54 protein-coding genes (1 of these 54 running past the window's edge) are annotated in these 55101 nt (G+C 41.0%); 35 read left to right on the forward strand and 19 right to left on the reverse strand.

Translation table 11 applies throughout. The features are described from left to right. The 4 genes from HZA77_10575 to HZA77_10590 all read right to left on the reverse strand — a co-directional run. Positions 1-966 carry the 5' portion of a metallophosphoesterase gene (locus HZA77_10575; GenBank protein ID MBI5375870.1) on the reverse strand. Its footprint begins 102 nt before the window's first position, so the window shows 966 of its 1068 coding nt (coding positions 1-966); its start codon is at positions 964-966; the stop codon falls past the left edge of the window. A gap of 17 nt (positions 967-983) precedes the next feature. Next, complete coding sequence (locus HZA77_10580; GenBank protein MBI5375871.1) at positions 984-2060, reverse strand: cytochrome-c peroxidase; 1077 nt, start codon at positions 2058-2060, stop codon at positions 984-986. Between the two features lie 85 nt (positions 2061-2145). Continuing rightward, the gene (locus HZA77_10585) at positions 2146-3069 is read right to left on the reverse strand and encodes a coproporphyrinogen III oxidase (protein MBI5375872.1); all 924 of its coding nucleotides are present in this window, start codon (positions 3067-3069) and stop codon (positions 2146-2148) included. Positions 3070-3348: 279 nt separating this feature from the next. Further along, positions 3349-6249 carry a S8 family serine peptidase gene (locus tag HZA77_10590; GenBank protein MBI5375873.1) on the reverse strand — a complete coding sequence of 967 codons (2901 nt, stop codon included), beginning with the start codon at positions 6247-6249 and terminating at the stop codon, positions 3349-3351. A gap of 185 nt (positions 6250-6434) precedes the next feature. Here HZA77_10590 and HZA77_10595 point away from each other — a divergent pair, with 185 nt between their 5' ends. Next, positions 6435-7586, forward strand: a complete 1152-nt coding sequence (locus tag HZA77_10595) for a PQQ-dependent sugar dehydrogenase (GenBank protein ID MBI5375874.1) — start codon at positions 6435-6437, stop codon at positions 7584-7586. A gap of 8 nt (positions 7587-7594) precedes the next feature. Here the strand turns inward: HZA77_10595 and HZA77_10600 are convergent, their stop codons facing one another. Further along, a complete protein-coding gene (locus HZA77_10600; GenBank protein MBI5375875.1) occupies positions 7595-9595 on the reverse strand; it encodes a tetratricopeptide repeat protein in 2001 nt (666 codons plus the stop codon). Between the two features lie 77 nt (positions 9596-9672). Between HZA77_10600 and HZA77_10605 the strand changes: the two genes are divergently transcribed. The 20 genes from HZA77_10605 to HZA77_10700 all read left to right on the forward strand — a co-directional run bounded on the left by HZA77_10605 (position 9673) and on the right by HZA77_10700 (position 27757). After that, positions 9673-10458: a glycosyltransferase family 2 protein gene (locus tag HZA77_10605; protein ID MBI5375876.1), complete on the forward strand. Its 786-nt coding sequence runs from the start codon at positions 9673-9675 to the stop codon at positions 10456-10458. Then, positions 10421-11473, forward strand: coding sequence for a glycosyltransferase family 9 protein (locus HZA77_10610; protein MBI5375877.1), 1053 nt, complete (start codon positions 10421-10423; stop codon positions 11471-11473). The genes HZA77_10605 and HZA77_10610 overlap by 38 nt, the downstream gene beginning before the upstream one ends. Next, the gene (locus tag HZA77_10615) at positions 11470-12657 is read left to right on the forward strand and encodes a glycosyltransferase family 4 protein (protein MBI5375878.1); all 1188 of its coding nucleotides are present in this window, start codon (positions 11470-11472) and stop codon (positions 12655-12657) included. Before HZA77_10610 ends, HZA77_10615 begins: the two co-directional genes overlap by 4 nt. Then, the gene (locus HZA77_10620; GenBank protein MBI5375879.1) at positions 12654-13790 is read left to right on the forward strand and encodes a glycosyltransferase family 4 protein; all 1137 of its coding nucleotides are present in this window, start codon (positions 12654-12656) and stop codon (positions 13788-13790) included. Before HZA77_10615 ends, HZA77_10620 begins: the two co-directional genes overlap by 4 nt. Next, positions 13787-14872, forward strand: a complete 1086-nt coding sequence (locus tag HZA77_10625; protein ID MBI5375880.1) for a CDP-glycerol glycerophosphotransferase family protein — start codon at positions 13787-13789, stop codon at positions 14870-14872. The genes HZA77_10620 and HZA77_10625 overlap by 4 nt, the downstream gene beginning before the upstream one ends. A 100-nt stretch (positions 14873-14972) precedes the next feature. Continuing rightward, positions 14973-16103: a glycosyltransferase family 4 protein gene (locus HZA77_10630; GenBank protein MBI5375881.1), complete on the forward strand. Its 1131-nt coding sequence runs from the start codon at positions 14973-14975 to the stop codon at positions 16101-16103. Positions 16104-16105: 2 nt separating this feature from the next. Next, positions 16106-17164, forward strand: a complete 1059-nt coding sequence (locus HZA77_10635; protein MBI5375882.1) for a CDP-glycerol glycerophosphotransferase family protein — start codon at positions 16106-16108, stop codon at positions 17162-17164. A gap of 82 nt (positions 17165-17246) precedes the next feature. After that, a complete protein-coding gene (locus HZA77_10640) occupies positions 17247-17966 on the forward strand; it encodes a phosphocholine cytidylyltransferase family protein (protein MBI5375883.1) in 720 nt (239 codons plus the stop codon). 2 nt (positions 17967-17968) lie between these two features. Next, on the forward strand, positions 17969-18214 hold the full coding sequence (moaD, locus tag HZA77_10645) for a molybdopterin converting factor subunit 1 (protein ID MBI5375884.1): 246 nt from the start codon (positions 17969-17971) through the stop codon (positions 18212-18214). A 1-nt stretch (position 18215) separates the two neighbouring features. Continuing rightward, the gene (locus tag HZA77_10650) at positions 18216-18623 is read left to right on the forward strand and encodes a molybdenum cofactor biosynthesis protein MoaE (GenBank protein MBI5375885.1); all 408 of its coding nucleotides are present in this window, start codon (positions 18216-18218) and stop codon (positions 18621-18623) included. Then, complete coding sequence (locus HZA77_10655) at positions 18605-19264, forward strand: MBL fold metallo-hydrolase (protein ID MBI5375886.1); 660 nt, start codon at positions 18605-18607, stop codon at positions 19262-19264. Before HZA77_10650 ends, HZA77_10655 begins: the two co-directional genes overlap by 19 nt. A gap of 52 nt (positions 19265-19316) precedes the next feature. Continuing rightward, positions 19317-19859 carry a GTP cyclohydrolase I FolE gene (gene folE, locus HZA77_10660; protein ID MBI5375887.1) on the forward strand — a complete coding sequence of 181 codons (543 nt, stop codon included), beginning with the start codon at positions 19317-19319 and terminating at the stop codon, positions 19857-19859. Between the two features lie 2 nt (positions 19860-19861). Then, on the forward strand, positions 19862-20419 hold the full coding sequence (locus HZA77_10665) for a dCTP deaminase (GenBank protein ID MBI5375888.1): 558 nt from the start codon (positions 19862-19864) through the stop codon (positions 20417-20419). 11 nt (positions 20420-20430) lie between these two features. Next, a complete protein-coding gene (locus tag HZA77_10670) occupies positions 20431-21567 on the forward strand; it encodes a glycosyltransferase family 4 protein (GenBank protein MBI5375889.1) in 1137 nt (378 codons plus the stop codon). After that, positions 21564-22703 (forward strand): glycosyltransferase, encoded by a 1140-nt coding sequence (locus tag HZA77_10675; protein MBI5375890.1) that lies wholly within the window; start codon positions 21564-21566, stop codon positions 22701-22703. Before HZA77_10670 ends, HZA77_10675 begins: the two co-directional genes overlap by 4 nt. Positions 22704-22723: 20 nt before the next feature. Further along, a complete protein-coding gene (locus tag HZA77_10680) occupies positions 22724-24028 on the forward strand; it encodes an O-antigen ligase family protein (protein ID MBI5375891.1) in 1305 nt (434 codons plus the stop codon). Between the two features lie 96 nt (positions 24029-24124). Continuing rightward, the gene (gene msbA, locus HZA77_10685; GenBank protein MBI5375892.1) at positions 24125-25879 is read left to right on the forward strand and encodes a lipid A export permease/ATP-binding protein MsbA; all 1755 of its coding nucleotides are present in this window, start codon (positions 24125-24127) and stop codon (positions 25877-25879) included. Between the two features lie 49 nt (positions 25880-25928). After that, positions 25929-27014 carry a glycosyltransferase family 4 protein gene (locus tag HZA77_10690; protein ID MBI5375893.1) on the forward strand — a complete coding sequence of 362 codons (1086 nt, stop codon included), beginning with the start codon at positions 25929-25931 and terminating at the stop codon, positions 27012-27014. Between the two features lie 81 nt (positions 27015-27095). Next, entirely contained in the window at positions 27096-27380 is a 285-nt protein-coding gene (locus HZA77_10695) for a hypothetical protein (protein ID MBI5375894.1), read from the forward strand. A 2-nt stretch (positions 27381-27382) separates the two neighbouring features. Then, entirely contained in the window at positions 27383-27757 is a 375-nt protein-coding gene (locus HZA77_10700; protein MBI5375895.1) for a MarR family transcriptional regulator, read from the forward strand. A 55-nt stretch (positions 27758-27812) separates the two neighbouring features. Here the strand turns inward: HZA77_10700 and HZA77_10705 are convergent, their stop codons facing one another. Further along, positions 27813-29048 carry a hypothetical protein gene (locus tag HZA77_10705; GenBank protein MBI5375896.1) on the reverse strand — a complete coding sequence of 412 codons (1236 nt, stop codon included), beginning with the start codon at positions 29046-29048 and terminating at the stop codon, positions 27813-27815. 263 nt (positions 29049-29311) lie between these two features. Next, on the reverse strand, positions 29312-31936 hold the full coding sequence (locus HZA77_10710) for a PAS domain S-box protein (protein ID MBI5375897.1): 2625 nt from the start codon (positions 31934-31936) through the stop codon (positions 29312-29314). 217 nt (positions 31937-32153) lie between these two features. On the opposite strand from HZA77_10710, the gene hisB reads away from it, so the two are divergent. The 6 genes from hisB to HZA77_10740 are packed head-to-tail and all read left to right on the forward strand — an operon-like array spanning position 32154 to position 35874. After that, positions 32154-32753, forward strand: a complete 600-nt coding sequence (gene hisB / locus HZA77_10715; protein ID MBI5375898.1) for an imidazoleglycerol-phosphate dehydratase HisB — start codon at positions 32154-32156, stop codon at positions 32751-32753. After that, on the forward strand, positions 32750-33388 hold the full coding sequence (gene hisH / locus HZA77_10720) for an imidazole glycerol phosphate synthase subunit HisH (GenBank protein ID MBI5375899.1): 639 nt from the start codon (positions 32750-32752) through the stop codon (positions 33386-33388). Before hisB ends, hisH begins: the two co-directional genes overlap by 4 nt. After that, on the forward strand, positions 33382-34110 hold the full coding sequence (hisA, locus tag HZA77_10725) for a 1-(5-phosphoribosyl)-5-[(5-phosphoribosylamino)methylideneamino]imidazole-4-carboxamide isomerase (protein ID MBI5375900.1): 729 nt from the start codon (positions 33382-33384) through the stop codon (positions 34108-34110). Before hisH ends, hisA begins: the two co-directional genes overlap by 7 nt. Positions 34111-34115: 5 nt before the next feature. Further along, positions 34116-34880: an imidazole glycerol phosphate synthase subunit HisF gene (hisF, locus tag HZA77_10730; GenBank protein MBI5375901.1), complete on the forward strand. Its 765-nt coding sequence runs from the start codon at positions 34116-34118 to the stop codon at positions 34878-34880. 2 nt (positions 34881-34882) lie between these two features. Next, the gene (gene hisI / locus HZA77_10735; protein MBI5375902.1) at positions 34883-35272 is read left to right on the forward strand and encodes a phosphoribosyl-AMP cyclohydrolase; all 390 of its coding nucleotides are present in this window, start codon (positions 34883-34885) and stop codon (positions 35270-35272) included. 2 nt (positions 35273-35274) lie between these two features. Beyond that, a complete protein-coding gene (locus tag HZA77_10740) occupies positions 35275-35874 on the forward strand; it encodes a dephospho-CoA kinase (GenBank protein ID MBI5375903.1) in 600 nt (199 codons plus the stop codon). Here the strand turns inward: HZA77_10740 and HZA77_10745 are convergent. Then, entirely contained in the window at positions 35871-36299 is a 429-nt protein-coding gene (locus tag HZA77_10745) for a peptidylprolyl isomerase (GenBank protein ID MBI5375904.1), read from the reverse strand. The two genes, HZA77_10740 and HZA77_10745, sit on opposite strands and share 4 nt — an antisense overlap. 58 nt (positions 36300-36357) lie before the next feature. Then, positions 36358-37467 (reverse strand): glycosyltransferase family 4 protein, encoded by a 1110-nt coding sequence (locus tag HZA77_10750; GenBank protein MBI5375905.1) that lies wholly within the window; start codon positions 37465-37467, stop codon positions 36358-36360. A 143-nt stretch (positions 37468-37610) separates the two neighbouring features. On the opposite strand from HZA77_10750, the gene HZA77_10755 reads away from it, so the two are divergent. Next, positions 37611-37793: a 50S ribosomal protein L28 gene (locus tag HZA77_10755; protein ID MBI5375906.1), complete on the forward strand. Its 183-nt coding sequence runs from the start codon at positions 37611-37613 to the stop codon at positions 37791-37793. 20 nt (positions 37794-37813) lie between these two features. Here the strand turns inward: HZA77_10755 and HZA77_10760 are convergent, their stop codons facing one another. The 8 genes from HZA77_10760 to HZA77_10795 form a co-directional block, all read right to left on the reverse strand. Next, on the reverse strand, positions 37814-38560 hold the full coding sequence (locus tag HZA77_10760) for a methyltransferase domain-containing protein (protein MBI5375907.1): 747 nt from the start codon (positions 38558-38560) through the stop codon (positions 37814-37816). An 87-nt stretch (positions 38561-38647) separates the two neighbouring features. Then, complete coding sequence (locus tag HZA77_10765; protein MBI5375908.1) at positions 38648-39016, reverse strand: DUF5615 family PIN-like protein; 369 nt, start codon at positions 39014-39016, stop codon at positions 38648-38650. Next, positions 39013-39243, reverse strand: a complete 231-nt coding sequence (locus HZA77_10770) for a DUF433 domain-containing protein (protein ID MBI5375909.1) — start codon at positions 39241-39243, stop codon at positions 39013-39015. The genes HZA77_10765 and HZA77_10770 overlap by 4 nt, the downstream gene beginning before the upstream one ends. Positions 39244-39495: 252 nt before the next feature. Beyond that, positions 39496-40788: a hypothetical protein gene (locus tag HZA77_10775; GenBank protein ID MBI5375910.1), complete on the reverse strand. Its 1293-nt coding sequence runs from the start codon at positions 40786-40788 to the stop codon at positions 39496-39498. Continuing rightward, positions 40785-42923, reverse strand: a complete 2139-nt coding sequence (locus HZA77_10780; protein MBI5375911.1) for an AAA family ATPase — start codon at positions 42921-42923, stop codon at positions 40785-40787. Before HZA77_10780 ends, HZA77_10775 begins: the two co-directional genes overlap by 4 nt. Positions 42924-43088: 165 nt before the next feature. Next, positions 43089-44096 carry a hypothetical protein gene (locus HZA77_10785; GenBank protein ID MBI5375912.1) on the reverse strand — a complete coding sequence of 336 codons (1008 nt, stop codon included), beginning with the start codon at positions 44094-44096 and terminating at the stop codon, positions 43089-43091. A gap of 18 nt (positions 44097-44114) precedes the next feature. After that, positions 44115-45737 carry a DUF3696 domain-containing protein gene (locus HZA77_10790; GenBank protein MBI5375913.1) on the reverse strand — a complete coding sequence of 541 codons (1623 nt, stop codon included), beginning with the start codon at positions 45735-45737 and terminating at the stop codon, positions 44115-44117. 204 nt (positions 45738-45941) lie between these two features. Further along, entirely contained in the window at positions 45942-47465 is a 1524-nt protein-coding gene (locus tag HZA77_10795; protein ID MBI5375914.1) for a sigma-54-dependent Fis family transcriptional regulator, read from the reverse strand. A 162-nt stretch (positions 47466-47627) separates the two neighbouring features. Between HZA77_10795 and HZA77_10800 the strand changes: the two genes are divergently transcribed. Further along, complete coding sequence (locus HZA77_10800; GenBank protein MBI5375915.1) at positions 47628-48335, forward strand: hypothetical protein; 708 nt, start codon at positions 47628-47630, stop codon at positions 48333-48335. A 17-nt stretch (positions 48336-48352) separates the two neighbouring features. Here HZA77_10800 and HZA77_10805 read toward each other — a convergent pair whose 3' ends face one another. Next, positions 48353-48610, reverse strand: a complete 258-nt coding sequence (locus tag HZA77_10805) for a hypothetical protein (GenBank protein ID MBI5375916.1) — start codon at positions 48608-48610, stop codon at positions 48353-48355. A gap of 215 nt (positions 48611-48825) precedes the next feature. On the opposite strand from HZA77_10805, the gene HZA77_10810 reads away from it, so the two are divergent. After that, positions 48826-50076, forward strand: coding sequence for a hypothetical protein (locus HZA77_10810; GenBank protein ID MBI5375917.1), 1251 nt, complete (start codon positions 48826-48828; stop codon positions 50074-50076). A 38-nt stretch (positions 50077-50114) separates the two neighbouring features. On the opposite strand, the gene HZA77_10815 is transcribed toward HZA77_10810, so the two are convergent. Then, positions 50115-50627: a DUF523 domain-containing protein gene (locus HZA77_10815; GenBank protein MBI5375918.1), complete on the reverse strand. Its 513-nt coding sequence runs from the start codon at positions 50625-50627 to the stop codon at positions 50115-50117. A 154-nt stretch (positions 50628-50781) separates the two neighbouring features. On the opposite strand from HZA77_10815, the gene HZA77_10820 reads away from it, so the two are divergent. The 5 genes from HZA77_10820 to HZA77_10840 form a co-directional block, all read left to right on the forward strand. Beyond that, the gene (locus tag HZA77_10820) at positions 50782-51810 is read left to right on the forward strand and encodes a methyltransferase domain-containing protein (GenBank protein MBI5375919.1); all 1029 of its coding nucleotides are present in this window, start codon (positions 50782-50784) and stop codon (positions 51808-51810) included. 1 nt (position 51811) lies between these two features. Beyond that, the gene (locus HZA77_10825; protein MBI5375920.1) at positions 51812-53095 is read left to right on the forward strand and encodes an MFS transporter; all 1284 of its coding nucleotides are present in this window, start codon (positions 51812-51814) and stop codon (positions 53093-53095) included. A 615-nt stretch (positions 53096-53710) separates the two neighbouring features. After that, positions 53711-53920 carry a type II toxin-antitoxin system Phd/YefM family antitoxin gene (locus HZA77_10830; protein MBI5375921.1) on the forward strand — a complete coding sequence of 70 codons (210 nt, stop codon included), beginning with the start codon at positions 53711-53713 and terminating at the stop codon, positions 53918-53920. Further along, positions 53913-54167, forward strand: a complete 255-nt coding sequence (locus HZA77_10835; GenBank protein ID MBI5375922.1) for a type II toxin-antitoxin system RelE/ParE family toxin — start codon at positions 53913-53915, stop codon at positions 54165-54167. Before HZA77_10830 ends, HZA77_10835 begins: the two co-directional genes overlap by 8 nt. A 223-nt stretch (positions 54168-54390) precedes the next feature. After that, on the forward strand, positions 54391-55101 hold a 711-nt coding region (locus tag HZA77_10840), incomplete at its 3' end, for a diguanylate cyclase (protein ID MBI5375923.1).

A 55101-nucleotide genomic window follows, 5' to 3' on the forward strand; every position in this document is an offset into this window, starting at 1 on the left:
ATATGTCTTATCTGCCTCGCCAGAGGAAAGTATATTTACATATCCCCATCCGCAGCCATCAAAATTATTGAACGGGTCGCTTCTGAACATTTCCGAAGTATAAGCAGGAACTCCCTTGGGCGCATAAGGCCAGGGCCAGGCAGTAGAAAGCACGCCGTGAAAAGATACATTTTTTAACCTGTTAGTAAGTACCTGGTGCGTATGACCGTGTATCACCGTTACTTTTTCAAAAGGGGAAAGAATATTCTGCACTTCTTCAGCATCATCAGTCCAGAAATTCCAGTTTTTGTATAACTTGTAAAGAGGTGAATGGGAAAAAATCACAACCGGCATAGTACTTGCAACTTTTGACAAATTGTTTTTAAGCCAATCACGCTGTTCACTTCCTACCGTGAACGGACGTCCATTGGGATTATCAAGCTGCGCCATGGCATTCATTCTCTGCTCAGGCGTCATTTTAGGTTTTGTCCAGTAATCTTCCACTATGACAGAGTTCAAAACTACAAAGTGCACCCCCTTGTGATCAAAGGAATATGTTTGCTGGCCGAAAAGCTGCTGCCACTTTTCGCCCATGTCAAGATACCAATCATGCTCTCCTACCATCATTCTAAGCGGAGCCTTGATTGCAGAGAGAATATCCTTCCCCATTTCCAGCTCTTCAGGTTTGCCAAGCTGAGCCAGATCCCCGCCGAAAAGAACAAAATCAGGCTGGGGATTCATCGCATTTATATCATTAGCAGCTTTTATCAGAGACCTTGCGAATCTATGATCCTTACCCTTGGAAGAAAAAATCAAATGCGCATCTGAGGCATAGGCAAAGGTGAATGACTCTCCCGCATTACCAACATCTATAAATATCCCGGGACCCATGGCAATGCCCGCAACGCCGGCGGCTGATAATTTAACAAATTCCCTTCTGCTGAGCTGACGGCCTTTCTTTATAATCTCATCATGCTTTCCTGACATAGATTACCTCCCAATGTTTACTGCATTAATTGGTCAAGATCCTCGCTGGTAAGGGATTTTAGAAACTCGACAAGCTGTGATTTTTCTTCGTCAGTCAGTCCAAGAGGGACTATTCCTCCGTCGAGGTTTGGATTGGGGACTCCCCCCTTGTTGTAAAAATCTATTACTGATTCGAGAGTCGCTTCACTTCCGTCATGCATGTATGGGGCAGTGAGAGCAATGTTTCTCAACCCCGAACTTTTGAAAGCGCCGATATCCTTTGGCTCATGGGTTACGATGAATCTCCCTAATTCAGCCACACCTGCCTTGAATGCCAGCTTCTCAGAGTCTGCATCCGGCTTTTGCGCCTCACGCGCAAGAGTTTCGAAAGCAGTTTCATTCATTGCCACACCGATGTTGTGAAATTTGTTGTCAGTAAAAAAAGGATAGACTTCAACATAGCCATGACAGTTGTTGCATCGTGCTTTTCCATTGAAGAGTTTCCAGCCTGCCTGGGCAGCCTGAGATATGGCGTTATTGTCTCCAGCTATAAATCTGTCAAAGGGAGATTTTACTGAAATTATAGTCCGTTCAAACGCCGCGATTGCCTTAGCTATATGGTCCATGGTTAAATTGTCTGTCCCAAAAACTTTCATGAACTCATCTTTGTATTCCGGGATATTTCTGATCTTCTCTTCAACATCCTTAAAAGAAGGCATTCCCATTTCTACTGGATTTATGATGGGAAGTTTTGCCTGGTCTTCGAGGGTGATGGCTCTTCCGTCCCAGAATTGCAATTCATAAAAGGCTGCATTTAAAACGGTTGGGGCATTTCTTGTCCCTTTTAATCCTCTGATGCCTTCGCTGACCTTTTTCCCGTCAGCAAAGCCTTTGACCTGGTCGTGACAGGTCGCACAGGAAACTGTGTTGTCAATTGAAAGACGCTTATCAAAATAAAGTTTCTTGCCAAGAGCGACTTTTTCAGGTGTTGAAGGGTTGTCCTCAGGAACCTCAGGGGGAAGAATGGAAGAAGGCAAGACCGCCCATCCATCCGGAACAGGGATAAACATTATAACTGCCAACAAGATCATTAATGGTACTAATTTTTTTACCATTAATCTTTCCTCGTCAAAGATATGAGAAGCATTTTCTGCTTAAATATTAATTTGTCAATAGCGCTTTTGATATTTTTTGAATTTATTAAAACTTTATCACAGGCGGAACATTCGCCATGGACCAGACCTCAAAGGGAACAAGCTTGCTCGAATATGGGTCTGAAAACAACTGATCCAAAAGCCACTGCTTCCGCATCGTGTCCTGCGCCTCTATATCTGCTTGCGTATATGGGGAGTTCTTGTGTTTTTCAACCTCCCCCAAATATGCATCTGTAAAAGAGACAAAGGCGTCGGAGACAAGATCGAAGTTCTTTTCCGTTTCAGCAAAGGCAGGACGACCGTAAAAACTGGCGCCTGCGCATGATGGCTTGCGCCGCCATTTGCGGTCTATTTCATCTGGATCTCCCTTGCAGATCAGATTGCGGTAATAGTCCGGATTTACCTTGTATTTTGCAAAGACATTATCCATTGTTTTTTTCAATTCATCGATATCAGATTCGATTCTTGTACCCGGAAGAACATCGACCCATCCGCCGACAAAAGACATTCCGCTGTCGAAAAACTGTATGACCATCGCAACATGAAGCATTCCAACAAGGGGTGTTTTTGGATGAATATCAATGGAATAAAAACGTCCCCAGAGAAAGTTGCCCGGAATGCGGCTGTTAGGGCCGACTTTTTTGCTGACTGCAACCATTTGCCCCATCTTTTCTATTACAGCGCCACGTGTCACTTTAACATCATAATCAGTATTTTCGGTTTTAAATTCCTTGCTTTCAGACTGAGAGTTGCCATTCATCTCATAAGCACGTCCAAAATATTTCTTATCCATGTCAGACATAAACTGGAGCATTCGCTGTGCCTGTGCTTTTTGTTCAGGCGACAATTTCTCAAATCGTTCATCACCTTCAGCAGAAGCTTGCGGAACAATAACAGATGTCATCATCACTCCCATAAAAAGTGCAGGCAATAACACCAGCGCCAAAATGTACCAGTAATCAGTCCGCATAATAGCCCCCCATTATTTTTTTTAGATAAAATGACTATACGAAAAGCCCATTTATGCGTCAATGGAATAGAGAGTTGAGGAGAGTAGATGCAGAACTTGGACATCAGAGGGATTGTATTTTTTTCCGGATTGGCGCTCCCCGGCAGGCACCTGCTGTTTAGTGCCAGAGGGGGAACCGCCAACCCGGTCTAAAAAGTATGTGAGGATTGCTAACCGAACGCTGACAACGCATCACGCCAAATCCTGCATCTGCCCCCTTGTCATGGCCCCGTCCTCCAGCTACCTATGAAGGAGTTTATAGCCCTTGCGTCCTGTTTGCTGGGATGTGAGACTTACCTGTTCTTCAACAGAAAAGTCTATCCCGGAGGTTTCTGCATCAGCATTTATTGTGACAAGAGAGGGTTGGTTTGTTGTCGGATAGTAACCGCAAGCATCTCCCTGATCGCAAATATATCCGTCATTATTCCTGTCCGTACCGGCAACAACGAAATAATCTCCCTCAGGAACATCAGTCATTACATATTCATAGTTACCTGCAAAGTCAGCATCCGCCTCCCCTTCAGTATCATAGCTTACTGAATTTACGACAAGGACGAAGATCTTTCCTGCATCCCTTGCCGCAACTGCACCAATCTGCATTGTAACAGAGATACCTGAACTGCCTCCGTCAGATACAATATTTATTGCAGCAGAATAACTGCCGTCTGCAAGCCCTGTCCTGTCCACATCAGCCATAAAGAGCGCTGATTCACCGGCAGATATGGTAGTGGAAATAGTAGGAGTGACTGTAAGCCAGGTTTCTGTTGAATTGATACTTGTAATATTCAGGGTCCCGCCTCCTGAATTGCTCAAAGTAAACTGCACTTCATCAGTGCCTATCCCGAAATTAATTTTCTCTACTGATGCGGACAATATTGGATCCCCACTGCCGGAAATCTCTATTGCTTTTTTTACCGCAGCCTCTGCATTAACAAGCCCGTAACCATACTTGGAATCATTTCCAGAAGTACCGAGGTCTGTCGCTGTGTCCTTTAGTATCTGAGTCACGGACGCAGGAGAGAGTTTGGCAAACCCATTCTGGATCCTTGCCGCCTGTATCAGGCTTACTACGCCTGCAACATGAGGGGATGCCATGGAAGTCCCCTGATAATATTCATAACCATACTGACCAGTGCTATCAAATTTTAATGTGCTTAATACTCCGTCAGGATATCCGTCACTATTTTTGTCAGCGTTGGTATCACCACCGGGAGCAACAATAGTTGTATTGCCAAAATTAGAATAATAGGAAAGCTTTAATGCGTAATCCACTGCTCCAACAGAAACAACACTGTCATAGGCAGCCGGATAGCTTGGCGAAGAACTTGAGTCATTCCCTGCCGCAGCTACAACTGTAACCCCTGCATTGATAGCCGCCTTTACAGCATCAGCCATTGTCTTCGAGTATGCGCCTCCTCCAAGGCTCATGTTCATAACATCAGCTTTTTTTGCCGGCTTTGTCCCGGAAACATTGCTAAGCCCTGCCGCATATCTTATTGCCTGCGATATATCATAATTAGTTCCGCCCGTAGCTCCAAGCACACGCAAAGGCATTATTTTCCCAGACCAGGTAACACCGGCTACACCGGTTGAGTTATCTGTGGCTGCGCCTATTGTCCCGGCAACATGACTGCCGTGATAACTGCTATTATTGTGATTAGGGTCATCACCGGGATCTTCCGGATTGGAGTCAATCCCGTCTCCATCAAGAGAATTGCTTACATCATTTATAAAGTCATAACCATCATCAGTGATTCTTCCCTGCAAATCAGGATGCTTTGAAAGAATACCGGTATCTATAACTGCAGCAATGACACTGTCGTCTCCTGTGGTTACATCCCATGCCGCAGGAAGATTGATGGAGTTATAATGCCACTGCCTTGTGTAATAAGGGTCATCAGGGGTTTTCAAAGCATGATAAATATAGTTTGGTTCCGCATATTCGACATTATTATCCATCATGAGCTTTTCTATCATTTCGACCGTAAGCTGTTTTTTATCTTCTGCGCTTGCAGTCCTTGCACTCCCGGTGCCGGTTGTAACTGAATTCACATCAAACTCCACAAGAGACACTTCATCTTCTTTTCCAGATAAAAGGACTCTGAAACTCCTATCTGATTTTAAAGCAGATGCATCAGGCGTTTTACCTTTTTTATATTTTACTACTGCTTCTCCCGGGACAAACTCTGGAATATTCCCGTTCATATTTCCTTTTAAGCTGTAACTTGTACCATTATTTATGTAATCTATTGTAAGCCTGTAATTGCCTGAACCGCTCTTGGCTCTTACTCCTATGTATACTATTTGAGTAAATATCGGAGCAAACTCTATACTTTCACTGCTTCCCGCATTTTCAGACTTCCTGAATATCCCTCCTAAGGGCCCTAAAACATAAATGTCAAAATCTGCTTCAGCAGCATCACTTTCAAGGCGGATTGAAATAGGATATGAAGAAGTTATCACGTACAGGTCCTGAACAGTGATTGAAGAAAGAGGAGGGGCATATCCGGAATCAGTTGAAGATGCATCGCCAAATATTTCTAAGGGTAATGAGTTTATGGGTTGAGCTAATTCGAGACTGTCATTCGACTCTTCCTCATTTATTGTATTGTATCCTTGTATGGAGAGTTTTCCCGAAAGACTTCCGATTCCTGCCTCAGCCAATGAAAGGGTATAACTGCCAACTTGCTTCTTTACGAAACTTTCTGCAAAAATAACGTATGTGCCATTTGAGGGAAGAAGATAAACAAGCTTTGCATTGAGCCCGCCGCCGCTGTCATTATCTTCCCCAAGATACTCAAGATAGGTCCCGCTTTTTTTATAAAGCGTGATATAGCTGTCTATCTTAGTAGAGCTCATTTCTATGATTACCCGCTGGTCAGCACTTCCGGAAAATTTATATCTGTCATAATATTTACCGCCCGAAAGCTTTGAATCAGATTTCTTTATTTTTCCATTAATAGTGCTTCCAATCGTAATTTTGGCAGCTCTTTTGGATTTACTGCTTGCTGCAGATGAAGTTGCTGATACGGTCATACCGTTATCATGGGAAAAGGAGGCTGCTGGTTCAGCCGAAGTTACAGATAGTGGAATATTGCAAAAGAAAAGAACTGCTGCGACAATCATTATTATTTTCTTCATCAGGAATCTCCGGATAAAATGCTCTTTAAGCAAAACCGATGTTTCGTGGCTACAAAATAAGAAATTTAAACAATATGTTCAATCTATTTACTTCAATATTCTCTTATTTATAATTCTTTATAATTTCAATTACCACTTGATTCTTAAAAGAAATAAGACTTTAAGAATTTAAAGAAGGAAAAATCATGAAAAACAACAAAAGGTTTTTTACATTTATTATTTTCTTGTTTGCTCTTTCATTTTACGCAAAAGGCTATTGCCTAACACCTTCAATAGACACAGAGTTTGTAACAGGAGGGCTTTCAAACCCAACATCTATAACCCATGCAGGCGACGGCTCAGGCCGGTTATTCATTACACTTCAGCAGGGAAAGATTCTAATCTATGATGGAACTAAAATTTTATCCCAGCCCTTTCTTGATATAACCTCCCTTGTTTCCTGTTGTGATGAAAGGGGACTTTTGAGTATTGTTTTTCATCCTGATTACAGCAACAACGGATTCTTCTATATTGATTACACTGATATCGACGGCAACACTGTAATCGCCCGTTACTCTGTCTCATCTGATGCTGATGTTGCAGACAAGGATTCTGCTCAAACTATAATTAAAATCAAACAACCTTTTGCAAACCACAATGGAGGCGAGCTTCAGTTCGGTCCTGACGGATACCTTTATATTGGAATGGGGGATGGAGGCTCGACCGGCGACCCTAACAACAATGCCCAAAATCTCAAATCATTGCTCGGAAAAATATTGCGCATCGATATTGACAGAGGAACTCCATATGCAATCCCGCCAAACAATCCTTTCATAAAAAAAACAAAGGCAAAAAAAGAGATTTGGGCATACGGACTTAGGAATCCATGGCGCTTCAGCTTCGATAGACTGACAGGTGCCCTATTCATTGGAGACGTCGGGCAGAACAAATGGGAAGAGATTGATTTTGAGCGGGCAGTCAGCAAGGGAGGTAAAAATTACGGATGGAGGCGTATGGAGGGAAAACATTGCTATGACCCGGCAACTAACTGCAATAATGGTTCGCTAACACTGCCAATACTCGAGTATAGTCATTCAAAGGGATGTTCAGTAACAGGAGGATACCGTTACAGGGGAACGGAAATTAGTGCTCTTTACGGCTATTATCTTTATAGCGATTACTGCTCGGGAACAATCTGGGGCGCTAAGAAAAAAAAATCAGGCAAGTGGAAAAGCTTAAAACTTCTTGATACAGGGCAATCGGTTTCAACATTCGGTGAAGATGAGAATGGTGAAATTTACTTTGCTACCTATGATTCTGTTAATGGTGCAATCTACCGGATTATCGCAGGAAAGTAAGTACTGGGTTATTTAATCTCCCCTCCCATATTTAAATACTCCTGTGCTCTTTTGATATCTCCCATCTTCTCGCAGGCTTGCGCAGCGTTCTGGTATGCTTCGCTCCGTTTGGGGTTTATCCGGATAAGAGTGTCAAATGCATCAAGGGCGGCACCGTACTCACCTTTCATTGAAAGTGCAATCCCTTTGCTTAAGAGCGCACCTTCATGCCGGGGTGAGATTTTAAGAGATTCATCCCAATCGGAAAGAGCATCATCAATATTCCCGGAACGGGCAGAAATCAGACCAAGGTTGTACCATCCATCTGCATTTCCCCTGTCATTATCCAAAGCCTTAAGATAATACTGCCTCGCTTCATCAGATTTGCCGCGAAGATATGCTATGCTTCCAAGATTCATAAGGGCCTTTACATTATTGGGGGCACGGGCAAGCACTTCATTGAAAACTCTCTCTCCTTCATCAATCCTTCCTGTATTCATATATATTGCGCCAATATACAAAACAGCATCAGTATATTCCGGGAAACGTGATTTCATATCAGAAAAGACTGCTATCGCCTCATCAAATTTACCGGCTTTCTCAAGGATTGTACCAAGTAGATAATAAGGTTCAGGTTTGTCAGGAATGTTAGCAATAAGGCTTTTAAGTCTTCTTTCTGCCTCGTCTAATCTTCCTTCGCTGAAAGCAAGATAGGCAAGGTTCATCTCACTAAGCTGAGGAAGGTCAGAAATGGATGACGCTTTTTTGAACATCTCGGATGCTTCATTAAGCCTTCCCATCTTTAAAAGTTCGTTACCCACATTGATATAGGGTCTTCCCTTTTGAGGTGATTTATTAAGTGCATCAGTCCAGAGAGTGAGATTATCTTTCCAGACATGATTGCGCTCAAATGCAAGACTTGAAAGCATGAAGACTGCGCCAGCAAGTAAAACAATGGCGCTATTTTTTAACAATCTCTTCTTAATCAATAAGTCTGACATCAAAAGTGATGCTATAAAAAAAGCCATTCCAATAGATGGGAGATAAAGCCATCTTTCGCTGAAGCTGTCCTGTACCGGGATAATAAGCGTCGGAAGCTGTGATATGAAGATCCACCCAAAAGAGAAAAAAAGAAAAGCTGATTTCCTGAAAAAATAAACAAGTGTTATTACAGCGATAAGAAAAAGAGCAGAAATTATAAACTTTGCATCTGTAATAGTTTCAGACAATGGGAAATAATGGTCAACATTTAGGTTAAGAGGCAACAACATTAGTTTCAACCCAAATATAAATGATCTCACCTGCGTATAAAACTGGGTAAGTGCCTCCCGCTGGAAGTTGGGATTCCCCACAGCGCCGAGAGAATAAATCCTCTCTATAATCACAAGCAGGATTATTCCCCAGTAGGGGGAGTGGTTTTTAAGGCTTTCTTTGATGTTCCATTTTTTGCCGCTCTCCGCATTGCGCGAATAATCGATCAATAGCAGTATTAATGGAAGTGTTGCCCCTGACTCCTTGCTGAAACAGGAAAATATGAAAAAAAGAAGAGAAAGAATAATATTTTTTTTGATATAGAAAAGTATCGCAAGGAGATAAAAAAATGCGCAAAGAAGCCCGGAACGGCTTGAGATATAGGTAACAGATTCAACATTAACAGGGTTAACAAGAAAAAGAAGAGATGAAAAAATCGCTGAAGTCCGGCTCATCTTTTCCGGGAAAAGCCTCATGACAAGGAGATAAAAGAAAACCCCGTTCAGAAAATGAATAGCTATATTTAAAATATGGTAACCAAATGTGTTAAGCCCTCCAAAGGCATAGTTCACGGCAAAAGATAAATTGAGCACAGCTCTCTGGGGATTAGACAGAATTATAGACTTAAAATCAGCGATATTTCTGATATTCTCGTTGTTCTCAATGACAAGCGCATCATCATAGTGGAAGGGATAGTTTAGTGTCCTCCAATAAATTAAAAGACAAAGGACAGAAAGAAAAAATATAAAAAGTCCTGAAAATAATCTTTCTCTTTTCATTGGAAATCCAAAAGTCCTTGTAGAATATTATTATTTTTAAGGTTAAGATTTGATTATAAACATTTTCTGACATCTATATGAAACAAAAACTAACAGCCCTGATTCCTTCTTATAATGAGGAAGAAAACATAGGCGCCTGCCTTGAAAGCGTAAAATGGGCAGACGAGGTCCTTGTCGTTGATTCCTTTAGCACCGACCGCACAATAGAGATAGCCCGCAAATACACTGACCGGATCATCCAGCATGAATACATAAACTCGGCTACACAGAAAAACTGGGCAATCCCGCAGGCATCGCATAAATGGATCCTCATTGTTGACAGCGACGAAAGGGTGACCCCTCGCCTTCGTGCAGAGATTGAACTGATACTTGAAGGGAATCCATCAGATTCAGGGTTCTACATCCCCAGAAAAAACTTCTTTTTAGGCTGTGAAGTAAAACATGGCGGCTGGGGTTATAAAAATGACCTCAACATACGTCTTTTCATGCGAGACAGGGGAAGATATGAGGAAAAGGAAGTCCATGCAGACATGATAATAGATGGAACAGTGGGAATGATTAAGGAGCCTTTCATACATTATTCATACAACTCATTAGACCAGTATATACGGAAAATGAAAAGATACACTGACTGGGCAGCCATAGATGTCTGCAAGAAGCACAAACATATCGGAGTCGCACATCTTTTATTCCGGCCATGCTTTACTTTTTTCAAAATGTATGTTTTAAAAGCGGGCTTTCTTGACGGAATTAGGGGGATCATCCTGGCAGTACTGTCATCTTATTATGTCTACATCAAATACGCAAAAGCCTGGGAAAGACTTTATGCCCGGCAACAAAACCAACAACAAGAACCTTCTTAACCGGCGAATCCTGCTTGTAAGAAATGACAAGGTCGGAGATCTTGTCATTGCGACTCCGGCCATAAAGGCATTGAGAGATTCTTTTCCAACCGGTTACATATCAGCCCTTGTAAGCAAATATGCACAGGACGTGGTAAAGGGCAACCCCCATCTTGACAGTGTAATCGTTGATGATTCAAAAGGGACGCACAAAGGAATAAGCGGGATCATAAGACTTGCAGGTGAATTAAGAAAAGAGAATTTCGATACCGCTGTTGTAGTTTTTCCTTTCTTAAGAACAGCGATTCTTCTTATCCTTGCAGGAATACCAACAAGAATTTCTACAAGCGGAAGGTGGTACCAGTTTCTTTTTAACCGTACCATATATCTCAAGCGCTCAAAGGCTGAAAAACATGAAATAGATTATGCTCTGGATTTAATCAAACTTGCAGGAGCGGAGCCGCAGCACTCAATGCCCGAAATATTCCCGGCAAAGGAACATTTCCTTTACGCAGATGAATTTCTTTTATCGCAAGGGATTAAAAAAGAAGACATCCTCATCGGCATTAATCCCGGCAGCGGGCTCTCTGCACGCAAATGGCCTGAAAAAAATTACGGAGAGCTTTCAAAGGCGCTTAAAAAGAATTTCGGTGCAAAGGTGCTCATATTCTGGGGACCAAGCGAGGAAAAGCTGGCAGAAAATGTAAGAATAAATGGCGGGGATGAATGCATCATTGCATGCAAGGCGGACATTCTCCAGCTTGCGGCATTGATTTCAAGATGTTCCCTCTTCATCACAAATAACACCGGTCCCATGCATATAGCAGCAGCGACCAATGTTCCCATGATTTCAATCTTCGATCCCAAGTTTGCATGCTCGCCCGTAAGATGGGGATATGAGGACAGCCGCCGCATAGTGCTTAAGCCTGATATAAAATGTACAACCTCCTGCGATGACAGGAAATGCGGTTATGATGAATGCATGGACCTTGTAACAGTGGATATGGTAATGAGCGCTGCGAGAAAACTGATATGAAAAAACCACTCAACATACTTCACATGTCGAGCACAAGAAAACGCGGAGGCTCCGGTGCAAGCGCCATGGCCATAGTCAAAAAACTCCATGAACGGGGGCACAAGGTAATATACGTTTGCAGGGAGAGCAGCCTCGGCTTCAGCATGCTGAAGGAAAAGAATTTAAAAATGATAACGACTGTTGGAATGAAGGCAGGCTTTAAACCCACTCCGTCATTCATAAGTACATTTTTAAATGATATAAAAACAATAGCTGAGATAATCGACGAAGAAAAAATTAACATTGTCCACATGCACTCATCTCCTGAGGGATGGATCGGAACGGTTGCAGCACTTCGCTCATCTATGAATCCTGCACTTATAAGGACACGCCACATAGTTGTACCGGTAAAGAGAAACCAGGCAAACGTTTATATGTTCAACAATTACACTGATGCTGTAATCACTGTGGCTGAAACAATAAGACAGCATTACTTTGACCGCGGCCTTTATGACATGAGCAAGATAGAAACAATCTACGACGGTGTTGACATCTCAAGGTTCAATCCTAAACTTTACGGCAGCAACGTAAGAAATGAGTTCGGCATAAAAGAGGGAACACCGGTCATCTCGGTCATAGCTCGTTATTCAAGGATAAAGGGACATATTTACTTCCTTGAGGCAATGAAAGAGGTAGTTAAGGATTTCCCGCAGGCTGTAGCGCTCCTTGCCGGCCAGAAAGGGAAAAAAGGGAACCTTGGAGTTTTTGAAGAATTAACTGCTGCTACGGATAAATTAGGAATAAAAGAAAACATAAGATTTCTCGACTTCAGGACTGACATTCCGGAGATACTTGCTGCATCTGACATATTTGTCCTCCCATCCATAGGCTCAGAGGGCTCAAGCCGCGGCACCCTTGAGGCAATGGCGATGGCAAAACCCTGTGTTGTGACAAAGGTAGGAGTGCTTCCTGAATTTATCGAGGAGGGGGTCACTGGTTATCTTGTGAATAAAAAGGATGGTAGAGCCCTTGCTCAGGGTATAAAAAAGCTTCTCTCCAACATAGCAGAAGCAAAAAAGATGGGTGAGCGCGCAAGGGCAAAGGTGCTTGAAAGATACTCAGAAGATATAATGGTTGAAAAAACTGAAGACCTCTATTACAGGGCAATAGAAAAAAAAGGGAAAAGGAGTACAGTAAAACAATGAAGAGGAAATTGCGGATATTACAGACCAACAATCACAGGGGAGGCTGGGGAGGTCAGCCTAACAGGGTGCTGGTTAAATCCCAGGGCCTGACAAAGCTTGGCCATTTCGTGATAATTGCTGTCCCCCGCGGAAGCACTCTCGCCGGGAGAGCGCGCGCAAAGAGCTTGAACGTATATGATGAGCTTGAATTCTCACGAAAGTTCTCATTGTTCAACAAGATACAAGAAGTCCTAAAGATAAAGAATTTAATCGAGTCCGAGGAGATAGATATTGTCCATACGCACGGCTCGCAGGACACATGGATAGCCGCCACAGCAGCGCATCTTTCTAAGAAAAAACCCTTAGTAATAAGGACAAGGCACAACATCTTTCAGGTAAGCACTCATCTTTTCAACAAACTTCTTTACAGAAAGATGATAGACAAGGTCATAGCTGTGTCCGACGGGGTCACAAAGATTTTTGAAGAAAACAAGCTCATCCCGGCTGAATCAATAAAAATAATATGCAGCAGCGTAGATTTAGACAGATTCGATACAGAAAATGATGGGGCAAAGATAAGGGCTGAGTTCAATATAAATAAAGAGACCATCCTTATAGGAATGGCCGGACGTTTAGCCAGGGAGAAAGGCCATGATGTTCTCATTGAGGCAGCAAGGGAAATCACAGCAAAAAGAACTGACGTTAAGTTCATTCTTGCCGGAGACGGCCCTGAAGAAAAAAGGCTTAAGGAAAAGGTAAAAGAATACGGGATGACGGATTCCATAATATTCGCGGGTTTCAGGACAGATATACCGGAATTCCTCGCAGCCCTCGATATATTCACCCTCACACCAATTTCCGGCGAATCCCTTGGAACAGCCATACTTGAGGCATTTGCTATGAAAAAACCTGTCGTTGCGGCAGACCTGGGAGGGATCCATACATCTGTGCGTGATGGTAAGACCGGATTCCTTTTTGAGCCGGGAAACAGCAAAGAGCTTGGAGAGAAGCTCATCGAGCTGATTGAAAATCCCGCACTTAGGAAGCAGTTTGGGGAAGCCGGCAGGAAAATGATAGAAGAGGAGTTCACAGAGGAAAGGATGGTTGCCTTAACTGAAGAACTCTACTTTGAAGAGCTAAACAAAAGAAAATGATAAAAACCAAAAAGAAAAAAATTCTTTTTTACATAGCCACACCTATGAATTACGCCATACTTAAGCCTATCTATGAGGCTTTGAAAGAGGATGAAAGGCTTGATATAAGGTTCACCCTCCGCTTCTCGGAAAAAAGGAAACATCGGAATGCCTATCCATTCTTCAGCGAACTTGGAGAAGAAAAGATAATCATAAAAAAAATTGCCCGTCTCATGAAGTTTGACATGCTGCTTTGCTGTGACTTCGGGTTTGAAAATAACAGGATACCGGTCAAAATTCATCTTTTCCACGGCGTATCGTTCAGGAACAGCACTGTGCGCGGGAAGATAAGCAATTTTGACAAGCTCTTCATCGCAGGTCCCTACATGAAAAGACTTATAGAAAAAAGAAGGCTTCTGCCGGCCGGCGACCACAGAATGGAGATGACAGGAATACCAAAGCTCGACAGACTTCTCGATGGCACGTACAGGAAAGAAGAGATTTTAAAGGGCTTGAACCTTGACCCATCTCTCCCTACCATCATGTATGCACCTACACATTCAGAAAGTTCATCAATATACACATACGGGGAAGAAATCTTAAAATACATGAGTGGCTTGAGTGGTATGAGTAGAATGAAAGTCAATTTCCTTATAAAGCTCCATGATCTCCTCTTTGACCCTGACAGGAACAGTGTTGACTGGAGAAAGCTGATAAATGAAAAAAAAGGGGAGAACACAAGATTAATAGAGGACTACGATATTGTTCCCTATATGTGCGCCTCCGACATACTGATAAGCGATGCAAGCTCGGTGGCAAATGAATTCACTCTTCTTGACCGCCCCATAATATTTCTCGACTCTCCTCAGCTTCTAAAGGACTATGAGAAGACCCTTGACCTGGACACATGGGGGAGAAAAGCCGGCACTGTTGCTTCCAGTATCAGAGAGCTTGATGCCGCTATTGGCGAGGCGCTTAAAAACCCAAAAGAAAAAAGCAAGATAAGGAAGGCAGTGGCAGATGACATATTCTGCAATCATGGAAAGGCAACAAAGGCTGCTGTAGAATCAATATACAGACTTTTGAAAATGGAAAAAACTTAAACTAAAATAGCTTGGGAGTCCCGCTCTGGCGCTAAACCGCAGGCGCCTGCCGCGGGAACTCCCAAGCCATTCAGAATAATAATTCAACAGAGAATAAACTGTGAATAAAAAACTCAATATACTTCAGGTGCTCTCGCACAGGAACCTTGAAAGAGGGGGTGCAGTGCAGGCATTCCTCCTTGCCAAGGGATTAAAAGAAAGAGGGCATCAGGTAAAATGCATATTCAACATGGAAGATGGCACAGTCACTGAAAAGGACATGGGTTCCATCAAGAAGCTTAAAGATTACTCCATAGAATTTGAGTTCTTCGGAATGAACTCTTTCCGTGAAGCCCTGAGGATGAGAAGGATACTGAAATTAAACGACTACGATGTCATTCATACGCATCGCGATATTGCTCTTCGTTTTATACTTCGAGCAGCAAGCGGCATGAAACTTAAAAGCCTTTTCACAAACAGAGGGAATAACTACATCCTTAAAAACGAAAAGAAGCTCTTTTTTTCGAAGAAACTCGACAGGGTAATGGCTGTTGCAGAGGCGGTAAAAGATGTTCTTGTAAAAAAATCCGGAATGCCGGCTGAAAAAATTGAAGTCGTTTATGGCAGTTTCGACCCCGAGATGTTCACCCCAGAAATTGACGGTAAAGAAGTGCGAAGAGAATTCAATATCAGGGATGATGTCCCTGTAATAGGCAACATTGCCGCGCCGCAGGGGAAAAAAGGGCATCCTCTTTTCTTTGAAGCGGCGAAGAAGGTCATTGCAGCAAGGAGTGATGTGCTTTTCATGATGGTTGGAAGCAGGCTTGAGGAAAAATTCCTCCCTATCGCAAAGGAGATGGGGATTGAAAAAAACCTTCTTTTCACCGGGTTCCGCAATGACATCGCAAGGGTAATCGCAGCAATGGATATATCTGTCTGTTCTGCGACAAAGGGGGAAGGACTTACAGGCGCAATAAGGGAATCCCTTGCAATGGCAAGACCTGTTGTATCAACCGATGTTGCGGGGAACCGCGAGATTGTGATACATAAAAAAACCGGAATGCTTGTTCCGGTAAAAAACCCGGATGCTTTAGCAGATGCTATTCTTTATCTGCTAAACCATATGGATGAGGGAAAGCAAATGGGGTTGGAAGGAAGAAAAATTGTACTTCAAAAATGCACAAACAAGATTAGATGTGAAAAAGTTGAAAAAATTTATCATGAGGTACTTGAAAGAAAGTCAACTCGCTAAACATGGATAAGAAAAAGAAGATCCTTTTCTACGCTGTATCCCCCATGAACTATGCTGTATTCAGCACCATCCACAGAAAGCTTGAGCAGGACCCTCGCATAGAGATAACCTTCACATCCAAGTTCGAGGGTTCAAAAAATCCTGACAGGCTTTACAGGGATGTTCTCGGGCTTATTAATGTAAATCTTTTAAACTTCAGGCTCGCGGGGCTTAAAAGGTTCGATCTCTACATAAGTCCTGACATAATGATGGCCGGGAAGAGATGCAGCTTTAAAGTCCATATGTTCCACGGTGCATCATTCAAGGGGAAGGCATATTCTGACAAAGTTTATCAGTTCGACAAGCTTTTTTTAATCGGCGAATACATGCGGAGCAAGTTCGTAAGCGATGGTCTCCTTAAAGAGGATGACAAACGCATTGAAAAAGTCGGGATGCCGAAACTCGACAGGTTCTTTGACGGCTCATTAAATCGCGAAAAAATACTGGAGCCGATGGGGCTTGATCCAAAAATCCCCACAGTCATTTATGCACCGACATGGTCCCAGCAGTCATCCCTTTATACAGTGGGCGAAGCCCTTATAAGCGAGCTTTCTCATGAAGGGCTAAACGTGCTTGTAAAGATACATGATCATTCCTATGACCTTAACCGCAACCCTGTTGACTGGAGGGAAAAGCTTGCTCCTCTGGAAAAAGGGAAAACAAGGATTATAAAGGATTATGATATCGTGCCCTACCTTTTCGCAAGCGATCTCTTGATTACAGACTTAAGTTCAGTCTCTAATGAGTTTGCCCTTCTTGACAGACCCATCGTATTCATAGATACTCCCGGTTTGCTTGAAAGATACAAAAATACGGTTGACCTTGAAGTCTGGGGAAGAAAATCAGGCTACACTGTGGAGACAATCCCTCAAATTAAGTCTGCTGTGCAGAAGGGAATTGAAAATCCGGCAGAACATTCTGAGGTAAGAAGAAGGCTGGCAGAAAACCTTTTTTACAACCCGGGGAAGGCAACTGAAAAAGCTGTATCTTCCATTTACAGATATCTCGAGCTTGATGAGTAAGTTAACGAGCAAGTTTAGGAGTAAGTTGCTAGTTTAAGTTTTAGTTTAAGTCTTAGTTTAAGTTAATGAGGAGCAAGTTTAAATGAAGGCAATAATATTAGCCGCAGGGGAAAGCAAAAGGCTTATGCCCTACACCAAGGACAGGCCTAAATGCCTCCTTGAGATATGCGGCAAGGCAATAATCAACTACCAGATAGAGAGCTTCCGTTCCTGCGGCGTTAAAGACATAGTGATAGTGACAGGACATGGAGAGGGTCTTCTGAGAGAGAAACTTGGAAATGATTTTCATTATATTTTCAATGAGAAGTATAAATCAACGAGCAGTATCTATTCTCTCTGGCTTGCAAGGGAAGCGCTTTCCGGGAACTCATTCTTCATACTCAATTCCGATGTCCTCTTCCATCCATTAATATTAAAAGAGCTTCTCAATTTTAAGGAAGAAAACTGTATAACAGTTGATTTCAAGGACGGCATGGGGGAAGAGGAGATGAAGGTAAAGGTAAAGGACGGCAAAGTCATAGACATGAGTAAGGCCATGCCCCCATCCGAGGCACAAGGGGAAAACGTGGGGCTTATTAAATTCGGCGTTGACGGAGGAAAGATCCTTTACTCCATCATGGACAGGATAATCTCGGAAGGAAAAGTAAATGAATGGGCGCCTTATGCTTTTAAAGAGATGACAAAAGTCCACCCGCTGCATGCTGTGAGCACCGGAGGGCTCCCCTGGATCGAGATAGATTTCCCGCAGGATCTTGAAGATGCACGGGAAAAAGTATATCCAAAGATAGCAGGCGGTATCTGATTATGAAAATAAAAATACTATACTTTGCAGCTATAAGGGAAAAGGTCGGGAAAGGCTCTGAGGAGATTGAGGCCGCAGAAGGAGAAACCCTGCATGACACAATGGAAAAGCTTAAAAGCAGGTATCCAATAATAGCGGATATGAACGAATCGCTCCTTGTTGCCGTAAACAGGGAATATTGCAAGAGAGAAACAGTATTGAAAAACGGAGATGAAGTAGCACTTATACCTCCTGTAAGCGGGGGCTGATATGTACAAGATCATAGATGATGAAGTAAAGATTGATACCCTTATAAAGGAGGTAGCAGATGAAGCGGCTGGCGCTATCGTCACCTTCCTTGGAGTCACAAGAGGGATAGAAGGAGATAAAAGGGTAAGCTATCTTGACTATGATGCCTACAAGGAAATGGCGGAAGACAAACTCAAAGAAATCGGGGAAGAAACAAAAAAGAAATTCGACATCTGCCATATCAGCGTGGTTCACAGGGTCGGAAAACTTGGAGTCGGCGAGGCAAGCGTAGGTATCGCAGTCTCTTCTCCGCACCGTGCCGAAGGTTTTGAAGCCTGTAAATACATAATGGACAGGATAAAGGAGATAGCCCCTATCTGGAAAAAGGAAGTCTGGAACGGCGGAGAAAAATGGAAGGGAAAAGAATGAACATAGACTGCCTTGTTGTGGGACCTTTTATGGAAAACTGTTTTCTGGTGAGCAAAGAAAGCGGTGAAACCATAATAATAGACCCGGGTGATGATGAGGAAAGGATAATATCATTGATTAAGAAGAAAAATCTCAATCCTCTGGCAATCCTTGCTACACATGCGCATATTGACCATGTAGGGGCTGTAAACAGACTTAAAAAAGATTACGGCATCCCATTTTATCTTAATGCGGCAGATTTAAAACTTCTTTCATCCCTTAATGAACAGGCAAGCATGGTCGGGTTTTCCTTCGGAGAGATTCCCCGTGTTGACAATTTCCTTAAAGAGGATTCAGCGCTTGAAATAGGTGGTTTCCAAATAGAAGTTATCTGCACCCCGGGACATACGCAGGGCGGGACATGCTATAAGTTTGGCAATTTCATATTCACGGGAGACACGCTTTTTCACGGCTCAATCGGAAGAACTGACCTGCCGGGTGGAAACTACAATCAGATCATGAGCTCTATAATGAACAAATTGGTCCCTTTAAGCGGGAATACGATGGTTCATTGCGGACACGGGGAGAATACAACAATTCAAAATGAAAAAAAGAGCAATCCTTTTATTCTTGACCCGGAGCGTTACAGAGGGTTACTCTAAGAGATAGCAAGTGGCTTGGCAGTAATTATAAGAATAATTCATTAGGACTAATATGGAAGATCTCATAAAAAAGGTGTTAACGGATATCGGCGAAGATGTAGGAAGGGAGGGACTCCTCAAAACTCCGCAGCGCGTGCGGGAGACTATCGAGTTTCTCACAAAAGGATACCGCATCGACCCAAAAAGCATACTCAGTTCCCCTGATTCCACGTTCACCGAAGATTACGAGGAAATGATCCTTCTTAAGGGGATCGACCTTTACAGTCTTTGCGAACATCACCTTCTCCCTTTTTTCGGCAAGTGCCATGTGGCATACATCCCGCGTAAAAAGATAGTAGGCCTTGACAAGCTTGCGACCCTCGTTGACGTTTTTTCCAAGAGGCTCCAGATACAGGAAAGGCTCACAAACCAGATTGCAAAAACCATCGAAGAGGCGCTTAATCCCCTTGGAGTCGCTGTAGTTATTGAGGCAAAGCACCTCTGCATGATAATGAGGGGAACTGAAGAGCAGAACTCCCTTGTCGTTACAAGCGCAATACTCGGCGCTTTCAGACGCCCGGAAACAAGGGCGGAATTCATGAACCTGATAAAATAATCATGTCTGTAAAATCTGACAATTGGCTTGTAAAGATGGCTAAAGAAAAAGGGATGATAGAACCCTTCGAGGCAAGCCAGATAAAAAAAGGGAACATATCCTACGGCGTCTCTTCCTACGGATATGACTTAAGGCTTTTCGATGAGTACAGGGTCCCCCAGGGGAACCGGGAGACAGCAACCATAGACCCCAAAAATCTGGATATATCAGTATATAAAAATGTAAAAGCTCCTGTTCTCGAAATAGAGCCGGGACAGACAGTGCTTGGAAGGTCTCTCGAATACTTTCGCATCCCGCGCGACATAATAGTTCTCTGCTTCGGCAAATCAACCTATGCACGGTGCGGACTGCTTGTAAATATCACCCCTCTTGAACCTGAATGGGAAGGATTCATCACGATCGCCATCTCAAACATATCTTCTTCAAAGGTTAGAGCTTATTCCATGGAAGGCATCTCACAGGCAGTGTTCATCGAAAGCGATGAAACCTGCGCCGTTTCATATGCCGACAAAGGCGGAAAATACCAGGCACAGAAGGCGATAACATACGCCAAGATTTGAATATCAGAAAAATGAAAGAACCCCTGAGCATCATCCAGATTATACCCAGAGCAGGCTGTCATAGCGGAGGCACATTCCAGGCTTACCAGCTTGCCAAAGCCTTGCTCGATAAAGGACATAATTCCCTTCTTATTACAAGACCCGGGAAACAGGCTGTGGAACGGGCAAAGGACATGAAGATACCTGTTGAAACAGTCTCCATGAAAAATGAATGGGACATTAAATCCATAATGGCACTGAGAAAGATAATTGCAGAGCGGAAAGTTGATGTAGTTCACGCACACAAGGGACTGGCCCTTTCCCTTTCGCTTTTTGCACTTATCGGGAACAGGCGGACTGCGCTTGTTGCAAACAGAGGAGTTATGTTTCCGCTTGATCCTTTCAACAGGCTGAAATACCGCTCAGGCAAACTTGATGCAGTGGTTGCAGTTTCATCTGTAGTAAAGGACATAACAGTAAAAAGCTCCGGCCTTAAGGAGAACAAAGTGCGTGTTATCTATGGCGGCACTGACCTTCAAAGATTCAACTGGCAGATAAGCCCCCTTGCCATGAGGAATGAATTCAAAATAAACAATGCATATCCTGTGGTCGGTATAGTGGCTAACATAAGAAGTTGGAAGGGACACATATATTTTGCAGAGGCTGCGGCAAAGGTCCTCATACGTTTTCCTGAAGCAAAGTTCTTCATCGTCGGAGGATACAAGGAAGAACGGGATACGTTCAAGAACCTCATGGCAAAGATAGATGAACTTGGCATCGGGAAAAGCATATTCATCACTGGCTTCAGGGACGACATCCCGGAACTCATGGCAGGGATGGACATAACCGTGAATGCTTCCTATGACGGAGAAGGGCTTACGGGAACAATAAGGGAATCCTTTGCAATGAAGAAACCTGTCATAGCAACACGCATTGCTGGAAATCCTGAGCTTGTAGAAGAGGGAGTCACCGGAATACTTGTAAAACCCAAAAGCCCGGACGCCCTTTCAGAGGCGATGATAAGTCTTTTAAGCGACAGGGAGAGACTTGCCCTTATGGGAGAAAACGCTTACAGGACAGTGCTTGAAAGATTCTCCCTTCAAAGCAGGATAAACAACATTGAGAACCTATACTACGAACTTGTAAGTTGCAAGAGGCAGAAGAATTGACCGGGCAGAGGAAATTTAACCTAGTAAGGATAATCTCAGACCTTCCTGTGGGGGGAGTTGAGAGAAGGCTCGTCGGACTCCTTCCAAAGTTAAAAGATGCCTTTAATGTTTCAGTTGTCTGCATCCGTGAAAAGGGAGCACTTGCTCATGAGCTTGAAGAACAGGGAATACCTGTACATCTGATTCATTTCAAAGGGCGGCTGCATCCGGCAAGCTTAAGAAAGCTTTCAAAATTTTTACGGGAAAATCAAACACACATAGTCCACACCCATATGTACCGTCCGGGCATATCAGGAACAATCTCAGCCTGGCTTGCCGGGGTTCCGGTAGTGATATCCAATGTACATAATGTAGCTCAGTGGGATACAAAACGCCAGGCATTCATGGACAGGCTTGTAAACCCCATTCGCGATTCTGTGATAGCTGTCTCAGGGGAAGTGAAAAAAGATTTCATCGAAAATACCGGATTAAACGAGGATAAATGCACAGTCATATATAACGGCGTGGACACATCTAAATTCCGCCCTGATTACCCCGGGAAAAATAGAATAATCGAAGAATTTAAAATAGCTGAAGGGGAAAAGACTGTCGTAAACATAGCAAGACTTGTTGCCCAGAAGGATCATCTCACTTTTTTTAAGGCTGCCGCAGAAGTGATAAAAAAATATCCCGGGAAAGTCAGATTCCTTATCGTGGGGGGCGGCAGGGCTCACGAAGAAGCTCTCAAAGCTGCAAGAGAAACAGGGATAGAAGGGAATGTGATATTCACAGGCAGGCGCAATGACATACCTGAAATCCTTTCAGCCTCGGATATTTCAGTCCTCTCATCTCTAAAAGAGGGATTCTCCAATGTAATTCTTGAATCAATGGCATCCGGCAAACCTGTGGTTGCAACAGATGTGGGGGGGAACATGGAAGCAATAGAGGAAGGAGAAACAGGCTTTCTTGTAAAAGCAGGCGATTTTAATACAATGAGCGACCGCATATTACAGCTTTTCCAGGATGAAAATCTTAAAAAATCAATGGGGATAAAAGCGCGTAAACGCGCAGAAGATTTCTTCTCAATAGAAAAAATGATTGAAAAAACAACGAATTTGTATTTTAACCTATTGAAGAAAAAAGGAGTATCTTCATAATTTCCCTTGATGAAAATGAAATGACAAAAAACCATACATATGAATATCCTCTGCAATCAATGGCAGGTGGGGCAGATGGAATCAATAAATATGCAAAAGTAGGAATTTATCTAAGGCACTTAATTGAGATTTGCATCCTCACTTATATAGTTGTCATTCCTTTTAACAACAGGGCATCACTGTCAGACTCAGCTCTTGTCATGATCGCGATAGTCTGGACCGCACTGATGTTTTTTGAAAAAAAGATTATTTTTAAGAAAACTTCTCTTAATATTCCTGCCGGTATTCTGATCTTAGTGTCAATCCTGTCTGCATTCTTCTCTATTGATCCGGCTTACAGTTTTGACTACATCAGAAGCGAAATATTAAAGTCCTTTCTCATATTATTTGCCATAATTAATTTCATGGACGAGGAGAGGCAGATCAAAAGGCTTATATGGTTCATCATAGCCTCTTTTACTGTTATGAACATTTATGGCATTGTTGAATATTATATTACACTTGCGCATGAGGGGAAAAAGCTTGATGCGACACTCGGTCATCATAACAAGGTCGGAATGTTTGCAGACCTGGTTTTTCCGGTAATACTTATCATGTTTTTGAAGATCAAGGGGTGGAAGACACGTTTGCCTTTGAGCATATCAATCATAGTCGGAATGATAGTTATAATCTTTGCACAGTCGAGGGGAAGCTGGGTTTCGATTATTCTTTCTCTTCTGATTATCGGGGTTTTCTACGAAAGAAAAGTACTGGGTGCAGTCGCGATTACATTTGCAATCCTTCCGCTGCTCCTCCCCGGAACTATTATAAAAAGATTTATAACCATATTTGATTTTGGGAACTACCTTAAACCCAAAAAGGTACTTATAGAAAGACCCTTTGTCTGGCAGGCGTCATTCAAGATAATCAAGAAATATCCTTTTCTTGGAGCAGGGACAGGGACTGACATATTCTACAAACTTTATGTTGAAAAAGGACTTAAACCCAAAAAGGCGAAACAGAAGCTAGGACATGCACATAACCAGATGCTGCAAACCCTTGTCGAGAACGGCATAGCCGGTTTTTTAGCCCAGACAGCATTGTTCGTCTCATTCTTTTGCACCGTATTTGCAGGCAGGAAAAAATACCGGAACACTTTCAGGGAAGTCATAATAATTGGATGCGCAGCAGGTATAATTGCCATATTTTTTCACGGCTTTGTGGGAACTTTTCTGAGAAGCCGTATGGTTATCATGGTGATGATAATTATGGGAACTGCCGTGGCCTGCTGCCAGACTCCATCTGAAGAAGATAATTTGATTGATAGAAGTAAAACAATAAGTTAGCAATAACAACATTTTAATTCCGGAGCAGTTGCAAAACACCAAAAATTGAAACTGAAAAAAATGGGAAAGAAAAAACAACTTAATAAGAACACAATAATAAGCCTTTACAAGAGACTCTTTGTATACGTAAAGCCATACTGGGTGAGAATAGCAATAGGTACTGCCTTTGCCCTGACAGTCTCGGCAACTACCGGAGCAACTGCATGGGCTGTAAAGCCTGCTCTCGACAACATATTCCTAAATAAGGATGCCGCAAAACTTGCACTTTTGCCCATCGGCATCCTTGCTCTTTTTGCCATACAGGGGGTATCCCGCTACGCTCAGAATTATCTAATGAAATATGTTGCATTGAAAGTCGTCATGGAAGTAAGGCGTGATTTGTTTAGCCATATGCAGAGGCTCTCGCTCTCATTCTTTCATAAAACTCCCATAGGATCGCTTATGTCGAGGATAACAAACGACACCAAGGAGCTCTCCCAGGTTGCTGCTGATATAATTCCTGAGCTCCTAAGGCAGATATTTACCCTCTTTGGACTTGTGGGTGTACTTTTCTATCAGGACTGGCAGCTTGCATGTATCGCCGTATTTGTCCTTCCATTTGTGGGACTGTTGATGAATACATTTGGGAAAAAGATAAAGAAGATAAGCAAGAAAAGCCTTGAAAACACGGCAAGCCTTACATCTGTGCTTCAGGAATCATTCTCCGGCATAAAAATTGTTAAAGCCTTTGGGATGGAGCCGCATGAGAACAGAAAATTCCAGAAAGTGAACAAAAGAAATTTTGATATAAGCATGAAATCTGTAAGGGTAAATGAAATAAGTTCTCCTCTTATGGAATTTATTGGAGCACTGGCAGGCGCTGCAATTCTATGGTACGGAGGCTTTCAGGTAATAAACGGGACCAAGACACCCGGCACTTTCTTCTCTTTCCTTGCCGCACTTGCAATGCTCTATGATCCGATACGCAAACTTTCCAAGACAAACAATGACATCCAGAAAGCAATGGCCGGGGCTGAAAGAGTGTTTGAAATAATGGACATAAAACCCGCCATAAAGGACGTGCATGGAGCTGTAACAAAAGACCGGTTTGAAAGTGAAATAGTGTTCAACAATGTATCGTTCCTGTACAATGAAGCAGACGGTATGATTCTTAAAGATATAGACTTCAGGGTACAAAAAGGACAGATGATAGCTCTTGTTGGTCCAAGCGGTGTCGGCAAATCAACCCTTGTTGATCTTATCCCGAGATTTTATGAACCCACGATAGGAAGTATAACAATAGACGGGATCGATACAAGACAGATAAAGCTCACTTCTCTCTGCTCCCTCATCGGAATTGTTACACAGGAGACATTTCTCTTCAACGACACTATAAGGGATAACATTGCCTATGGCAGGGTTGATGCAACTGAGGAAGAGATAATAGAAGCTGCCAAGGCCGCTTTTGCCCATGATTTTGTAAGTAATTTTCCCATGGGATATAATACGGTAATAGGAGAAAGAGGTGTAAGGCTCTCGGGGGGTGAGAAACAGCGCATATCAATCGCCCGGGCACTCCTTAAAAACCCTGACATCCTCATTCTTGATGAAGCGACTTCAGCCCTTGATTCGGAATCTGAGAAGATGGTACAGAAGGCCCTTGAAAACCTCATGCAGCAGAGGACAACATTAGTGATAGCACACAGGCTCTCAACCATAGTTCACGCAGACCTCATCCTTGTTTTTGAAGGCGGCAAAATAGTTGAGATGGGAAAACACGATGAGCTCCTTGCAAAGAAAGCTGTTTACAGTAAGCTTCACAGGATACAGTTCAGGACTGACAAAGAATTTGAAAAGGGAATAGTGCATTAAGATAAAAACCTCGCCACAAAAAATCCTCTACATACAGGGAGTGACAAGGATGGGAGGAGCCATTGAAAGCCTTCTCCTTCTTGTGCGGAACATTGACAGAGAAAGATTCTTTCCCTGTGTGGTTACTTCTGCTGAAGGTACTTTCGTCGATGAGCTTCAATCTTCAGGTGTAAAGCCCGCCTTAATAAAAATGGAAATGTGGAGAAAGGCACGCGGCTTCCTTTCGCGCCCCATCACTTTTGAAAAGCTCCTTAGAATGGCAGAAAGTGAAGGTATCTCTCTTATTCACTGCAACACACTTTGGGACAACCCTTACGGAGCAATGATTGCCCGCAGCCTTGAAATCCCTCTTGTCTGTCACATCAGGAATACGTTCGAGAGAACAAAGATCCGCAAATATTCGCTGATAGAAAGCGACAGGATAATCTGCGTATCCGATGCCATCAAAGAGACATTCAGGGGATGGGAAAATGAGCGAAGAGTCTCGACAGTTTATAACGGAGTTGACCTTGAAAAATTCGACACAGCAAAGATTGACAGCATGGAAGTGCGCCGCGAGCTTGGTATATTGCAGAATGATATTGTCATAGGAATCGTGGGCAGATTAGCTCCTGAAAAAGGACAGATGGAGTTGATCCGCGCATGCGGAATTTTAAAGACTGCGGGACACTCATTCAAAGCGCTAATAGTAGGTGAACCCTCCAGGAAAGAGGCAGGATACACAGATTATTTACGAAAGTCAGCAGAGGAGCTTGGCGTTGCCGACAGCGTAATATTCACAGGTTTCAGGCGAGACATAGAAAGGATCACCGCTTCTTTCAATATAGCAGTATTTCCCTCACTTGAAACCGCAAACGAAGGTTTCGGGCGCGGCATAATCGAGGCAATGGCATTGGGAAAACCAGTAATTGGCTCTGCAACAGGCGGTGTGCCTGAGGTGATAGAGGAAGGGAAAACAGGTCTTCTCACTTCCCCCGGAGATATCGAGAGCCTCGCAGGCAAAATAGAAATGCTTATCAAGAATGAACCTCTCCGCAGAGAGCTTGGAGAAAATGGCAACCGGCGAGCCCACGCACTTTTCAGCGTTTCTTCATACGTTGCCGGCATCGAGAAGATCTACTCAGAACTGCTTTGATAAATTCCTTACCTTTGCACCCATTCAGTAATTTACACAGGTTCTTGACAGCTAACCAATATGAGGTATACTATACCATATATGGCTAGCATTCTTGTACTTCATGATAAATATACAAGACCTGACGGGAATATAGTTGAAATGAAAATCTGGAAAGTTCCTGCATCCAGAACTTACCCTCAGGGATATAAATATTCATTGGTTTATATTGTAAAAGGGGAACGGATAATCGGTTATGACAATGCAGAGGGGAAAGGGCATCACAGACATTCTATAAAAAAAGAGGATTCCTATAATTTTAAAAATATATCAAAACTTATAAGCGATTTTTTTAATGATATAATAAAAATTGAAAGGGATAGATAGCCATGAAGATAAAAAAAGTTAAAATAGGAATAAGAACTCTGGAAGACGGCTTAAAGCATTTTGCCAAAGTTGCAAAAATAATTGAAAAAGGCAAAACCGTAAAAAATGAGAGAGGAGTTTATTTTGAAAATCTTGCCACAATGAGAAAAATATTAACTGACCGAAGGATTGAGGTTTTGAAGTTAATAAAAGACAAGAAACCTTCTTCTGTTTATGAACTGGCAAAGGCACTCCACAGAGATTTAAAAAATGTCAACGAGGACTTAAGGCTTCTTGAACAAAGCGGACTTGTATCTTTGAAAAAAAGTAAAACAGACAGACAGAGGATAACGCCAACCGTAAATTACGACACCATTCAGCTTGAGATTTCTGTTTAGGGTTTGCCGGAAAATAGCCATGTAAAGGCAGGTTTTAAACCTGTCCCTACAATAATTATTTTTTTATATTAATGGTTTTGTTATTCTCAGATTTCAGACCTGTAGATTTTATAACCCGGATGGACGCTTTGCCGGATTTAAGGCTTTTTGATAATTTCAAAACTATTTTATAGTTGCTCCATGAAATGATAGTACATTCATAATTTTTACTTCCCTGTTTAACTATAACCTTTCCTGCATCAGCACCGAACTTCTTTCCATTAACTGTAAGCTTACTTCCTGGCGCACATGTATCTCTGCTTAAAGCTGAGATAGAAGCCGGTTTTAAATCATATATTTCTAAACCTGTTATATATGATAAATACATAGCCCCATTACTAAATTGTATTTGTTGCATACCTCCAACTTTATAAAGTTCTGTTGCTTTTGAAGAGAGCAAATCAATAACCCATATTCCGACAAGACCATCAGACCTCTGAGTATAATAATAAAGTTTATCATCATAAACAGTAAAAGGTTCACCTGATGACCCCATACCGTGAAATATAGCTGTTATGGTTGGAGAAGACGGATTACTGACATCAACCTTATTTATTTCGCCACATAGGTCTATATAAAAAAATCCTTTATAATACATTAATGGAGAACAACATCCTCCTGTTTGTCCTAACACACTGGGGCTTGAGGGGTCAGAAATATCTATTATTTGAAATCCTCTTCCCCCATCTTCATTGTCTCCGACATAAGCATAATTGCCTGAAACATAAATTCCTCCGGGTTGATTACCCGCATCAACACTCCCAAGCAAGGTGGGAGCAGAGGGATTGGAAATATCAATAAGGTCTAAATTTCCATACCAATTGTGGACGAAGGCTATACCATTAGATACGTAAATTTGCCTTGCACTTCCAGTGTTATAACTGCCTAAAAGAGTGGGCGATTCTGGATTTGATACATCAATGATTTCAAATCCATTATTTGCATCTGCAATATAAGCAATCCCGTTTTCAACAAATACATCCAGTATATCGCTGTTGTCTTCTTTATAGGTTCCCAAAAGATGAGGTGATGATTGATCTGATATATCTAAAATTACTAAGCCACCCTCCACTGCTGCAAGATAAGCAATGTCATTAACAACAACCGTCTTCCAGACTACATTCTGTGTATATTCACCAATTAAATATTTTGAAGTTAATTTTGTAATCTTAGTTTTAGCGAAACTAACATCAACAGATAGAAAAAGAATAAAACAAATCAAAAAAGCAGTTATTGTTTTTCTTTTGGTCATTGTTTAGCCCCCAGCAAATTGGCAACAAGAATATAATCAACTTTAAGATAATATTAATTACTATAATTGACAAGATTAAATTACCCCAGAGCAAGCTGCCAGGCATCCAAATATGAATACAATGTTGTCATTCCGCACAGATGCGAAATCCAGTGTTAGTAATTATTTGTGGGAAGCGGTGGCTGTCTGCATAAGAGCGCCTGAAGTTTGAAGCGAAATGCAGACTGCCGCCGCTGCTTCAAGCTGATAAAACAGGTTTACACTTACGCTGATTCGCCGAGGCGCTGGGCGGCAGGGAAAATGAAAGAAAAGGTTGTCCCCTCTCCTGCCTTGCTTTTGACATCAATCTTGCCGTTGTGCTTTTCTATTATCTCATAGACTATTGAAAGCCCCAGTCCTGTTCCGACACCGACCTCCTTGGTGGTAAAGAAGGGATCGAATATCTTGTCGAAAACTTCTTCAGGAATACCGCATCCTGTGTCGGAAATGTTCACAACAACATTGTTCCCTTCTCCCTTTGTCTCAATGGTAAGCTCCCCGCCGTCAGGCATCATGGCATGGTTGGCATTGATAAAAATATTGAGGAAAACCTGCTCAATTTCTTTTTTGATCCCGTTTATGCTCCTTAAATCCCAGCTCATTTCTTTTTTTATTTTAACATTGTTAAGCTCAAGCTGATGGTCCACAATTTCAAGGCTGTCTTCGATGCACTCGTTTACATTGACCATCTCGTCTTCTTTGCCGTTTGAAGGCCTTGAAAATACGAGCAGGTCGCGGATTATCTTCTTGCACCGTTCACCTCCTTTATATGCTGTCTCAAGAAGCCTCTGTCTTTTCTTCTCAAGTCTGAGATACTCTTCATAGAAAGCTGCCATCTTCTGTGTGCAATCCGCATCAGGGCTGATAACCTTACATTTCGCCACTATCTCACCCGGATCAGGAACCTTTATCTCCTTTATCATGCCAAGGTTTGTGACAACACCGCTCAATGGATTGTTTATCTCATGCGCAACCCCGCCCGCCAGTCTGCCGATGGATGCCAGTTTCTCAGATTGGATGAGTCTTTGCTGGAGCTCTTTCTGTTTTGATTCGGCCTTCTTTTTTTCTGTAAGGTCACGCAGGTCCGCCACTGCTGCAACAATCTTTCCCCTCTCATCATAGACGAACGACGAGCTTTGTTCTACGGCAATAAAAGTGCCGTCCTTTCTCCTGTACATAACCTCGGTCGGCGCGCTTTTGCCCGCCTTTCGCAAAGTATCAAGTATCCTGCGCTGGGCTTCAACATGCTCGACCTGCTTTGTCGAAAGCTCACTTGTATGCATCCCTATAAGCTCCGGTTTCTCATATCCAAGGATATGGGAAACCGCATCATTAGCCATTCTTATTACACCGGTGGCATCGGTAACTATCATACCGTCCACCGATGCCTCAAATATCTTCTCCAGATACTCTTTTGTCTCCTTGATCTCCGCTTCAAGGCGTTTCTGCTCCGTAATATCCTCCCTCATTATGACAGCACCTACAATGCTGTTTTTCGCATCCCTTAAAGGATTGATCCGGACTGACAGCAATAGCTTCTCTTCTTTTCCCCTGAATGTGATCATCGGGTTAAAATAAGGCACACCGCCATTCAGCACATGATTATATATATCTATTGCATTCTGCCTGAGGCTTTCCGGAATCTGCTCGATAACATCCGTTCCGATCTCTCCCTCAATATCCCTTATGAGACCTATCTTTTTCCCCTGCTTTATTATTTCCTCGTTTATGCTCTGGATTTTTCGTTCCTTGTCAATCACCACTATTCCGACCGGAAGGTTCTTTATGATGTTCTCATTGAACTCTTTAAGATAAAGTATCTCCTCGCTTGCCTTCAGCTTCTGGATTAAAGCTTCAGCCCTCTTCCTGTTCACCCTGATCGCATACGCGCCTGAAAGCGAGAGAGCAAGGATGATAGTCACTGAAAGGAGGACCATATAAAGGTAGCTCATACGCGCCTGGTTTGCGATTGAAGAAAGAGGAACACTGGTCACGACTTTAAAAGATATTCCCCTTAGCATCGACGTAGATGCGGAAACAAGCATCACATGCTTGCCAACCTTATGTGCGCCGCTGAAATCAGGATTCTTAAGAATATCCTGCTCTACAGAAAAATCCTCATGACATCTGAGACAGTCATTGGTAGCTGAAAAAATACTCATCTGCACCATTTCAGGATGTGTAGGAAGATAGAGAATGACGCCGTCCTGCGACATCACCCATGCAGACTGTCCTTCTGAAGTGATAAGAGGGGAAACAAACCTTTTAAAGATCAGGTCAAGGTCAATGACAGCCCCTGCTATGCCGTGCAATTGTCTCTCAACTCCCACGCCGCTGTAAAAAGGCATAAGAAAAAGAAAGTGCTGCGGGCTTACAGGTTCACCATGGTTTCTGATCATTACATTTTGAATCAGATAATCATCAGCGTGCATTCCCTTTAATTCATCAACAAGAGTCTGCGGCAATGAAATCTGTCCTGTTACAACAGCCGACGAAGTACGGACAATATTTCCATGAAGGTCAGTGAGGAAATAGGCATCTATCTCTGCCCGGGATATGCTTTCATAATATCTGCCCAGAGATTCGCCATCCATACCTTTTTCCGCTGCTATCCTGCTGACGTTCGCAAGCCTTGCGGTAAGACTGAATTCCCTGCGCAGGTTATCAAAATAGGATGTCAATTGGCCTGCAGACTGGGATGTAACGAGAGACTGCCTTGCTGCATACTCCTTCTCAAGCTGAGCCATGTTGAGAGTGTAAATCTTCCCCACAATGATCAGAAAGAAGATTATTACAATTATTGTTGCAGCAAGATGAATAGCGATTCTTCTAAAAAGAAATCCTTTCATTTGGCCACTAATACAGGTAAAAAGCAGTCGGTTATTATCATTTTTTTATTCTATTTTATGAATACTCCCTTATCAAGGAGTTTTTATACTAGTGATACAAGCACTGATTGCAATCAATGCGTTTGTATAGTACATTTAGCAACATTGAGTATAGGGAAAAGGTAAACTCTTAACGAATCGAGGAAGATCGTTTACATAATTTTAGAGGCAAATTGATATGGCAGAAAAAAGAAAATCAAAGGTAGAGAGAAACAGCTCTGAAACAAGGATATTTGTTAATCTCAAGATTGACGGCGAAGGGAAATCCCGCATAGATGTTGGAATACCCTTTCTCAACCACATGCTCGACCTTTTTGCACGTCACGGAGAGTTTGACATAGAGCTTAAGGGGAAAGGCGACATCGAGGTTGATTGTCACCACACGGTAGAAGATGCCGGGATAGTTTTAGGGCAGGCATTCAGAAATGCACTGGGGCAAAGGAAAGGGATTGCGCGTTACGGAGAGGCTTATACCCCGATGGACGAATCGCTCGCACGGGTTGTGCTTGATATAAGCGGCCGCCCTTATCTTAAATATGATGTCAAAATGCCGCCAAAAAAATTCGAGGGCTTCGACTATTCACTGGTAAAGGAGTTCTTCAGGGCCTTTTCCATTCACAGCGGGACAACTTTGCACATATCCCTGCTTTACGGAGAAAACCAGCACCACATCTGCGAGGCCGTGTTCAAAGCCTTTGGCCGGGCGTTAAAGAAAGCCTGTGACCGCACCCGTAAAGGACAGGGGATACCATCTACAAAGGGCCGTCTTGATTCATGATAGCAATTGTAGACTATGGGATGGGAAACCTGCGCAGTGTTCAGAAAGCCTTTGAGCGTACAGGCTTAAACGCACAAGTAACAAACATCCCTGAAACAATAAAAAAAGCTGACGCCCTTGTTCTGCCCGGAGTCGGAGCATTCAGGGACTGCATGGCGAATCTTGCACATCTGGAACTTGAAGACACGGTAAAATCATTTATAAAAACAGGGAAACCCTATTTTGGTATATGCCTTGGATTGCAGATACTCCTTACATCAAGCGAGGAGTTCGGGCTTTCAAAGGGGCTGGATATCATCAAGGGGAGTGTCGTTGAGTTTGATAAGAACATGTCTGACCCAAAATCAGGTGAGATTATGAAGATCCCTCATATGGGATGGAACACATTGGAAAACATGAAACAGTCTCCCCTCTTTGACGGGATAAAAGACGGCGAGTATTTCTATTTCGTGCACTCATTCTATGTCAAGCCTTCTGACATGGCATACGCATCATCCACAACCGGCTATGGTATAGAATTCGTGTCAAGCGTGTGGAAGGACAACATCGTTGCAACACAGTTTCACCCTGAAAAGAGCCAGACTGCAGGATTGAAGATAATTGAAAACTTCGGAAAGTGGATAAAAAAATGCTGATAATACCTGCCATAGATCTGCGGGGAGAAAAGTGCGTAAGGCTCATACAGGGTGATTTTTCGAGAGAGAAGGTATATTCCTCAGACCCTGTAGACATTGCAATGAAATTTAAGGAATGCGGGGCAAAACTCATTCATGTCGTTGACCTTGACGGTGCAAGGACAGGGGCTCCGGGAAACCTTAAAAGCATCGAAAGGCTCCTGCACGAGATAACTGTCCCAATAGAGGTTGGCGGAGGAATACGCACATACGAAGTGGCGAAGGGCTATGTTGAGATGGGAGTTAAACGCATAATCCTCGGCACTGCGGCAATAAAGAACCGTGCTCTCCTTGAAAAGCTCTGCACGGATTTCCCGGGGAAGATCGTAGTCGGGATTGACACGATGAAAGGGAAGATCGCCATAGAGGGGTGGGAAAAAGATACCGGAGTCGACCTTGAAAAATTCATCAAAGAGATAAACGCACTTAAACCCAGCGCCATTATCTGCACGGATATATCAAGGGACGGTATGCTTACCGGACCTAATATCTCCTTCATGGAAAACATCCTCGGCATATCTGAAATCCCTGTGGTCGCATCAGGAGGAGTATCAAGACTTGAGGACCTGGTAAAGCTTGTAGCTGTTAGGAACGGAGCCATCGAAGGCGTCATCGTGGGGAAAGCTATCTACGAAGGGCAGATTGATTTAAAAGAAGCGATTAAAGTCATAGAGGGAAAGTAATCAGGATGCTGGCAAAACGAATCATACCATGTCTTGACGTTAAGGAAGGACGCGTCGTAAAGGGAATAAAATTTTTAAACCTCATCGATGCAGGCGACCCTGTTGAATGCGCAAAAGTATATGATACGCAGGGGGCTGACGAACTGACATTCCTTGACATAACCGCCTCTTACGAAAAGCGCGGTATAATGATAGACGTAGTGGAGAGAACAGCGAACGAGATATTCATTCCTCTCACTGTGGGAGGAGGGATAAGAAACGTAGACGACATAAGGGATCTCCTCAAAGCAGGCGCTGACAAGGTCTCAATCAACACTGCCGCAGTGAACAATCCTGAACTGATAATGGAAGCATCAGAAAAGTTCGGTTCCCAGTGCATTGTTGTCGCGATAGACGCAAAACATAAAGGGCACGGGAAAGACGGTTGGGAAGTCTACATCCATGGCGGAAGAACTCCTACCGGCGCAGACGCTGTGGAATGGGCAAAACAGGCAGAAGAACTTGGCGCAGGTGAGATACTTCTTACCAGCATGGACAGGGACGGGACAAAAGACGGCTACGACCTCGCGCTTACAAGGAAGATCGTAGATTCCATAAGCATACCGGTCATAGCTTCGGGAGGTGTTGGAACTTTAGAACACATATACAGCGGCCTTTCTGAGGGGGGAGCGAGCGCCGCACTTGCAGCATCGATATTTCACTACGGAGAATATACAATAAAGGATGTTAAGGATTATCTTAATACAAAAGGAATTAACGTGAGGGTCTGAGAATGGGAATAGAAGAAATAAAATATGACACGAACGGGCTGGTACCGGCAATAATCCAGGATGAGGAAAATAACGAAGTCCTCATGATGGCTTACATGAACGACGTTTCGCTCAAGAAAACCCTTGAAACAGGCAAAACTTACTTCTGGAGCCGTTCACGCAAAGAATACTGGATGAAGGGTGAATCATCCGGGCACACGCAGGATGTAAAGGAAATATATTATGACTGTGATGCGGACACGCTTCTCATCAAGGTAAAACAGAATGTTGCCGCATGCCACACAGGCTACAGGACATGTTTCTACAGAAGGGTTGACTTAAAGACAGGTCATGCACGGGAAGTGGGAGAAAAAGTTTTTGACCCTGAATCTACCTATGGAGTGAAAAAGTAAAAATGCCTTTTATCGGGCTCACAGGGAGCATCTGCACAGGGAAAAGTACGGTGTCGAAAATGTTTGAAAGCCTGGGAGCCCGCATCATTGATGCAGATCTGATAGCCCGCGATGTCGTAAGAAAAGGAAGCCCCGTACTCCAAAAAATAGCAGAAGAATTTGGACGGGGGATATTGCTCGAAGACGGAAACCTTGACAGGGAAAAGCTTGGGAAGATAGTCTTTGCCGATCCTGAAAAGCTTAAAAAGCTCAATAGCCTTACCCATCCTGAAATAATAAGAATAATAATGGAAGAAAGAAAACGCCTCGGGCAGGCTCATCCGGACGATGTCATAATATTAGATGCTCCTCTCCTCTACGAGACCGGGCTTCAGCAATTTGTCGAAAAGGTAATAGTTGTTTCGGCAAGCAGGGAAAACCAGATGGAGCGTCTTCTCAAAAGAAATAATATTTCACCGGAAGATGCGCAAAACCGGATCAAATCTCAGATGGCCATTGAAGAGAAGGCAAGCCGCGCTGATTTTGTTATAGACAGCAACTCATCTATCAGTGAAACATTAAAGCAGGTAAGAGAAGTCTATAACAGAATTCATCCCATTTAGATTATCTCGACAAGCCTTATATCAAAATTCAGGTCCTGACCTGCAAGAGGATGGTTTACATCAATCGTTATTTCATCATCTGAAAGCTCAGCAATGGTAACGGACATGATTTTCCCATCATCCCGCCTCAGACCGATTTGTTTGCCGACTTCAGGGACAAAGTCTTTCGGGAATTGTTCTCTTTTTACTACAAAGATCATTTCTTCATCATATTTGCCATAAGCCTCTTCGGCTACGATTCTTTCTGTCTTTGAATCACCGGGAGTCATGCCTATTACAGCCTTTTCAAAACCGGGGATCATTCCGCCCTCACCTAAAGTAAATTCAAGAGGGTCGCGTCCTTCAGAGGTATCAAATACAGTACCGTCATCAAACTTCCCCGTATAGTGGATCTTTACCTTATCTCCGTCTTTTGCCTGCGCCATATAATTCTCCTTTTCGAAACACTACTAATACAGTCCAAAAAATATGTCAAAATAATTGCTAACCCTTTGCATCTTCCCCTAAAACTTTTTCCGTATTTTCAAGCCAGTTGCGGGCATTGAATTTTTCGACGAGCATTGAATAAGCCCTTTCACCCATCTCTCCGGCAAACTTCCTGTCACCGAGAAGCTCAATGACAGCCTTTGCCATTGCATCAGAGCTTTTTGGCGGAATGATTATCCCGCTCACCCCATCTTCAATAAGCTCAGGGATTATTCCGACCCGGGTCGCGACTATAGGTTTTTTCATAGCCATATATTCATAACAGGCACGGCTTGAGCCTTCAGAACCTTTTGAAGCTATTACCGAAACATCAAAGCATGCCGCGATATCTGCAACATCCCGCCTGTAACCGGGGAAAATAACATCTTTTTGAAGGCCGAGATCTTTTATAATATTTTTAAGCTTAGCATCAGTCTCTTCATCACGAACATCTCCGGGGAAAATTAGCTTTGCGTCAGGATACTTTTTCTTTATCTCCGGCAAAGCATTTATCAGGTATTTGTGTCCTTTTATCGGGGCAATCCTCCCCACAATCCCTATGACCGGAGAATCTGCGGCAATCCCGAATTCCTCTCTTATGCCTACACCATCTCTTTTAAAATCAAACTCCGAAAGATCAGCACCGGTATAAACGAGGGAGAGTTTATCTTCAGTGACGATCCCGGTTTTCAGATACCCTTCCTTTATATGGGCGGAAACGCAGATGACTTTGTTTGTGTTATAGTAGAGCCAGCGGTTGAAAAAATGAGTGCGCACAGGGACATTCACATGACGCGTTCTCACAATGGGAATTTTTTTTCCGGAAATTTTAACAGCCGCAACGGAAAGCCAGTGGTCATGTCCTCTGTGGCAATGGATCACATCAACTTGTTCTTTTCTTAAAATACCAACCAGTTTCGAAATATCTGAGAAATTATCACTGATATTGAAACGTCCGTTCATCGCAAGCTCTATCGGCTCTATCCCCTGCTCACGTGCTCTCGCGGAAACCTCCCATCCTTTCTTAGAGACAAGTATCACCTTATGGCCGCGACCAATGAGCATCCTTGTAAGCTGAAAAGCATGGGCAGCCTCGCCTATCCAGCGCCGGCTGCTGATTATTTCCAATATAGTCATTATTTCAAATAGTTAAGCTTATAATCAAACAAAAAACTTGAAAAAAATTACACGATGTGCTCTATATACCAGCTTCAATCTGCAAGGTAAATGAGGTTTATTGAAAAGCTTTAAATATCAGGAGGTAACTGCAAGTGGCAATGAAATGCGAAATCTGTGGGAAGGGGCCGAGATTCGGCAGTACCATAAGCCATGCCCACAATGTTTCATCAAGAAGGTTTAATCCCAATCTCCAAAAAAAACGGATCAAGGTAAAAGGACAGGTAAAGACAATTAAAATCTGTACCCGTTGTCTTCGCACATCTGCAGCTGCCTGAGTTTTCAGGCAGCTTTTTTTTTATTCCCGATTCCACCATATGATTGCGCTTTTTTTCTTAACTTCTGCACGCAGCCATTTGCCGTCATAGACCAGTTTGCCGGATAGAAATTCTCTCAGCGTCTTGTCAAACCTCGAATCTTCAAGTTTCATGTATGCTTTCCAGAATACAACCGCCTCATCAAGGCTTACGAAAGGCTGATCAAGATTGTAATTTATAAATGTCACGTCAGCTTTAATCCCAAATCTGAATAGTTCATCAAATACAACTTCGTGTGTTTCTCTTTCCGGGTAACTTTCTCCGAAAATGATGGGATAAAGCTCATTGAAGTAAAACTTATTATTGCTCGTGTCAGCTCCTGTAATAATAACAATAGTTTGCGGCGATATTTTCTCCATACCGCGAAGTAGCATCGGGATATCCATGAAAAGCTTCCTCACATTCGCCACTATTGCTGCATCATGATGACCGGTGTCGCTCTCTTCAAACTTTTTCTCTATCATCCTGAGATTAGAAAGCTTTTCTTTATCAGCCTTCTCTTTTATTTTATTCATCATTGAAGGCGACGGCTCAAGGGCGGTTACATCATAACCAAGTCTTGCAAGGGGCACTGCAATAGGTCCGCACCCTGCACCGACATCTATCACCGAGCGGCATGATTTGATGAGGGGAATGATGACGCTTAATATCTTCCCGCTGTAATCGCTTTCATCCAGCGCCCTGTCATACCAGTCGACTTTTCTCTGGTCCCAGAAATTGTCAGGCATACCAGCTTTCCCTCATTGCTTTCCCCATAACCTCAATTATGTTAGAATAGAATCCAGGTTTTATATATGGAAAAAAATGTTAAATCTTTAGGTCCGAAGCGGCAAAATGCGGATTCTTGATTTATGCTTGTCTATTGAAATAAGCGCACCCATTTCAAGAACTGATTCATATTGTTTTAATATTTTAACTGTCTCTATTCCTGAATTCCTGGGCAAAACATCCTGCGTACGAACTTGAACTACACTTGGTCCTTCAGCATTAGTTGCGGCAAGAAGTACTCCAAAGTCAAGGTCATGTGTGAAAACGACATAACCGTTATTACGCGCCCACTCCATTATTATCCTGTCAGACGCACGAAGATCTCCCACAGATGACCAATGAATTGCATCCAGTCCCTGTTGCTTAAATACATTAACCCAGTCAGGTGTTAGATTTACATCAATGAGTATTTTCATGAATTAATCAGAGGCAATTCAATTTCCTCAGAGCGCCACGCAGCATACGCAAGCGCTTCGCGGATATCTTCTTCTTCCAGGTATGGATATGCCTGCAAGATATCAGTATTGGAATAACCTTCAGCAACAAGACCAACAATAGTACCGACTGTAACACGCAAGCCCCGAATGCATGGCTTGCCGCCCATTACATCAGGGGCAAAGGTGATTCTTTTCAGATTCTTCATAACAGACCTCCTTTTTTTTCTAAAGCTGATGCAACTACTTAAAATAATACTTATTTATTTTAATATTATTTGCCATAGTTAGCAACAATCTCTGCTAATTCGTGGAGATTAGGCCAGTTTCCTTTTTTTACAGATTAACAGCTTGTCAGCGCACATAAACTTTTTTAAAAATTACTTCATACTCTATTTCTGAAGCATTTTTCCTAATTTTTTAGTTCGACCTATCATTTTCTTCACATATAAATATTATCTTCAAGCAGGGATAATGTTTATAGCTTCTTCAGATTCTTTTTTCTTAGCTTTGTCATATGATTGTTGAACATTGAATGTAACTTTTATTTCTTCCATTAATTTAGCTTTATTCCCATTAAAGGAAATAACGCGGAAATAATAATCCTTACCATCAATTGACTTTATGAAACCGGCTTTTCCGTTTGGTAGCAATTTTTTAATTTTCCCCTCCTTTTTAGGAAGTTGATCAGATTTGTTCTTTTCCCAGAACTTCTTAAGTTCACCTAATAAATGTTTATACTCTACATTGACAGGCAATGTAATAGATAACTCCCTTAAATGGTTTGTCAGCTGTTGTGGAATTTTCCATCCGTGTTGTTCTCTTAATTTATATGCTAATAGGGCATGTTTCTTTGATAATTCTAACTGGTTAATTTGTTGAAGTATTAACGAACAAAAATAGTACACCTCCCAAGTATTTTCAGGTTTTTGACTTCGCAATGATGATATACAGGCTTCTATAATATAACTAAGAGCATTCTCATGATCTTTTAATTCAAAATAAAAACAAGCTATGTCTCTATAAATAAACCATTCTCTTTTTTCTCTAGCAATTAACTTTAGGGACTCAATAGCATGGATGCGATTACCCAATTGTCCTTCACAAATAGCTCTGCGCCTTTTTAACCAAGCATCGTCAGGGAAATCCTTCAACGCCATATTACAAATCTCTAAACACTTCTTAAAATCTTCAAGTTTTTCATATGCTTTTGATGTTTTAGAATACCATGATTGTAACTTAGAGGGGATTTCAATATTTTTCTTATTTAAAGAAGTAATAAAAGCTTCTTTAGAAAGGGATTTAAATTCCACTTTTTCAGACCATAATATTACCTCTTGCCACATGCCTTTATCAGCACAAAAATCCATTATTTTAAAAACTGATAGCTGACGGAAAATATTTTCGAGTTCGGATTCAGTATGCAAAATAACTTCTTGAACATAATCTTTTACTGCACTGTAATTAATGTCATCATCGAGATTCTTTAAATGTAAATAGTAAATAGCACGTACATATTCTAATTTTATTAGCTTGAATTCAGGATCAATTCTCTTGACTTCTTTACATACATTTAAAGCTTCATTATGTTTCTGAACTTTATTTAAGCAAAATGCTAAACTCCATCCATCCCATTTATCTTTTTTTTCTTTTGTTTTACCCCACACAACCATGAGCGATTCTATGGCTTCCTGGTAATTTTTTTCTTTCCTAAGTTTAGAAGCTTTTTCTCTGATTGACTTTAAGTCAGTCATAGCAAATTAATGAGCTCCTGAATTAAAATAGCTGAGTTGCTAAATTGTTCTTGTGGATGGCATTTAACAAACCTTCCTTGTTCATTATAGTAGAAATTGAGCTGAGCAACTTCATTATTTCTTATAAAAATATACTTTTCTAAATATAGGTTGTGTTCGATTTTGGAAATTGTAATTATTGTCCCGGATATCTTTGTAAGAATGTCATTATAAAATTCTTTTAAATGGGGTTTATTTTCTGGGAATGTAATTTCATTACTGAAGTACTTTTCTTGATAATCTAATATAATTTTACCACATAATTTCTGTAAAGAGTTTAAAATATCATCTATATTGCCATCTGAGTTAATAACTTGAATATTAGTTATTTTGTTTTTTGAATATATTACATCTACTGTTAATGAGCCTAAGGGAGATTCTATTTCATATCTTTCTCGATAGTTAAAATGTTTGATGTTTTTTATAGTTGTGTCAGAGTTCATTTCATTTCTAACCATATGATAACAATCCTGTTGTAACTCATTTCCAAATTTAACTTCTTGTGCTTGGGTTATTTTATCATTAACAATCGTTTGGTTTTTACTCAATGAAAGCTTCATTACTAGTTCTGCAGGAATGATTTTTAAATAATCAGAGGGGCCTACATTAGGATTGTTCAATACATAGAGAAGTTTCTTGCTTCGTGTAAGCGCAGTATAACACCATCTGAAATACTCTTCATTAAATTTGGCATTTGAAGTTTGGAAATCTACTATCGTAGTATTCCATTCACCACCTTGTGCTTTGTGACAAGTTACCGCATAGCCATATTTAAGCTGAATGGAATTAAAATAAAGATCCATTTTTATAGCCTCTTTAAATTCTGGGGTTCCTGCTTTTAAATTTGGATTACGTAATTTAAAAAGTATATAAAGAGCTCTTGTCTCATCATTGGTTAGAGTTGGCTCTTTTGAATTAAGTGGGGTTTCTATTATTTTGCAGTTGATTTCAAACAACTCTCCATTTATGTCTGGAACTTCTATGGTAATATCTCTAAAAGATAGTGTGACAGTTATATTGTCTGTCTTTTTTTTAAGGGTTAAAGGTATTTTCTCAGTCTCTGAATTAATTCTTTTTACTCTTCCGAATTCACCATTTAATACCTTATACTTATAATTATTACGTATAATTAAAACTTTATCATTTTCTTGAATTTCATCTTTTCCCGGAAAAAAATGATTCCTTACTAGTTCATTAAGATGATGTACACTTTTATTGGAGTAGGCAATTATAATAATGTCGTTTGTATTGCTATTTGCTGTTGCTTTAATGTACGCACTTAATAAGTCTTCATGCTTAATTGGTATAATGTCATTTAGATTTTCATCTATATTTATTTTATTAAATTTCTTGGTTTGAATATTGTCTCTGATTTTTGTGGCGTTCTTAAGTATGCCACTGTCTTTATCTTGCCTTGCTACATCAGTCATCTCGCATTCTTCAATCGTAAGTCCAAAGGACAGGTTAGACAGATAGATGGAATCAATCGCTGGAGATAATTTCATATTAACAGGTGGTAATTGTGCAGAATCTCCAACAAAGATGATCTTGCGATTAAGTTTAGGGTTATTGAAATCTATATAATTCAAAAGATCATTAAGCAGAAACCCACTTCCGAACCTGATAAACTCTGTATCTGAATATTGGTTTGATATCATTGAAGCTTCATCAACGATATAAATTGCATTAGCAGGATCATCATTATTTTTAAGCCCAAAGAAATAGCGAAAAGTCTCTGAGCCATCTTGGCCAGTTTCTTTGTATTCCAGCAGGTTATCATTTGAATAAATTGATTTATGAATAGTACTAGCATCCCACTTTGTTTTTTCTTGAATAACTGAAGCTGCTCTCCCGGTTGGAGCCATTAGTTTAAATGTTTGTTTTTGGTTTGAGAGATATGAACTTATTCCGCAGAGAAGAGTTGTTTTGCCAGTGCCAGCAAACCCTTTAAGTAAAAAACATTTTTTGTCATTATTTAGAAAGTTGTGAAGTTTCTTTACAGCGTCAATTTGCGATAAGGTTAAAGGGAAATTAAATATTGAGCTTATATAAGATGTCAAATTTGAATTATTTTTTGGCTCATTTCCAATATTCACTTATCTTACCTTTGTTAATCTAATATTAAGAACATTATTTATTAGCAGGTCATCAATTAGGGTTATTTTTTCAGTAACTATTTCACTCAATCAAGTGGATAGCTTTATTATATCTCTATGTAGAACACATTAATTGTTCCAGATGGACTAAAATATTTAATTGGCTTATTTTTCTATACTTGCTTCATCTAACTTCTGGCATTCCTTAAGATGCTCAAAACAACCATTATCTATTTTAATAATATTTCGTTTAATTGTTTCCCCATCCGGCATAAAAAGATCAAATCCTCTATCAAATAAAACTACAGCAGGTTGTGCCTCTAAATGGCGTGCATGAAATATTCCACTTTTATCTTCCTTAACCAATAATTTAATCTTCCATTTAAACTTTTCTTGTAATGGCTTTATTAATTCCTTCATAACTTTATTATACGCTTCTTGATTCGAATTCTTTTTTTCGCTTTGTTTGCTGGCAGGTTCATCATCATAAATTATTTCTTTTTGGCAAGTTATGACTTCTACTTCCAGATCATTTTGAACAGCAAAATATCCATTCGTGAGCCACAAGTTCAATATAAAATCAATTCCCTTTCGAAAATGGCTTGTATTTTTACCTCGACCTATTTGCTTATCATAGAAGCGCAGATATTTCGCAAAACGAATTGAACGAGTAATTATTTCCGCCAGTTTTTTCTTATCTAATTGGTCAATAGGGGGGACATCTTCCATTAGCCAACGGCGATTTTCTTCAAACTCGCTGTAAATATAACCATTTAATGTCATAGTTTTAAAATCCGGATTCTTCTTTTGGATCTCCTCTCTGTCCATTTCACTTAATATGAGGGAATCAGTGTTACAAATAGAATTAACATTGTACGCTAAGTTCAACAGATTATTTTTTTTAAAACTTTCTAATCCCTTATCATTACAGTTAACAAAATGTTTGCGTTTATTTTTCAGGAGTTCTTCCATTAATATATTTATTTTTGTTTTATACTTTATAGGGAGTGTTTTAATTTCACTTATTAAATTATCCTTTAAGAATCCATCTGGATCAACTATAAGAAGCCCATTGCTTCTAATACCCCTTAAAAACATTTCAGCATTTTCTCGATAACCAGGTAAGTCATAATTATCTTTGCAAAATGCAGAGGGAGCAACAACTGCTGTCATGAGCATATCTGCATTCCTCTAAGAAATCTCATCCATCCGTTCCGGGAAAAAGCCATCAGGCCATTCATCAATAAAATCACCTTCCTCATCAATGTGCAATCGCTGCGCTTTGGAACCATCATTTTCCTTACTTATATAAATTATAGATACATCATCAGGCTTGAGAACTTTTTGACGTATTAATTTTTGTAATCTCAAAATAAGATGTTCACTGTGAGTTTCAACAATGAATTGATTTTTTTCTTTTATGCAGTGAGCCAAGAAAGTTCCTATCTCAGCCTGTAAACGAGGATGGAGATGTAATTCAGGTTGTTCAATTAGAATTAAATTATTTGTTGATAAAACTCCCTGAACTATTATTGGGAGCAACTGACTTATACCAAAACCAACATCTGTTGGACTAACTTTTATATTATTTATTTTATCAATTAAATTTATACAAAATAAATTTCTAAAATTTTGATCTTTTGAAATATTTGCAGACAGATTGTAGGCTATCTCAAATTTTTCTAACCATTTATTAACTTTCCTAGATATTCTTTTATCATTAAGTAAAATTGTCGGTGTAAACTCACCAATTTTCCCCACACCAGACGGAAACTCTCCAGAATACTTGTACTGTCTTTCAAGGACCTGCCTGACAGGACCAAGATAAATTATTTTATTTAATTTTTCTCCTAATGTTTTTCCCACTCGCCATGCTATCTTTCCAATCCCATTGTCTTCTGTTTGCTCTATCCCTATATCCTTACTATAGGCATCAGCAGCATCACCAATAATTTCAAATACATCATCTGTTGAATATTTATCCCAGCATGGAAGAAAATGATATGCCAACAATGCTGTGTTGTTTAAATTTAAACTTAAATCATTCAAAAAATCATCAAATGAATATTTAGTAATTTTAACTAAAATGTTACATATTTCTTTTTTTCTTTTGGACAATTCAGCATAGGATTTTCTGTCATTTTTTTTACTATTTTTAAGCAAATAATTTAATTTATTTAATTCTCTATTCAAGTCTTTTAACTTTTTCTTTATTTTACTCTTAAATTCATTCCAGTTTCTTTCTATCAGTGGATGTTTATCGTTTAAATACTTGAGTCTTAAAAAAGAGTTATATTCACCAAATAAGTTATAAAAAACTGCATCGTTTAATTCCTTATCACTATCAACATGACTCATGCGGTATGAACCTAATATCATATTAGCAACAGAGAATGAGTAATCTTCTAATTCTATTTTTTTTGACTTAGAAAAAATAAATGAAAATTTGCAATCTGCAATCAGATTATTCTCTTCATCACAAAAACTTGACATATCCTCATTTTCAAAAAAACTAAGTCCAAAATTAAAATCATGATCTGTACTTATTTTGAATCCAATGGACAGGCGCTTATTAATATCATGGTTATTAATAAATTGATAATAATCATCAATATCTATTATTTCCCCAACAGGCTTTAACGCTTCATCATAGTTTTTATTATCATCTACAGTCTGTTTTAAAAGCAATAAAGACTGCAACACTGACGTTTTTCCTGAACTGTTTGGACCAAATAAAAGAGTGATTGGTCTTATTGGAATCCTCTGTTCTTTCCCAAAAGCTTTAAAATTTTCAATTCGTAACTCTGTTAACATTATATTTTCTCCCTTATACTTATTACCATTCCCGTCTGTGATCTTTATATTGCAATACACATGCCAAGTAGACTGATTCAAGTAACCTGTTAAAAAACAATTAGTTCCCGTAGCCGTAAAAAAGAAAAGCTTTTTTAGCATCAACCAAAGTTTAAATTCTTCAACTCAGGTTTAATGTAACCACCTTATTAAAATAAATTAACTTCATAACTGGTTTTTTGCTTTCACAAACTTGCTTACTGCCTGAGGTGAAACACCTAAAAGCCTTGCCGCTTCACTGCAACGACCTCCTGCCTTTTCTAATGCTTTTGCAAAAAAATAATTTCGGATATCTGATAGCGTGTTATCCAGTAGAAATCCGGGATAAGGTTCAGGCAAACTTTCAAAATATTTGTCACCCTTCTTTGATTGGCTCGGTTTCAAATCCTGAGGAACTATAAGCCTATCCTTAGAAATTAAGACTGCCCTATGTACAACATTCTTCAATTCACGAGTATTCCCCGGCCAATCCTGACATTGAAGAAACGCAAGAGCTTCTGGTGAAAATGACTTAGGAACTTTTAAGCCCTGATTAAATTGATCTAAGAAATAAAGTGAAAGCAATGGAATATCAGACCTTCTCTCACGAAGAGATGGTAGTTTTATTTCACCGACATTTAATCTGAAATACAAATCTTCCCTGAACTTCTTTTCTGAAATGGCTGAGTTTATATCACAGTTTGTCGCAGCAATGATTCGCACATCAACCTTATGGCTGTTATTGCTTCCCAAAGGTTCCACAATCCCATCCTGCAATACACGGAGAAGTTTTCCCTGAACTTCAAAGTTCAGTTCAGCAAGTTCATCGAGAAAAAGCGTACCGCCGTCTGCAACATCAAATTTTCCGGCTTGATCCTGCAATGCACCGGTAAACGCCCCTTTTTTGTGACCAAATAGGAAGCTTTCCGCAAGTTGCTTTGGGATTGCCGCGCAATTTACAGCAACGAAAGGATCTTTTTTTCTGCTGCTAAACCTATAAATAAGATTTGCTACAACTTCTTTTCCAGTTCCTGATTCGCCAAGAAGCAAAATAGGAATATCTGGTTCTGCTAATATAACTGAGGTTTCAATAGCTGAGATAAATGTAGGATGTTTGCCAATAATACCTTCTCTAGCCATTATATAAGAAAGTTTGTTTTCCTTCTCGTCAGGGCTCTGATGTATGACAAGCTCAGTGAGCTTTTTAGGCTGTATATCTGGAAATTCAGAGAGTGTTATATCTACTTCAGTTACTAATGGAGTTTCATCCGTAGCAAAACGTTTAGGTTTGATGTTTAATATTGTTGCCGAAATCTCTCCGCTCGCTGTCAATAAAAGCCAGCATGCGTGCATCTGCGGTGTCCCTGATGCAATCGCAATATAATATTTTGTATCAGTTGTATTGCTGTTTATTTCATTAAATATTATGCGAAGCCCTGTTAATATCTGAGAGTAATCAGTAGGATCAAAAACGTTCAAATGTTTGGTGAGTGTTTCAATTCCCTTAAATCTTTCTTTTATCGCTTCATTAGTCTTCTTAGTAATTTCTATAGTTTTTGGAGTTGAAATAAGAATAACCCGGTCAAATTTTTTTTCTCTGAGAAGTGATAAAATCGGTCCCTCTTCTTCCTGCCCATCTATTAAGCCAGGAGAATATGGATCATGGAATCCGGTAAAAGTTAGAAGAATATTAGAAAAGGCTGTTACCATAACTCACTTGTTAACTGTTAAATTGATTAATTAATAACAGAATTGAATTTTTCAGACAAGGAAATTAGGAAGAACTGGTTTTTTATTGCTATTTTTACTGATTGAATTCTTATAACTGAACAGGATATAATTTTAATCAATAATTCTTGAGGAGGAACATTAATGGAAACATTAAAGGATATACACTCTATAGCAATAGCGGAGCTTAAAAAAAAGTTCACTCTTAACCCTGTAAGCCTCACTCATCCATTCCCAGAAAGACCGACGAAAATATTATTCAAGCCATTGATCAAGATGGATGGCAATATTTTCAGCGCAGAAAAGTTCACGCGCATCACATTCTTGCGGATAAATCTTCCGGTTTACATGTGTGTGCGTTCCACCTTCCTTCGCCCCCGCATAGAGCTTGACCTTCCGGTAATGTCGGCTGAATGCGTTATCATGGGTGGAAAGAGGATGTTCATGGTTGATGTCCACAGGACAGGGGAAGGAGAAAGACCCGGGGACAAGGAATTCTTTGACAGGCTCGTAAAGATAAGGGACAAATATCCGGATCTCCTTAAAAACAAGACCAGGACCGGCGGCGACCAGATACAGACTGTTTTTTCAAGAGCTGTATGCCAGGCAAAGATCACATCTGCTCAGGATGGTGAAGCCTTAAAATTGTTCCGGGAATATCTAGGCGAATTCTGCGAACTCGCTAAAAGCACAAAGCCTCTCGCCGGATCATCTCTGGAAGAAGCAAACAATAAATATGCGGACTATCTGAAAACCGTTGTCGACCACGACCCGGGAGTCAAAGGCTACAAGATGTTCTTCGGAGAGGAAGGGGGCGTGCAACGTTCAATGGAGATGTTTTTTAATTCGTAAATACTTCGTTCCATATTTTAATTTATCGCATCTGTTAAATCTTTGCTGATCCCATATTTTTCATAGATCAGCCTTGAGAATCTTGGCGCATAAATAAGGTCGTAGACAGACTCCTTGTCAGGGAAAAGTCCAAGCACAGCCATTTTGGTTTCCTCGGTCAGCGTCAATACCTCACGAAGGGAAAGGTCTGACTGTATAATGATGGACTGCGTAAGGTTAATTAAAAACCGCATCCGTCTTATTTTTCTTTCCTCTTCCTTAAGCTCATCTTCCATTTTCTTTATCATCCTTCTTTATCATCCTTACAAAATCTTATGTATAAAAGATTATTAAAATTTCTCAATGTTTAAAAAATTTTTTAGAAACTTGCCAGCTTTTGATGTAAGAATTTACATAAATAATTAACCAGAATATTTCTAATGGATTCAGCAGATCTGTTGAAATATTTTAAATAGCATGATAATTGCGTAATTAAATCTTAATATTAACTATGATGATAAGAGATCCCAGATATAGATTCACATTATGTCTGATCCTGTTCATGATCTTTCAGGTGATCCAGGCTGATGTGATCTCAGCCGGAGAAACACCCTGTCTCTTCTATGAAATACCGGATAGCAAACAAGATAAGAATCTGCGCCAATCAACAAATAATGACAGGATGCGTGTTGCAGTTGATTTTTCCCTCATTGAACCAGCGGGCAGGCAAAGAAAGAAGATATCTGCGCCTCTCCCCGGGCAAAAAGTCATACTTGAAAAAGACACTCTCGAACAACGGGAAAACGGCGACTACACATGGTTTGGTAAAGTCCATGGAAAAAGGCTTTCGACTGTTGTCATGACAGTGGCAGACGGCTACTTGTACGGACATATTGAGATTAATGGAGAAACTTATTCTATCGGACCGGAGAGTGGGAATTATCTTGTAGTAAAAGAAGACTATTCCAAAGCGCTGCCAATGTGTGATGGCGGGAAGGTTCCGGAAATTAAAAACAAAAAGACGCAGGCAAAGAGAGCGGGAAGTTTACAGGCTGACAGCGGTGAAGAGATAGATGTTCTTGTACTTTACACAAAGCAGATGAAAAAGAAATTTGGGAAGAAACTAAAAGCACAGATACAGAATTTTGTGGATATTGCAAACAGCGGATATAAGAACAGCGATGTAAATTTAAAGTTGAGGCTCGCTCATAGCGAGCTTTATAAAGATGCAAAAGCAAATGAGAACGTAGATATTAGTGAAGCTTTATATTATTTTTATGCTGATCCCGCTGTTAATGAAATAAGGGACAATTATAAGGCTGATCTGGTGTGCCTCATGAGGGTCTATCATGACGGAGCAAGCTGCGGCACAGGATTCATGATGCTTGGCTTAGAGAATTATTATTCCACATGGGGGTTTTCAGTTGTTGAAGTAAGAAATTACACACAAGGACTATACTGCGATAAAAGGACCTTTGTCCATGAGCTGGGACATAACATGGGGTGTCAGCATGACAGGCCTAATGCTACAAGTGCAGGAATATTCTCTTATTCCTACGGATATTCCTATAAAAAACAGTTTGGGACTATAATGAGTTACGTAAGACCAAACATAACCTATTTTTCAAACCCCAACAAGAAGTACAATGGACATACCATAGGAAAGCCGGAATCATCTTCCAAATCAGCCTACAATGCGCTTACCATAAAGAACACAAAGGAAACCGTAGCCAACTATAGATTAAGGAACAGCGCAGAATAACAAAAACGTAAAAAACTTACATATTAAGAATGTCCAAGCTACTGTCTGGCAAACTTCAATATTCGCGCAAGAAATTTTCCCCTTATCTCCTCATCCTGAAGTCTTTTTTCATCCTCAACAGGAATGGAAGGGAAATGCTTAATGAACTTCGAGGCAAAAATACCGGTCCCATTTGTTTCAGCTATTCTACTCTCATTAAAAATCTTAATTCCATACAATGCGCAGCTTGGCGAGTTGCTCTTGAAGATAAATCCGCAGAGATTCTCATTTTCAAGGACGGCGAGACGTTTTTCCATCCACTCCTGCATGAGTTGGGTATAATCTATATTAGTATTTACTGTGACAAGATGTGGAGAATCAGAAGTTCCGGCAAGTTTCATTTCTTCTCTCGGGACAGACAAGCCGCATTCAACTTCAGGACACACAGGCACCCATTCAGCAAATCCTTCGAAAGCATCTATAAGACATTTGTCCAATTTATGCCCGCCGTCATATCTCACATTTTTTCCCAGGAGGCAGGAGCTGATTCCAATTTTTACCCGTTCATCCATATGCTAACACATCTATTCTTATTTTTTGTCTTCCAGACAACCAGTAACATGCACCGGCCATCTAATCAATAACGATTCAAGCAAAACAATTGACAATCGTATTGACTTATTTAACCCGTAGAGTTATTCACCCCACTACAAGTGGAGGGTGACAATGGAAAAACTTGATGACCTGATAAAAGTCGCATACGGATTCTCTGTGTCAAAGGTCCTTTTTACTTCTGTAAAATTCGATGTCTATACAAAGCTCTCAAAATCTGAAAAATCTGCCTCTCAACTTGCCGCAGAACTTCAGCTTCCTGAGAGATCTTTCACCAGGATACTTAACGCCTGTGCGGCTTTCGGGCTTTTAAAAAAGAAAGACGGGAAATATTCCAACTCCGCAGTGGCTGAGGAGTATCTTGTTGCAGGTAAGCCTTTATATTTCGGTTATCATATAAACGCATTGAACGACAGGCTTTACGGGCCATGGGGAAATCTTGAAGAGATAATAAAAAAAGATGAGTTCCATCCGTCGGTGGAAGGAAAATCTGATGACATAATCAAGGCAGTGGCAAGCACAAAGGAATTTGCGCGAAAAGCCATGATGTCCCAGCATAACTACAGCCAGATGATAGCAAAAGACTTTGCCGAGATAGTCGACCTTTCAAAATACAAAAAAATGCTCGATGTCGGGGGCGGCACCGCAATACTGACAGTTGAGGCACTTAAGAAAAATCCCCACCTTCAATCCATAGTGTTTGACCGTGCCTTTGTTCTCGCAGTTGCTGAAGACATAGTAGCCGAGCACGGAGTTGGAGACAGAGTGAAACTCCAGCCGGGAGATATATTGGTTGACCCTTTCCCGGAAGGTGCAGATGTTGCGCTTCTATCAGGGATACTCGATGGCTATGAAGAAAAAACATGCAGGGCAATAGTCAAAAAAATATACGATTACCTTCCCAGCGGAGGACTCTTCCTTGTGACAGAGTCTGTCATTTACGATGACAGGTCTGGTCCAATATTCCCATCCATATTCTCGCTCATCCTATTGCTCCAGACAAAAGAAGGCGACGCACGTTCACAGGGAGAAATGACAGAATGGATGCGGGATGCAGGATTCATTGATATAAAATACAAAATCATGAAAAATTTAAGCGGAGCTTACAGGAATTCAGGACTGTTAACTGCTGTTAAAAAATAAAATGAAGCCGCGACTTCTCAATGAACATGAAAAACCAACCAGAGAGCACTATGCAATACTGCTGATGAGCTGGTCTGGCTGGGTTTTTGATTTCTATGATCTCATTTTATATACCTTTCTTCTAATCCCAATCGGAAAGGAACTCCATCTCAACGATGTGATGCTCTCATACGTTCTTGGTGCTTCCCTTGCTGCAACAGCAGTGGGAGGAGTCATATTCGGGATACTTTCAGACCGCTATGGACGTAAAAGCGTCCTGCAATGGACCATAATCGTTTACAGCGTGGGAACTTTTTTAAGCGGATTTGCAACTAATATCGAGCTGCTCCTGATCTTCAGAATCATCACAGGGCTTGGCGTAGGCGGCGAATGGGCGACAGGGCAGACCTACATAGGCGAAACATTCCCTGCGAATGTGCGCGGCAAATACTGCGCATTCATGCAAACCGGTGCGCCCATTGGAGTTGCGCTTGCATCGGTTGTCGGCGGTTTTGTGGCTCCTGTAATAGGCTGGAGGATGAGTTTCTTCGTTTCAGTACTCCCTGCCCTTCTAGTAATCTTTATCAGGAAAAAACTCCCGGAGTCGGATGTCTGGCTTGAAAGGAAGAAACTTGTTGCCTCAGGGACAATGTCCCCGGAAGCACTTGAAGGTGAAAAGGGGAACAAGTTTGTAATATTATTTTCCGCAGCATACAGGATGCTCTTCATCCAATCGCTGATCCTCGCTGTCTTCGACATGTCTGCTTACTGGTTCACCTATTCATGGCTTCCGGGATACTTACATCAGCAGAGACAGTTTTCCCTGGCTAAATCCGCTATCTGGATGCTGGTGACGCAGGCAGGAGGATTTTTAGGCTACTTCACTTTCGGTTTTGTTGCAGACAGGCTTGGCAGGAGACCAGCATATTCAATCTATTCGGTAGGCATGGCATTTGGCCTTGTCATGATTACCTTAATGTGGAATGTCATTGCCATGTACCCGTCATTAATACTTGCCTTCATGTTCCTCGTCGGATTCGGCACAGGAATGTTCGGAGGATTCGGCGCCCTTTTCTCGGAATTATTCCCGACCAATATCAGGAACACGGCAATGGGTTCCGCATTCAATCTCGCAAGGGGTGTGCAGTTTTTCACTCCGGTTATTATCGCGGTGATTGCGGGAAGGTACGGGCTCGGCGGAGGCATATCCCTCGCAGCGCTTTTTGCCCTCCTTACAGGCGCATGGGTTTGGACATTTCCGGAAACAAGGGGGAAAAAACTCGGGGAAATAGAAGGAGAATTATAACCCCTGCAACATCGTATTTTCTTCCAGCAAATAGCTGCTCATTGCTTGACATTACACAAATTTGAATGTTATTAAGACCCCCATTGTTTCGTGGGCCCGTAGCTCAGTAGGATAGAGCGGCGGATTCCTAATCCGATTTGACCATTTTTTACAACTCTTTGAAAACCCTTGTAACTTACTGAAATATAGAAACAATATCATTGTTTCTGACTTAGGTTCTGTGAGGTCAAAATAGGCCATTTTAGCTATGTCATGGACACTATATGGACACCAGAATGGAGCCACGGACTCCAATAACTTTTCCCGAGTGGGCACTTTGGGTTTAGTGTCCATCTGGTGACTATACCTAAAAAACTGATCTTTTATTAGATTGTGAAAAATTCAATTTCAAATAGATTAGAAGGAGATATTTTTTTAAATAAACCTATGCTATATTGACAAGCTTTCTTTTTCACCCTATGTTTAAAGTAGCTCCTTCAAAAGGGCTAATAATTATAAGGTAATTTCTTAACTACCTTTATAATTTTAATATGGGTTAAGGGTATCAAAATAAAAAAGGGGAATTTAAATAGTTTTTTAACATAACAATAATATTTTTTAAGGAGGCTTTAAGTAATGAAAGGGAAAAGCAAAAAAAGACCTTTTGAAATTATTCTTAGAGAGGGTAAACCGACGGCAGTAATCTTGGACATAAAGGATTATTCAGAAATGTTAGAACGGCTAGAAGACGCTGAGGATTTGAAGCTACTGGAGGAAATGCGAAAGAAACCGCTCAAATTTAGAAAATTGGAAGATTTTCTAGAGGAGTATCAGACCGGTGTATGAAATCTATCTTGAGCGGGCAGCAGAGCGAGAATTAAAGCAAATTCCAAAAGAAGATTTCAATCGTATTATTCTCCATATAAAAACTTTAGCTGAAAATCCAAGACCTCGTGGATGCTGTAAATTATCAGGCTCAGCAACTGATTGGCGGATCAGAGTCGGTGTCTATAGAATTATCTACGAAATTGATGAAAAGGCAAAGGCTGTACGAGTAATGCGAGTTAGACATCGCCGTGAATCATACCGATAAAAAAGTATTTGTCGGGACTTCAGTCTCGTTAAATTGCTACCAAGCCAACCTAAAAATGGTTGGTTTTTTTATTTCTTTTTAATTGTTATATTTCTAATTTCAAAAAACTAATGACCTTTTGATGATTTTCCGTTATAGTAAGTCAATATTTGCTTTTCATGTATTAGAAACTCAAAACATATCTTTTTTTGAAGACAACAAATAAAAGACTGAGTGGATTGTAATGAAAAGAAATATAAATAACCCTAGCTCTCAGCAATACAATTTCGAAAACTTCACTTCTCTTTCCTGTGACATGATCACAAAGCTTGTCAACCGCACCTGCTTTATGGAGTTGTTTAAGAATTTAACATCTCAGGCAGGTACTTCAAATCAAACCAGCGTGCTTCTTTTAATTAATGTTGACGAGTTCCGGTCAATCAACGACATTTACGGGCACTCCGTTGGAGATGAACTTTTACATCGTCTTGCTGTGCTTATCCAAGACACTGTCATAAACTTCGATTTAATAAAATATTATACGAGTAGCGCCAGCATAATCGGCTATCTGGGAAGCGATGAATTTGGAGTTTTTTTGCCTGAAAGAGATAAAGAGGAAGGAATCAGGTTGGCCGAAGAGGTTAGGCAGAAGATAGAGAAAACACATTTTGCCGGGATACCGATTTCTTCCACGGTCAGCATAGGCATAGGGATTTATCCGGAGCATGGCAGTTCTACATCGGAGTTATTAACCAAAACTGACGCTGCTCTGTATCGGGCAAAGGAAAAAAAGGGAAACTGCTGTCATCTGTACTTATCGGAAGATCGTGTTTTAGAACAGATGCACTCAAGGCTTGAATGGAAGGATCGGATTAAAAACGCTCTTGAGGAAGACAGAATAAGCCCGTGGTTCCAGCCGATACTTTCACTTAAGGATAACCAGATACATCACTAC

It is taken from the genome of Candidatus Schekmanbacteria bacterium (genome assembly GCA_016219965.1).
Lineage (GTDB): Bacteria > Schekmanbacteria > GWA2-38-11 > GWA2-38-11 > J061 > JACRJM01.

Coding starts and splice junctions, on each gene's coding strand:
- HZA77_10605 (MBI5375876.1), top strand. CDS start 9,673: ATGAAACAAAAACTAACAGCCCTGATTCCTTCTTATAATGAGGAAGAA.
- HZA77_10680 (MBI5375891.1), top strand. CDS start 22,724: ATGACAAAAAACCATACATATGAATATCCTCTGCAATCAATGGCAGGT.
- hisI (MBI5375902.1), top strand. CDS start 34,883: ATGGGAATAGAAGAAATAAAATATGACACGAACGGGCTGGTACCGGCA.
- HZA77_10790 (MBI5375913.1), bottom strand. CDS start 45,737: ATGTTAACAGAGTTACGAATTGAAAATTTTAAAGCTTTTGGGAAAGAA.
- HZA77_10770 (MBI5375909.1), bottom strand. CDS start 39,243: ATGAAGAATCTGAAAAGAATCACCTTTGCCCCTGATGTAATGGGCGGC.
- HZA77_10760 (MBI5375907.1), bottom strand. CDS start 38,560: ATGCCTGACAATTTCTGGGACCAGAGAAAAGTCGACTGGTATGACAGG.
- HZA77_10625 (MBI5375880.1), top strand. CDS start 13,787: ATGATAAAAACCAAAAAGAAAAAAATTCTTTTTTACATAGCCACACCT.
- HZA77_10775 (MBI5375910.1), bottom strand. CDS start 40,788: ATGACTGACTTAAAGTCAATCAGAGAAAAAGCTTCTAAACTTAGGAAA.
- HZA77_10800 (MBI5375915.1), top strand. CDS start 47,628: ATGGAAACATTAAAGGATATACACTCTATAGCAATAGCGGAGCTTAAA.
- HZA77_10640 (MBI5375883.1), top strand. CDS start 17,247: ATGAAGGCAATAATATTAGCCGCAGGGGAAAGCAAAAGGCTTATGCCC.
- HZA77_10655 (MBI5375886.1), top strand. CDS start 18,605: ATGGAAGGGAAAAGAATGAACATAGACTGCCTTGTTGTGGGACCTTTT.
- hisH (MBI5375899.1), top strand. CDS start 32,750: ATGATAGCAATTGTAGACTATGGGATGGGAAACCTGCGCAGTGTTCAG.
- HZA77_10620 (MBI5375879.1), top strand. CDS start 12,654: ATGAAGAGGAAATTGCGGATATTACAGACCAACAATCACAGGGGAGGC.
- HZA77_10590 (MBI5375873.1), bottom strand. CDS start 6,249: ATGAAGAAAATAATAATGATTGTCGCAGCAGTTCTTTTCTTTTGCAAT.
- HZA77_10665 (MBI5375888.1), top strand. CDS start 19,862: ATGTCTGTAAAATCTGACAATTGGCTTGTAAAGATGGCTAAAGAAAAA.
- HZA77_10695 (MBI5375894.1), top strand. CDS start 27,096: ATGGCTAGCATTCTTGTACTTCATGATAAATATACAAGACCTGACGGG.
- HZA77_10810 (MBI5375917.1), top strand. CDS start 48,826: ATGATGATAAGAGATCCCAGATATAGATTCACATTATGTCTGATCCTG.
- HZA77_10815 (MBI5375918.1), bottom strand. CDS start 50,627: ATGGATGAACGGGTAAAAATTGGAATCAGCTCCTGCCTCCTGGGAAAA.
- hisB (MBI5375898.1), top strand. CDS start 32,154: ATGGCAGAAAAAAGAAAATCAAAGGTAGAGAGAAACAGCTCTGAAACA.
- HZA77_10650 (MBI5375885.1), top strand. CDS start 18,216: ATGTACAAGATCATAGATGATGAAGTAAAGATTGATACCCTTATAAAG.
- HZA77_10580 (MBI5375871.1), bottom strand. CDS start 2,060: ATGGTAAAAAAATTAGTACCATTAATGATCTTGTTGGCAGTTATAATG.
- hisA (MBI5375900.1), top strand. CDS start 33,382: ATGCTGATAATACCTGCCATAGATCTGCGGGGAGAAAAGTGCGTAAGG.
- HZA77_10705 (MBI5375896.1), bottom strand. CDS start 29,048: ATGACCAAAAGAAAAACAATAACTGCTTTTTTGATTTGTTTTATTCTT.
- HZA77_10820 (MBI5375919.1), top strand. CDS start 50,782: ATGGAAAAACTTGATGACCTGATAAAAGTCGCATACGGATTCTCTGTG.
- HZA77_10710 (MBI5375897.1), bottom strand. CDS start 31,936: ATGAAAGGATTTCTTTTTAGAAGAATCGCTATTCATCTTGCTGCAACA.
- HZA77_10610 (MBI5375877.1), top strand. CDS start 10,421: ATGCCCGGCAACAAAACCAACAACAAGAACCTTCTTAACCGGCGAATC.
- HZA77_10765 (MBI5375908.1), bottom strand. CDS start 39,016: ATGAAAATACTCATTGATGTAAATCTAACACCTGACTGGGTTAATGTA.
- HZA77_10635 (MBI5375882.1), top strand. CDS start 16,106: ATGGATAAGAAAAAGAAGATCCTTTTCTACGCTGTATCCCCCATGAAC.
- HZA77_10785 (MBI5375912.1), bottom strand. CDS start 44,096: ATGACAGCAGTTGTTGCTCCCTCTGCATTTTGCAAAGATAATTATGAC.
- HZA77_10615 (MBI5375878.1), top strand. CDS start 11,470: ATGAAAAAACCACTCAACATACTTCACATGTCGAGCACAAGAAAACGC.
- HZA77_10595 (MBI5375874.1), top strand. CDS start 6,435: ATGAAAAACAACAAAAGGTTTTTTACATTTATTATTTTCTTGTTTGCT.
- HZA77_10825 (MBI5375920.1), top strand. CDS start 51,812: ATGAAGCCGCGACTTCTCAATGAACATGAAAAACCAACCAGAGAGCAC.
- moaD (MBI5375884.1), top strand. CDS start 17,969: ATGAAAATAAAAATACTATACTTTGCAGCTATAAGGGAAAAGGTCGGG.
- HZA77_10690 (MBI5375893.1), top strand. CDS start 25,929: ATGGGAGGAGCCATTGAAAGCCTTCTCCTTCTTGTGCGGAACATTGAC.
- HZA77_10745 (MBI5375904.1), bottom strand. CDS start 36,299: ATGGCGCAGGCAAAAGACGGAGATAAGGTAAAGATCCACTATACGGGG.
- HZA77_10740 (MBI5375903.1), top strand. CDS start 35,275: ATGCCTTTTATCGGGCTCACAGGGAGCATCTGCACAGGGAAAAGTACG.
- hisF (MBI5375901.1), top strand. CDS start 34,116: ATGCTGGCAAAACGAATCATACCATGTCTTGACGTTAAGGAAGGACGC.
- HZA77_10585 (MBI5375872.1), bottom strand. CDS start 3,069: ATGCGGACTGATTACTGGTACATTTTGGCGCTGGTGTTATTGCCTGCA.
- folE (MBI5375887.1), top strand. CDS start 19,317: ATGGAAGATCTCATAAAAAAGGTGTTAACGGATATCGGCGAAGATGTA.
- HZA77_10805 (MBI5375916.1), bottom strand. CDS start 48,610: ATGGAAGATGAGCTTAAGGAAGAGGAAAGAAAAATAAGACGGATGCGG.
- HZA77_10795 (MBI5375914.1), bottom strand. CDS start 47,465: ATGGTAACAGCCTTTTCTAATATTCTTCTAACTTTTACCGGATTCCAT.
- HZA77_10600 (MBI5375875.1), bottom strand. CDS start 9,595: ATGAAAAGAGAAAGATTATTTTCAGGACTTTTTATATTTTTTCTTTCT.
- HZA77_10670 (MBI5375889.1), top strand. CDS start 20,431: ATGAAAGAACCCCTGAGCATCATCCAGATTATACCCAGAGCAGGCTGT.
- HZA77_10700 (MBI5375895.1), top strand. CDS start 27,383: ATGAAGATAAAAAAAGTTAAAATAGGAATAAGAACTCTGGAAGACGGC.
- HZA77_10830 (MBI5375921.1), top strand. CDS start 53,711: ATGAAAGGGAAAAGCAAAAAAAGACCTTTTGAAATTATTCTTAGAGAG.